The 55779-nt window shown below is 62.2% G+C and carries 57 protein-coding genes, 1 tRNA gene and 2 pseudogenes (2 of these 60 only partly in view); 31 read left to right on the top strand and 29 right to left on the bottom strand.

Annotated elements, in window-relative coordinates; all coding sequences use genetic code 11:
- Together ptsP and K6M89_RS24030 are read right to left on the bottom strand one after the other, a co-directional pair.
- Positions 1–1230, bottom strand: the 5' portion of a protein-coding gene (gene ptsP, locus K6M89_RS24035) for a phosphoenolpyruvate--protein phosphotransferase (RefSeq protein WP_097584679.1). It extends 1038 nt beyond the left edge of the window; only the first 1230 of its 2268 coding nucleotides appear in the window; its start codon is at positions 1228–1230; the stop codon falls past the left edge of the window.
- An 89-nt stretch (positions 1231–1319) separates the two neighbouring features.
- Positions 1320–2594, bottom strand: coding sequence for an aspartate kinase (locus K6M89_RS24030; protein ID WP_097584677.1), 1275 nt, complete (start codon positions 2592–2594; stop codon positions 1320–1322).
- A 295-nt stretch (positions 2595–2889) separates the two neighbouring features.
- On the opposite strand from K6M89_RS24030, the gene ubiG reads away from it, so the two are divergent.
- Entirely contained in the window at positions 2890–3636 is a 747-nt protein-coding gene (gene ubiG, locus K6M89_RS24025) for a bifunctional 2-polyprenyl-6-hydroxyphenol methylase/3-demethylubiquinol 3-O-methyltransferase UbiG (protein ID WP_222141232.1), read from the top strand.
- Positions 3637–3693: 57 nt separating this feature from the next.
- Here the strand turns inward: ubiG and K6M89_RS24020 are convergent, their stop codons facing one another.
- Genes K6M89_RS24020 through K6M89_RS24005 form a run of 4 tightly spaced genes read right to left on the bottom strand, consistent with a single transcriptional unit; the run spans position 3694 to position 6052 of the window.
- A complete protein-coding gene (locus K6M89_RS24020) occupies positions 3694–4122 on the bottom strand; it encodes a DUF1178 family protein (RefSeq protein WP_222141231.1) in 429 nt (142 codons plus the stop codon).
- Positions 4119–4976 (bottom strand): carbon-nitrogen hydrolase family protein, encoded by an 858-nt coding sequence (locus K6M89_RS24015; RefSeq protein ID WP_222141230.1) that lies wholly within the window; start codon positions 4974–4976, stop codon positions 4119–4121. Before K6M89_RS24015 ends, K6M89_RS24020 begins: the two co-directional genes overlap by 4 nt.
- 10 nt (positions 4977–4986) lie before the next feature.
- Complete coding sequence (grxC, locus tag K6M89_RS24010) at positions 4987–5244, bottom strand: glutaredoxin 3 (RefSeq protein WP_010002303.1); 258 nt, start codon at positions 5242–5244, stop codon at positions 4987–4989.
- 31 nt (positions 5245–5275) lie between these two features.
- Positions 5276–6052, bottom strand: a complete 777-nt coding sequence (locus tag K6M89_RS24005; protein WP_222141229.1) for a ComF family protein — start codon at positions 6050–6052, stop codon at positions 5276–5278.
- 77 nt (positions 6053–6129) lie between these two features.
- Between K6M89_RS24005 and K6M89_RS24000 the strand changes: the two genes are divergently transcribed.
- Positions 6130–7014 carry a methyltransferase domain-containing protein gene (locus tag K6M89_RS24000; RefSeq protein ID WP_222141244.1) on the top strand — a complete coding sequence of 295 codons (885 nt, stop codon included), beginning with the start codon at positions 6130–6132 and terminating at the stop codon, positions 7012–7014.
- A 76-nt stretch (positions 7015–7090) separates the two neighbouring features.
- Here K6M89_RS24000 and K6M89_RS23995 read toward each other — a convergent pair whose 3' ends face one another.
- The 6 genes from K6M89_RS23995 to K6M89_RS23970 all read right to left on the bottom strand — a co-directional run bounded on the left by K6M89_RS23995 (position 7091) and on the right by K6M89_RS23970 (position 11311).
- Positions 7091–7258 carry a Flp family type IVb pilin gene (locus K6M89_RS23995; RefSeq protein ID WP_097608954.1) on the bottom strand — a complete coding sequence of 56 codons (168 nt, stop codon included), beginning with the start codon at positions 7256–7258 and terminating at the stop codon, positions 7091–7093.
- A gap of 69 nt (positions 7259–7327) precedes the next feature.
- Positions 7328–7645: a hypothetical protein gene (locus K6M89_RS23990; RefSeq protein WP_004671792.1), complete on the bottom strand. Its 318-nt coding sequence runs from the start codon at positions 7643–7645 to the stop codon at positions 7328–7330.
- A gap of 230 nt (positions 7646–7875) precedes the next feature.
- The gene (gene mutT / locus K6M89_RS23985; RefSeq protein ID WP_222141228.1) at positions 7876–8289 is read right to left on the bottom strand and encodes an 8-oxo-dGTP diphosphatase MutT; all 414 of its coding nucleotides are present in this window, start codon (positions 8287–8289) and stop codon (positions 7876–7878) included.
- The gene (locus tag K6M89_RS23980) at positions 8286–9092 is read right to left on the bottom strand and encodes a GNAT family N-acetyltransferase (RefSeq protein WP_222141227.1); all 807 of its coding nucleotides are present in this window, start codon (positions 9090–9092) and stop codon (positions 8286–8288) included. The genes mutT and K6M89_RS23980 overlap by 4 nt, the downstream gene beginning before the upstream one ends.
- Positions 9073–10314, bottom strand: a complete 1242-nt coding sequence (gene argJ / locus K6M89_RS23975) for a bifunctional glutamate N-acetyltransferase/amino-acid acetyltransferase ArgJ (protein ID WP_222141243.1) — start codon at positions 10312–10314, stop codon at positions 9073–9075. Before argJ ends, K6M89_RS23980 begins: the two co-directional genes overlap by 20 nt.
- Before the next feature lie 115 nt (positions 10315–10429).
- Positions 10430–11311: a peptidylprolyl isomerase gene (locus tag K6M89_RS23970; protein WP_222141226.1), complete on the bottom strand. Its 882-nt coding sequence runs from the start codon at positions 11309–11311 to the stop codon at positions 10430–10432.
- Positions 11312–11557: 246 nt separating this feature from the next.
- Here K6M89_RS23970 and secA point away from each other — a divergent pair, with 246 nt between their 5' ends.
- The 3 genes from secA to K6M89_RS23955 all read left to right on the top strand — a co-directional run bounded on the left by secA (position 11558) and on the right by K6M89_RS23955 (position 17144).
- Positions 11558–14272, top strand: a complete 2715-nt coding sequence (gene secA, locus K6M89_RS23965; protein WP_222141225.1) for a preprotein translocase subunit SecA — start codon at positions 11558–11560, stop codon at positions 14270–14272.
- Positions 14273–14450: 178 nt separating this feature from the next.
- Positions 14451–15866, top strand: a complete 1416-nt coding sequence (locus tag K6M89_RS23960; protein ID WP_222141224.1) for a lipopolysaccharide biosynthesis protein — start codon at positions 14451–14453, stop codon at positions 15864–15866.
- Positions 15867–17144, top strand: a complete 1278-nt coding sequence (locus K6M89_RS23955; protein WP_222141223.1) for a GNAT family N-acetyltransferase — start codon at positions 15867–15869, stop codon at positions 17142–17144.
- Here the strand turns inward: K6M89_RS23955 and K6M89_RS23950 are convergent.
- On the bottom strand, positions 17141–18769 hold the full coding sequence (locus tag K6M89_RS23950) for an AMP-binding protein (RefSeq protein WP_222141222.1): 1629 nt from the start codon (positions 18767–18769) through the stop codon (positions 17141–17143). The two genes, K6M89_RS23955 and K6M89_RS23950, sit on opposite strands and share 4 nt — an antisense overlap.
- A gap of 200 nt (positions 18770–18969) precedes the next feature.
- On the opposite strand from K6M89_RS23950, the gene K6M89_RS23945 reads away from it, so the two are divergent.
- Together K6M89_RS23945 and K6M89_RS23940 are read left to right on the top strand one after the other, a co-directional pair.
- Positions 18970–19950 carry an aldo/keto reductase gene (locus K6M89_RS23945; RefSeq protein ID WP_222141221.1) on the top strand — a complete coding sequence of 327 codons (981 nt, stop codon included), beginning with the start codon at positions 18970–18972 and terminating at the stop codon, positions 19948–19950.
- Between the two features lie 116 nt (positions 19951–20066).
- Positions 20067–20864 carry a class I SAM-dependent methyltransferase gene (locus K6M89_RS23940; RefSeq protein ID WP_222141220.1) on the top strand — a complete coding sequence of 266 codons (798 nt, stop codon included), beginning with the start codon at positions 20067–20069 and terminating at the stop codon, positions 20862–20864.
- Between the two features lie 2 nt (positions 20865–20866).
- Here the strand turns inward: K6M89_RS23940 and K6M89_RS23935 are convergent, their stop codons facing one another.
- The gene (locus tag K6M89_RS23935) at positions 20867–21445 is read right to left on the bottom strand and encodes a TetR/AcrR family transcriptional regulator (protein WP_222141219.1); all 579 of its coding nucleotides are present in this window, start codon (positions 21443–21445) and stop codon (positions 20867–20869) included.
- A gap of 128 nt (positions 21446–21573) precedes the next feature.
- Here K6M89_RS23935 and K6M89_RS23930 point away from each other — a divergent pair, with 128 nt between their 5' ends.
- A complete protein-coding gene (locus K6M89_RS23930; RefSeq protein ID WP_222141218.1) occupies positions 21574–22869 on the top strand; it encodes an MFS transporter in 1296 nt (431 codons plus the stop codon).
- Positions 22870–22995: 126 nt separating this feature from the next.
- A tRNA-Leu gene (locus K6M89_RS23925) sits at positions 22996–23080 on the top strand.
- Positions 23081–23195: 115 nt separating this feature from the next.
- On the opposite strand, the gene K6M89_RS23920 is transcribed toward K6M89_RS23925, so the two are convergent.
- Positions 23196–23483 (bottom strand): hypothetical protein, encoded by a 288-nt coding sequence (locus tag K6M89_RS23920; RefSeq protein WP_097584691.1) that lies wholly within the window; start codon positions 23481–23483, stop codon positions 23196–23198.
- Positions 23484–23914: 431 nt separating this feature from the next.
- Here K6M89_RS23920 and K6M89_RS23915 point away from each other — a divergent pair, with 431 nt between their 5' ends.
- Positions 23915–25663, top strand: coding sequence for a cation:proton antiporter domain-containing protein (locus K6M89_RS23915; protein WP_222141217.1), 1749 nt, complete (start codon positions 23915–23917; stop codon positions 25661–25663).
- Positions 25664–25726: 63 nt separating this feature from the next.
- Here the strand turns inward: K6M89_RS23915 and K6M89_RS23910 are convergent, their stop codons facing one another.
- Positions 25727–26017 (bottom strand): hypothetical protein, encoded by a 291-nt coding sequence (locus K6M89_RS23910; RefSeq protein ID WP_222141216.1) that lies wholly within the window; start codon positions 26015–26017, stop codon positions 25727–25729.
- A gap of 196 nt (positions 26018–26213) precedes the next feature.
- On the opposite strand from K6M89_RS23910, the gene K6M89_RS23905 reads away from it, so the two are divergent.
- On the top strand, positions 26214–26804 hold the full coding sequence (locus K6M89_RS23905) for a YqaA family protein (RefSeq protein WP_064686427.1): 591 nt from the start codon (positions 26214–26216) through the stop codon (positions 26802–26804).
- A 24-nt stretch (positions 26805–26828) separates the two neighbouring features.
- Positions 26829–27344: a disulfide bond formation protein B gene (locus tag K6M89_RS23900; RefSeq protein ID WP_222141215.1), complete on the top strand. Its 516-nt coding sequence runs from the start codon at positions 26829–26831 to the stop codon at positions 27342–27344.
- 111 nt (positions 27345–27455) lie between these two features.
- Here the strand turns inward: K6M89_RS23900 and K6M89_RS23895 are convergent, their stop codons facing one another.
- Both K6M89_RS23895 and K6M89_RS23890 read right to left on the bottom strand, forming a co-directional pair.
- Positions 27456–28013 (bottom strand): HNH endonuclease, encoded by a 558-nt coding sequence (locus K6M89_RS23895; protein ID WP_010031546.1) that lies wholly within the window; start codon positions 28011–28013, stop codon positions 27456–27458.
- A gap of 111 nt (positions 28014–28124) precedes the next feature.
- Positions 28125–28769, bottom strand: a complete 645-nt coding sequence (locus K6M89_RS23890) for a DNA-3-methyladenine glycosylase family protein (protein WP_097584648.1) — start codon at positions 28767–28769, stop codon at positions 28125–28127.
- A 47-nt stretch (positions 28770–28816) separates the two neighbouring features.
- Here K6M89_RS23890 and gluQRS point away from each other — a divergent pair, with 47 nt between their 5' ends.
- Positions 28817–29698, top strand: a complete 882-nt coding sequence (gluQRS, locus tag K6M89_RS23885; RefSeq protein ID WP_222141214.1) for a tRNA glutamyl-Q(34) synthetase GluQRS — start codon at positions 28817–28819, stop codon at positions 29696–29698.
- Here the strand turns inward: gluQRS and K6M89_RS23880 are convergent.
- Positions 29663–30586, bottom strand: a complete 924-nt coding sequence (locus K6M89_RS23880; protein ID WP_097584644.1) for a YihY/virulence factor BrkB family protein — start codon at positions 30584–30586, stop codon at positions 29663–29665. The two genes, gluQRS and K6M89_RS23880, sit on opposite strands and share 36 nt — an antisense overlap.
- A gap of 76 nt (positions 30587–30662) precedes the next feature.
- Here K6M89_RS23880 and K6M89_RS23875 point away from each other — a divergent pair, with 76 nt between their 5' ends.
- The 7 genes from K6M89_RS23875 (at position 30663) to K6M89_RS23845 (ending at position 36442) form a co-directional block, all read left to right on the top strand.
- Entirely contained in the window at positions 30663–31496 is an 834-nt protein-coding gene (locus K6M89_RS23875) for an SDR family oxidoreductase (protein WP_222141213.1), read from the top strand.
- A gap of 18 nt (positions 31497–31514) precedes the next feature.
- Positions 31515–31718, top strand: a complete 204-nt coding sequence (locus K6M89_RS23870) for a twin transmembrane helix small protein (protein ID WP_064686421.1) — start codon at positions 31515–31517, stop codon at positions 31716–31718.
- Positions 31719–32132: 414 nt separating this feature from the next.
- Positions 32133–32711 carry a cob(I)yrinic acid a,c-diamide adenosyltransferase gene (locus K6M89_RS23865; RefSeq protein WP_097584638.1) on the top strand — a complete coding sequence of 193 codons (579 nt, stop codon included), beginning with the start codon at positions 32133–32135 and terminating at the stop codon, positions 32709–32711.
- Positions 32712–32744: 33 nt separating this feature from the next.
- Positions 32745–33533: a rhomboid family intramembrane serine protease gene (locus K6M89_RS23860; RefSeq protein WP_222141212.1), complete on the top strand. Its 789-nt coding sequence runs from the start codon at positions 32745–32747 to the stop codon at positions 33531–33533.
- Between the two features lie 186 nt (positions 33534–33719).
- Positions 33720–34469 carry an electron transfer flavoprotein subunit beta/FixA family protein gene (locus K6M89_RS23855; protein ID WP_222141211.1) on the top strand — a complete coding sequence of 250 codons (750 nt, stop codon included), beginning with the start codon at positions 33720–33722 and terminating at the stop codon, positions 34467–34469.
- Between the two features lie 23 nt (positions 34470–34492).
- Positions 34493–35422, top strand: a complete 930-nt coding sequence (locus tag K6M89_RS23850) for an electron transfer flavoprotein subunit alpha/FixB family protein (RefSeq protein ID WP_222141210.1) — start codon at positions 34493–34495, stop codon at positions 35420–35422.
- A gap of 138 nt (positions 35423–35560) precedes the next feature.
- Positions 35561–36442 carry a 3-hydroxybutyryl-CoA dehydrogenase gene (locus tag K6M89_RS23845; protein ID WP_038691587.1) on the top strand — a complete coding sequence of 294 codons (882 nt, stop codon included), beginning with the start codon at positions 35561–35563 and terminating at the stop codon, positions 36440–36442.
- A gap of 179 nt (positions 36443–36621) precedes the next feature.
- Here the strand turns inward: K6M89_RS23845 and tlpA are convergent, their stop codons facing one another.
- Positions 36622–37284: a thiol:disulfide interchange protein TlpA gene (gene tlpA, locus K6M89_RS23840; RefSeq protein WP_222141209.1), complete on the bottom strand. Its 663-nt coding sequence runs from the start codon at positions 37282–37284 to the stop codon at positions 36622–36624.
- 23 nt (positions 37285–37307) lie between these two features.
- Here tlpA and argH point away from each other — a divergent pair, with 23 nt between their 5' ends.
- The 4 genes from argH to K6M89_RS23820 all read left to right on the top strand — a co-directional run bounded on the left by argH (position 37308) and on the right by K6M89_RS23820 (position 43355).
- Positions 37308–38711, top strand: coding sequence for an argininosuccinate lyase (argH, locus tag K6M89_RS23835; protein ID WP_222141208.1), 1404 nt, complete (start codon positions 37308–37310; stop codon positions 38709–38711).
- Between the two features lie 151 nt (positions 38712–38862).
- The gene (gene lptM, locus K6M89_RS23830; RefSeq protein ID WP_004671378.1) at positions 38863–39057 is read left to right on the top strand and encodes an LPS translocon maturation chaperone LptM; all 195 of its coding nucleotides are present in this window, start codon (positions 38863–38865) and stop codon (positions 39055–39057) included.
- An 11-nt stretch (positions 39058–39068) separates the two neighbouring features.
- Positions 39069–40337, top strand: coding sequence for a diaminopimelate decarboxylase (lysA, locus tag K6M89_RS23825; protein ID WP_097580686.1), 1269 nt, complete (start codon positions 39069–39071; stop codon positions 40335–40337).
- 366 nt (positions 40338–40703) lie between these two features.
- A complete protein-coding gene (locus K6M89_RS23820; RefSeq protein WP_222141207.1) occupies positions 40704–43355 on the top strand; it encodes a TIGR02302 family protein in 2652 nt (883 codons plus the stop codon).
- Positions 43356–43424: 69 nt separating this feature from the next.
- On the opposite strand, the gene K6M89_RS23815 is transcribed toward K6M89_RS23820, so the two are convergent.
- From K6M89_RS23815 to K6M89_RS23805, 3 genes are all read right to left on the bottom strand, one after another.
- Entirely contained in the window at positions 43425–43784 is a 360-nt protein-coding gene (locus K6M89_RS23815; protein ID WP_097580684.1) for a response regulator, read from the bottom strand.
- A 524-nt stretch (positions 43785–44308) separates the two neighbouring features.
- On the bottom strand, positions 44309–44851 hold the full coding sequence (hpt, locus tag K6M89_RS23810; RefSeq protein ID WP_004671390.1) for a hypoxanthine phosphoribosyltransferase: 543 nt from the start codon (positions 44849–44851) through the stop codon (positions 44309–44311).
- Positions 44852–44982: 131 nt separating this feature from the next.
- A complete protein-coding gene (locus tag K6M89_RS23805; protein ID WP_222141206.1) occupies positions 44983–45627 on the bottom strand; it encodes a hypothetical protein in 645 nt (214 codons plus the stop codon).
- A gap of 206 nt (positions 45628–45833) precedes the next feature.
- Here K6M89_RS23805 and ftsE point away from each other — a divergent pair, with 206 nt between their 5' ends.
- From ftsE to K6M89_RS23785, 4 genes are all read left to right on the top strand, one after another.
- Entirely contained in the window at positions 45834–46493 is a 660-nt protein-coding gene (gene ftsE / locus K6M89_RS23800; protein ID WP_004671394.1) for a cell division ATP-binding protein FtsE, read from the top strand.
- Positions 46486–47499, top strand: coding sequence for a cell division protein FtsX (locus K6M89_RS23795; RefSeq protein ID WP_064686330.1), 1014 nt, complete (start codon positions 46486–46488; stop codon positions 47497–47499). The genes ftsE and K6M89_RS23795 overlap by 8 nt, the downstream gene beginning before the upstream one ends.
- Before the next feature lie 67 nt (positions 47500–47566).
- Positions 47567–48283: a YdcF family protein gene (locus K6M89_RS23790; protein WP_222141205.1), complete on the top strand. Its 717-nt coding sequence runs from the start codon at positions 47567–47569 to the stop codon at positions 48281–48283.
- 468 nt (positions 48284–48751) lie between these two features.
- Positions 48752–49549 carry a lysophospholipid acyltransferase family protein gene (locus K6M89_RS23785; RefSeq protein WP_009995394.1) on the top strand — a complete coding sequence of 266 codons (798 nt, stop codon included), beginning with the start codon at positions 48752–48754 and terminating at the stop codon, positions 49547–49549.
- Between the two features lie 74 nt (positions 49550–49623).
- Here the strand turns inward: K6M89_RS23785 and K6M89_RS23780 are convergent, their stop codons facing one another.
- A complete protein-coding gene (locus K6M89_RS23780) occupies positions 49624–50166 on the bottom strand; it encodes a gamma-glutamylcyclotransferase (RefSeq protein ID WP_097580680.1) in 543 nt (180 codons plus the stop codon).
- 49 nt (positions 50167–50215) lie between these two features.
- Between K6M89_RS23780 and K6M89_RS23775 the strand changes: the two genes are divergently transcribed.
- Entirely contained in the window at positions 50216–51232 is a 1017-nt protein-coding gene (locus K6M89_RS23775; RefSeq protein WP_222141204.1) for a DUF2125 domain-containing protein, read from the top strand.
- A 10-nt stretch (positions 51233–51242) separates the two neighbouring features.
- Here K6M89_RS23775 and K6M89_RS23770 read toward each other — a convergent pair.
- The 5 genes and pseudogenes from K6M89_RS23770 to K6M89_RS23750 form a co-directional block, all read right to left on the bottom strand.
- Positions 51243–51383 (bottom strand): annotated as a pseudogene (locus tag K6M89_RS23770) (GNAT family N-acetyltransferase); the annotation flags it as partial.
- A 111-nt stretch (positions 51384–51494) separates the two neighbouring features.
- Positions 51495–51773 (bottom strand): annotated as a pseudogene (locus K6M89_RS23765) (GNAT family N-acetyltransferase); the annotation flags it as partial.
- A gap of 7 nt (positions 51774–51780) precedes the next feature.
- A complete protein-coding gene (locus tag K6M89_RS23760) occupies positions 51781–52707 on the bottom strand; it encodes a prephenate/arogenate dehydrogenase family protein (protein WP_222141202.1) in 927 nt (308 codons plus the stop codon).
- On the bottom strand, positions 52704–53813 hold the full coding sequence (gene hisC, locus K6M89_RS23755) for a histidinol-phosphate transaminase (protein WP_222141201.1): 1110 nt from the start codon (positions 53811–53813) through the stop codon (positions 52704–52706). The genes K6M89_RS23760 and hisC overlap by 4 nt, the downstream gene beginning before the upstream one ends.
- An 80-nt stretch (positions 53814–53893) precedes the next feature.
- Positions 53894–54670 carry a class I SAM-dependent methyltransferase gene (locus K6M89_RS23750; RefSeq protein WP_097608878.1) on the bottom strand — a complete coding sequence of 259 codons (777 nt, stop codon included), beginning with the start codon at positions 54668–54670 and terminating at the stop codon, positions 53894–53896.
- Positions 54671–54723: 53 nt separating this feature from the next.
- Between K6M89_RS23750 and gloB the strand changes: the two genes are divergently transcribed.
- Together gloB and K6M89_RS23740 are read left to right on the top strand one after the other, a co-directional pair.
- On the top strand, positions 54724–55494 hold the full coding sequence (gloB, locus tag K6M89_RS23745) for a hydroxyacylglutathione hydrolase (RefSeq protein WP_222141200.1): 771 nt from the start codon (positions 54724–54726) through the stop codon (positions 55492–55494).
- On the top strand, positions 55494–55779 hold the 5' portion of the coding sequence (locus K6M89_RS23740; RefSeq protein ID WP_222141199.1) for a cupin domain-containing protein. 137 nt of this gene lie beyond the right edge of the window; 286 of the gene's 423 nt are visible here — the first part of the coding sequence; its start codon is at positions 55494–55496; its stop codon lies off the right edge, out of view. The genes gloB and K6M89_RS23740 overlap by 1 nt, the downstream gene beginning before the upstream one ends.

The following is a 55779-nucleotide window of genomic DNA, read 5'->3' as shown; positions in this document are numbered from 1 at the left end:
CATCGGCCGCAGATGCACATGCCCCTCGTCGGCGTCGATGATCACGGCATCGCCGTTCTCGGCGAGCGCCACGACACCCGCCGCTTGGCCGATAACAGGAATGCCCATGGCACGCGCGACGATCACCACATGGCTCGTCACCGCCCCTTCCTCCAGCACCAGCCCGCGCACATTGGCGCGCGGATAATCGAGCAGTTCCGCCGCCCCCATGGCACGCGCCAGGATGACCGCGTCGTTGGGGAAACCTTCCGCGGTCGTCCGCCCGGTATAACCGGTCAACTGCCGAAGCAGACGGTTCGCCAGATCCTCGAAATCATGCATGCGTTCGCGCAGATAGGGGTCGGTCAACCGCATCATCCGCGCCTTGGTGTCGCTCTGCACCTTCTCGACCGCCGCTTCCGCCGTCAGGCCGTTGCGGATCGCCTCCTCGAGCTTGCGCACCCAGCCCTGGTCATGCGCGAACATACGGTAGGTTTCGAGCACCTCACGATGCTCGCCCTCCATCGACACGTCGCGACGCGACAGCATGTCGTCGATCGAGATCCTCAGCGAACCCATGGCTTCAGCCAGCCGCCGGATTTCTTTCTCGGCATCCTCGTTGAGCAGGTTGGTAACGACGATGCGCGGCTCGTGCAGCACGACGTAACCGAGGCCGATGCCATCATTATAGGTGTCGCCGTCGACGGTCACCGAGCGCGTCAGGTCGAGTTCGAGGCCGGGCTTGGTGATCTTCTTCAGCTCGCCGGTGGCGATCATCTCGGCAAGCACCATTGCCGTCGTCTCGAGCGCTTCCACCTCTTCCTCGCGATAGGTGCGGCTCGCCTTGTTCTGCACGACGAGAACGCCGAGCGAGCGCCCGGTCCTCAAGATCGGCACGCCGAGGAAGGAATGGTAGATTTCTTCGCCCGTCTCCGGCAGGTAGCGAAACGCCGGATGCGACTGCGCGTCGGAAAGGTTCAGCGGCTGCGCCGAAGCCGCGATCGTGCCGACGAGGCCCTGCCCCATCTTCAGTTGCGCCAAGTGCACGGCCTCGCGGTTGAGGCCTTCGGTAGCGTAGAGCTCAAGCACGCCGTCGGCGCGCAGCACGTAGACGGAGCAGACTTCCGCCACCATGTTGCCGGCGATCTGCCGGACGATCCGGTCAAGACGATCCTGCGGCTCCAGCGGTTCTGCCATCAACTCGCGCAGCCGCCTGAGCAGCACGCGCGGACCGCCGGAAAGGTCTCTCATGACGTCTCAAGCTCCCGAAACAACGCACTCTGTCCCGGCCGGCCTGCCTTCGTCTCCTCAACCTGAAGGAGCAGGCCGCCCGCTGGGAATCAATTCTTATCCAGACCGTAGCAGGAATGCAAAGTCCTGACAGCGAGTTCTGCATAAGGACCGTCGATCAGGATGGAAATCTTGATCTCGGAGGTGGTGATCGCCTTGATGTTGATGCCTTTTTCGGCAAGTGCACGAAATGCGGTAGCAGCAACGCCGGCATGGCTGCGCATGCCGATGCCGATGACCGAGACTTTCACCAGGCCCGATTCGTTTTGCACGACGTCGTAGCCGATCTTCTCCTTATGGTCGCCGAGCACCTTGATCGCCTTCTCGACGTCGCCAGACGGCACGGTGAAGGTCATATCGGTCTTCGATCCGTCCTCGGAAATATTCTGGACGATCATGTCGACATTGATATGGGATTCGGCAAGCGGCCCGAAGATCGCGGCGGAGACGCCCGGCCGGTCGGCAAGACGGCGAAGCGAGATCTGAGCCTCATCCTTGGCATAGGCGATGCCGGTGACTACTTCCTGTTCCACGATTTCATCCTCGTCACAAATCAGCGTTCCGGGCGGGTTCAACAGATCGCCCATGCCCGGAGCATCGGGATCTTCGAAAGACGAGCGCACGAAGGTACGCACCTTGTGCACCATGGCAAGCTCGACCGAGCGCACCTGCAGCACCTTAGCGCCGAGCGAGGCCATCTCGAGCATTTCTTCGAAAGCGATCTTCTTCAGCCTGCGCGCCTGCGGCACGATGCGCGGATCGGTCGTGTAGACGCCGTCGACATCGGTATAGATATCGCAGCGATCCGCTTTGACAGCGGCCGCGATGGCGACGGCCGACGTATCCGATCCGCCGCGTCCGAGTGTGGCGAGGCGGTTGTCCGGTCCCAACCCCTGAAAACCTGATATGACGGCAACCTGCCCCTCGCCCATGCGCTTGATGATGTCGGAGCCGTCGATCTCCAGGATGCGCGCCGCGCCGTGCGCATTGTCGGTGCGGATGGGGATCTGCCATCCCTGCCAGGAGCGCGCATTGATATCCATCGCCTGTAGCGCAATCGCCAGCAGCCCCGAGGTCACCTGCTCGCCGGAGGCGACGACCGCATCATATTCGCGCGCATCGTAAAACGGAGAGTTGGCGCCGATCACCTTCGGCATGCCCTGCACCCAGCCGACCAGCTCGTTGGTCTTGCCGGACATGGCCGAAACGACCACCGCCACCTCGTGGCCGGCATCGACTTCACGTTTCACATGGCGGGCAACGTTCTTGATGCGGTCCAGGTCAGCGACGGACGTGCCGCCGAATTTCATTACGATGCGTGCCATATGCCTCTACCACGACTGGCGCCGGAAAACGGAAACCCGGACCCGGCATCACGAAAGCTCTGGGGCGGACCGCTTGGCGAAAGAGCCGAGTTACAATTTCTGGAACCGCTCTAAAAGCCCAGGCCTGTAAGGCCCCAACTTGCGGCGTCTCTTAGCGAGTTTGGCGGGGGTAGGCAAGCGCGCGCGATAAAAGCAGTTGCCGGGTGGCTCGACGCCTGCCGGTCTCCTGCTTCGCGCCCCTTGACTTATGCCTGTGATCATCCGACTTCACATCTGACGAACGAAGGAGTGGACGATGACGGAAGGCGCCAGAAGCACGATCGACCAGGGCGAAGTGGACCGCTTCTCGGCGATGGCGGCGGAATGGTGGAGCCCGACTGGTAAGTTCAAACCGCTGCACAAATTCAATCCCGTCCGGCTCGCCTATATAAGAGACAAGGCCTGCGGGAATTTCGGCCGCGATCCGAAAAGCCCTCGCCCGCTCGAGGGTCTGCGCGTCCTCGATATCGGCTGCGGCGGCGGCCTGTTGTCGGAACCGGTCGCCCGCATGGGCGCCTCCGTCACCGGCGCCGATCCCTCCGAGAAAAATATCGGCATCGCCTCGACCCATGCGAAAGCCTCCGGCGTTCCGGTCGACTACCGCGCCGTCACCGCCGAGGAGCTCGCCGAGGCCGGCGAGACCTTCGATCTCGTGCTGAACATGGAAGTGGTCGAACACGTCGCCGACGTCGAGTTCTTCATGACGACCTGCGCAAAAATGGTCCGCCCCGGCGGCCTGATCTTCGTTGCCACCATCAACCGCACAATGAAGGCGGCAGCCCTTGCCATCTTCGCCGCCGAAAACATCTTACGCTGGCTGCCGCGCGGCACCCACCAGTATGAAAAGCTGGTGCGCCCGGAAGAGCTGGAAAAGCCGCTTGCCGCAAGCGGCCTCGAGATCACCGACCGCACCGGCGTCTTCTTCAATCCGCTGTCGAACCAGTGGAATCTGTCGAGAGATATGGACGTGAACTATATGATGCTGGCGAAACGGCCGGCTTGATCCGGCATTCATAAGCCGGCTACGTTTCGGCATTGGGGCCAATGCACCGGCTGAATTTCAGTGCACATCCTCCGGCAGAACCGGAATAGCAGCGATCTCGATGCCTTCTTCCACCAGCGCCTGCGCCTCGTCCAACGTCGCCTGGCCAATGATGCCGCGGGCATCCGCCTCGCCATAATGGATCTTGCGGGCCTCCTCGGGAAACTTCGTGCCGACATCCTCGGAATTGGCTTTGACGGCCGCGACGGCCTCTTTCAGTTTTTGCAGGGCCTCCTGCCGCATCGCGTCCATCGCCAGGGTCTGCCTCTCGTCCTTCTTGCGCGCCGTCGAAACGGAAGGCGCCATCAGAAGCTTGGAGACGGCGGCGGAATGGCAGACCGGGCAGGTGAGGAAACCGGTCGCGACCTGACGCTCGAAGTCGGCGCTTTCCGAAAACCATCCTTCGAATTCATGGGCATTGTCGCAGGTGAGAGAATAGCGGATCAAGCGGCAACGCCTCCTTCGACTGCCCCCGCAATCTTTTCGACCGAGAATTCCCGGCCGTTCCTCAGGTTCGGGATCTTGTCATGCGCAGCCTTGACCGCGCCGGGATCGATCTCGGCGAGGATGACCGCCTCGCCGGTGGCCCCGGCCGATGCCAGCACCGTGCCCCAGGGATCGATGATCATCGAATGGCCGAACGTCTCGCGCCCATCCTCGTGCCGGCCGGCCTGCGCCGCGGCGATGACGAAGACACCATTCTCGATCGCGCGGGCGCGCAGCAGGATCTCCCAATGCGCTTCGCCGGTCTGCCGGGTGAAGGCCGCGGGAACCGTCATCACTTCGGCGCCGGCAATCGCCTGGGCACGGAAAAGGGCGGGAAAGCGCACATCGTAGCAGATCGCAAAGCCCATTTCGGCAAAGGGCAGCGACAGGACGCGCGCCTCCGAACCGGCCGTATAGGCCGCACTTTCACGCCAGCTCTCGCCATTGTCGAGGTCGACATCGAACATATGGATCTTGTCGTAGCGATTGAGGATCCTGCCGTCCGGACCGAACAGGAAACCGCGATTGGCGAGCTTGCCGTCGGAAAGCGCGATCGCCGTCGAGCCGACATGCATGTAGATGCCAAATTCCCGAGCAAGCTCCGAACCGGTCTTGACGATGATATCGTGCGTCTCGTCGGCGAGCACGGCAAGCGCCGCGGCGCGGTCGCGCTGCAGCATGCCGGTCATCTCGGGCGTCTGCACATAGGTCGCGCCCTGGGCGGCAGCCTCACGCACCAGCCGCGCCATGGCGGCGGCATTGTTGACCGGATCGACCCCGGAGCACATCTGGATGGCGGCAGCCTTGAAACTCATCGGTTCCTCCTCAGGCCGCCAGCATCGGATCGAGCTTGCCGGCACGGTCGAGCGCAAAGAGATCGTCGCAGCCGCCGACATGTTCGGCGCCGATAAAAATCTGCGGGAAGGTGGTCCGCCCGTTCGACTTGCCGATCATCTCCTGGCGAAGGTCCGGGGAATAGGTCGCGTCGTGCTCGACGTAGTCGACGCCCTTTTCTTCAAGAAGGGACTTGGCGCGGCTGCAATAGCCGCAGAACTGTCGTGTATAGATCGTGACGGGTACCATAATATCTCCAGACGGATGCCGGGTATTTCTGTCATATAGGCTCGGAGAGAGCCCTTGCAAAGGTCAAAACCGTGATCTCGGCCGCACCCGCCTTGCGCAGTGTCCGGCTTGCGGCGGCAACCGTCGCCCCTGTCGTATAGACGTCGTCGACAAGGACGATGCGTTTGCCGAAAATGTCGTTTTCGCGACCCTTGGCAATCGCGAAAGCGCCTCTGACATTGTCCTCGCGCGCCTTGGCGCCGAGGCCAACCTGCTGGCTGGTGCGCTTGACGCGGATAAGGGTGGCGGCAAGCAGCGGTTTTCCCGAAAGCCTTGCCATATGGCGGGCAAGCTCGGCAGCCTGATTGAACTTGCGGGTCAGCATGCGGGTGCGGTGCAGCGGCACCGGAATCAGCGCATCGCAGCTTTCGGCCGTCCCGTCAGAGGCGCGCAGCATCCAGCCGGCCATCATCGGCGCCAGATCGGTGCGATCACGGTATTTCAACCCATGCACGAGGTCGCGGACCGCATGGTCGTGGGTCGCCGCCGACCGCAGCCGGTCGAAAGGCGGCGGATTGGCGATTGCCTCGGCGCTGAGAATGCCGGCGCCGAGATCGTGCGAGAACGGAATGCCGAGCACCTCGCAATAGGGCCGTTCGATGAAGCGGATGCCGGACCAGCATTTGGCGCAGAGTCCGCGATGGCCGCCGGTCGAAATGCCGCAGACGGAACAGGCCGGCGGATAGAGAAAATCGGCGAGCGCCGAAAACGGCCGCCAGAGCTGCGTCCGCAAGAACTCCGCCGGTCTTTCGAAATCGATCGGTCCCATGCCGACGAGACTAGCCTGTTCTCATTCAAAGGAAAATCGCCTTGCTGCTTCAGCGGGGCGGGACTATGGACATCGCCATGGAAACGATCTTCGACAGAGCCCTGATCGCCGCACATCGCCATCGCGCGCTTGTCAACAACGATCCGAAAGCCGCCTTCCTGCTGGACATCGCGGCAGAGGAAATGGCCGAGAGGCTGGCGGTCGTCGAGCGGCGTTTCGAAACCGCCGTCGAATTGCATGGTACGACCGGTGCGGCGGCCCGCGCGGCAATGGCGACGGGCAAGATCAGCACAATGATCCGCGTCGAGAGCGAGAAGGCCTATGCGGCCCCAGGCGAAACCCTGATCGAAGCGCCTTTCGAAGACGTGCCGCTCGAGCCGCAATCGACCAATCTCGTCCTTGCGCCGCTCAGCCTGCATCTGACCAACGACACGCCTGGGGTTTTCATCCAGATCCGCCGTGCCCTGAAGCCGGACGGCCTGTTCTTGGCGGCCATTCCCGGCGCGGGCACGCTGCAGGAACTGCGCGACGCCCTCTTGACCGCCGAGGTCGAAATGACCGGCGGCGCCAGCCCGCGCGTCATCCCCTTCGCCGATGTGCGCGATGTCGGCAGTCTCATGCAGCGCGCCGGTTTCACCCTCCCGGTGATCGACGCTGAGAACTACACGGTACGATATGATTCTCTCTTTCCGCTGATGCGCGATCTCCGAGCCATGGGCATGAGCAATCCGCTCGCAGCCCGTGGCCGCATGCCCCTGACCCGCGCCTTCTTCCTGCGCGCCGCAGAGATCTATGCCGAGCGCTATTCCGATCCCGACGGACGCATTCGCGCGACCTTTTCGATCATCTATGTTTCCGGATGGGCGGCTCACGAGAGCCAGCAGAAGCCGCTCCAGCCGGGTTCGGCCAAGGCACGCCTTGCCGATGCGCTGAAAGTGGACGAGCACAAGCTCCGGCAATAGCGAATGATATCGAAAAGTGTCAGCGGTTAGTGCAACTCATCATGCTGCAGCCCGTCAAAAGTAGTCGGCCGCCTCTTCAATTGACGGTGATATTGTTGCTGACAACGCTGAAGACGTTCTGCAGGCTGCCGCTAAAAATACCGAGACCCGAGACCAGCGCCGTGCAGATGACGGCGGCGATCAGGCCATATTCGACCGCCGTCGCACCTGTGCCGTCCGCAAGAAATGCTTTCAAAAGACGCATTACCCAAACCCTTTGCGTGAATCGACTGCAATTGACCAATTGCAGGCCATCAGGCGATGGCCTTCATTTTCAGCAACCGGCGCCGACGCCGTATCCCTCGACGACGCAGACCGAGCCGGGCGTCTCCTGCAGGACGCTGCGGCGGATCGTATAGCGCTTGCCGCCTTCGTTCTTCGGGATCGATCCTGTAGTGATCGTGTCGAAATCCACCGGCGCGCTGGCAAAGACGCTTTTCTTCGAAGAATCGGCAAGCATCGGCGTCAGGATCAGCGTCAGGGCGACCACCGCCGTGCCAAAGAGAAGGGCGATATTGAGCGCACCCGTCCTGCGCGAGGCAGACGAAGCCCGTTCCTTTTCCCGGACCGCTTTCCAGAAATCATCGTCCATGAGGTCAAGCCTTTTAAATACGCACGCCAGATGCTTGATTGAGGCCGATCTTTGGCAGAAGGTGTTAAACGATCCATTAATATCCACAGCCGAAAACAGCACGGCGCAATAATAATCAGCAAACGCTAATGCATAGCGCCTGGAAATGTCCGGCGACTGCAGAATAATGACACATCGACAAAACAAAAATCGCGGGTGGGTGGCACGGACCAAGCTCAACGAGAGGCGCTTTAAAGCAAATCCTGCAGCATCGGGATGAGCGGCTCGTCGGCCGGCGGCATCGGGTAATCCCGCAGAGCCCCCGCACGCACCCATTTCAACGCCTGCCCCTCGCGGCCCTGTGCAATGCCTTCATAGCGCCGACAAATATAAAGCGGCATCAGAAGATGGAACGTCTCGTAGGAATGGCTGGCGAAAGTCAGCGGCGCGAGGCAGGCGATCTTCGTCTTGATGCCGAGCTCTTCCTCGAGCTCGCGCACCAGCGTCTCCTCCGGCGTCTCGCCGGGCTCGACCTTGCCGCCGGGAAACTCCCAGAGCCCGGCAAGCGATTTTCCCTCGGGACGCTGTGCCAATAGAATACGCATATCGGCATCGATCAGCGCGCAGGCGGCGACCAGCAATATCTTCCGGCCTGCCTCGCTCATCGCGTCTCCCGCTGCCAGTAGCAATAATGATAGGCGTCGCGAAACCCGAGGCGCTCATAAAGTGCGATCGCCGGGCGGTTGGAAAGCTTTACCTGCAGCCAGGCCGATCGGGCGCTGCGCATGCGGGCCCAACGCAGCGCCGAAGTCAGGATTTCGGTGCCCAGTCCTTCGCGCCGCCGCGTTTCGCAGACCGAAAGCGACATGATGCCGGCAAGATCGTTGTCCTGGACGCAGAGCACGGTCGCAAGCGGTCCCTCTGCCGCATTTTCGATCATGAAGAGGCCCGACGGCGGCTTGATCGCGGAAATGATTTCGGCAAGCGCCGGCTTCAAGCTCAGCGGCGCCTTCTCGACCGTCAGATTGGCATCGACGAAACGGCCGACGTCATGGGTCGGCAGATGATCGAGCGTATCCGGCAGTGCAGCCTCGGCGAGATCGCAAGTCATCACCACGGTCTCGTCGAACCGCGTCCAGTTCTGCGCGCTGAGAAGCTCGATCAGCACCGGCGACGCCAGCGGCGTCTGGCGGACGACGGCGGCGCGGCCATAGGCCTCGAACTTGCGGCTCGCTTTTTCCAGGCGGATCTCGACGTCGCGATGGTCCGAGGGATCGAGCGGCACGATGGAATTCAGCCGATTGGACGGGTGGCCGGCCGTCAACCGGATCTGCCAGCTGCCGTCATATTGCACGGATGCCGCCGGCCAGGCGCGAAAACCGACAGCCTCCAGCCTGCGGACCAGCGGCAAATTCTGCGAGGAAATAGATGCCTGCTCCAACGAACGATCAGCTCCGATAGTCGCCATTGATCGCAACATATTCCTTGGTGAGGTCGCAGGTCCAGACGGTTGCCGAACCAGAGCCGAGGCCGATATCGACTTTAACGGGGATATCCTGCGCCTTCATCACCTTCGAGGCGGCTTCCTCGGAATAAGCGGGATCACGCTCGCCATTGACCGCGACCCTGACGTCGCCGAACCAGATGGCCAGCCGGTCGCGGTCGGCCATCTCGCCGGATTTGCCGACGGCCATGACGATCCGGCCCCAATTGGCGTCTTCGCCGGCCGCCGCCGTCTTGACCAGCGGCGAATTGGCGATCGACAGCGCGATACGCTTGGCGGCGGCGTCACTCTCGGCACCCGTCACCGTGATCGCGAGCATCTTGGTGGCGCCCTCGCCGTCACGCACCACCTGCAGAGACAGATCTTTCAGCACTTCGTTGAGAGCGGCGCGGAAGGCAGCAAGGTGGGGATCGTCGGCGCGTTCAATGCGGGCCTGGCCATCTTCGGCCGCCGCACCCGTCGCAAACAGCATCAGCGTGTCGGACGTGGAGGTGTCGCTGTCGACGGTCATGGAATTGAAGGTCGGGCCGACGCCGTCGGACAGCAGCACCTGCAGCGCGGCAGGCGCGATATCGGCATCAGTCACGACGAAGGAGAGCATCGTCGCCATATCGGGTGCAATCATGCCGGCACCCTTGGCGATACCGTTGATCGTCACGGCAACGCCGCCGATTTCGGCGCTGCGGGTCGAAACCTTCGGATAGGTGTCGGTCGTCATGATCGCCTTGGCGGCTTCGAACCAGAAATCGCTGGTGGCATCGGCCTGCATCTTATCCAGGACGCCTGAGAATTTGGTGGCATCGAGCGGTTCGCCGATGACGCCGGTCGAGGCCAGGTAGACCTCGTTCTCGCCGCAGCCGACGGCGGCGGCTGCCGATTTCGCCGTCAGGGCGGTCGCCTGGCGGCCCTTCATGCCGGTAAAGGCATTGGCATTGCCGGAATTGACGACGACGGCCCGGGCGCTGCCATGGGGCAGGTTGGCGCGGCAAAAATCGACCGGCGCCGACGGGCACTTGGAGCGGGTAAACACCCCCGCGACGGCGGCCGGCTTGTCGAAGACCATCATCAGCACGTCGGTACGGTTCTTGTACTTGATACCGGCGGACGCAGTCGCCATGCGCACGCCGCGCAACGACGGCATAGCGACAAAGGATTTCGGAGCAAGCGGAGAGACGGAACCGGACATGATGAAACCTGCCAATGAGCATTTCCCGGCGAAATGGAAACCGGCTCGCCGTCCGGAAATGCAACAACAACAACGATAAGGAAGGGCCCGGAAGAACCGGGCCCTGACGCGGATATTACTGCTTCGGCGCCGGCTGGGCAGGCTCGCTGCCCGGTTCCGGCTGCTTGTTGGCCTGATCATAACCCTTGCGCAGCGTCTCGTCCGTGATCTCGATCTTGGCGGACGTCTTGGCCTGGTTGAGGAGGGCAAGATACTTGTCGCGCATGACGAGCTGACGAACCTGATCCTGCACCTGATCGAAAGGCGGCGGCGGAGCGTCGCGCTTATCCTCGACCTTGATGACATGATAACCGAAGTCGGTCTTCACCGGGGTCTTGGAATAGGCGCCCTTCTCGAGCGCGAAGGCTGCGTCCTCGAATTCCTTGACCATGCGGCCGCGCGAGAAATAGCCGAGATCGCCGCCTTCCGACTTGTTCGGATCGGTGGATTTTTCCTTGGCGAGTTCGGCGAAATCCTTGCCGGCGTCGAGCTGCTTGATGATCTCCTTGGCTTCGTCCTCGGTCTTGACGAGGATATGGCGGGCGTGGACTTCCTCCTGCTTCGGCAGGGCCGCGACTTCCTTGTCGTAGCGCGCCTTGATTTCTTCGGGCGTCACGGTGTCGACGACATGCTTCTTGAAATAGGCGTTATGCAGCTCGCGATCGGAGAGATATTGCATGCGCTTCTTGAATTCTTCGGTCTGGTCGAGCTTTTCGGTGATGGCGTCGGCAGCGAGCAGCTTCACGTCAATGGCGGCGGAGAGAGCTGCGACCTTCTTTTGGTCGTCGGGAAGCTGCGCCAGCTGCGGATCGAGATTGGCGACGGCAAGATCGAGTTCCGACTGGTGGATCTCCAGATTGCCGACCTTGGCGACGACGGCGTCCTCTGCATGGGCCGGAGCCTGGAATGCAACGAAAGTTGCAAACGCCAGCAGGACGAATTTATTGGTGCTCAACATCAAATAACCCTTCACAGTTTCATCGCCGGCGTCAGCATCGCCTATTCCAGCTCAAAATAGCCATCAACACCGGATTGTGGCCTTTCTGTATCCGCCAAATCCGTTGACATCATTCGACCCCCCTCTTATCTGTCACGCAACCTCGCGTCCAGAACAGTTTCCGGGCGTTTCAAGGCGTGCGCCTGATTTTCGGCTGGGCCGCGGACAAGAAACGTCGCGGATGAATATTGAGAAAGGACCAGTCACATGGTCAGCTTTGGCGGTATAGCCCGCAAGTTATTTGGGTCGTCCAATGATCGCCGCGTGCGGTCCTTCCAGCCGAACGTCACCGCGATCAATTCCATCGAAGAGAAGACGAAAGCCCTGACGGACGAGCAGCTCGCGGCAAAGACCGCGGAATTCCGCGCTCTTCTGGCCGAAGGCAAGACGCTCGACGACATTCTGATCCCCGCCTTTGCCGTCGTGCGCGAGGCCTCGCGCCGCGTTCTCGGCCTGCGACCTTTTGACGTACAGCTGATCGGCGGCATGATCCTGCACTCGAATGCGATCGCCGAGATGAAGACCGGCGAAGGCAAGACCCTCGTCGCCACCCTGCCGGTCTATCTGAACGCGCTTTCCGGCAAGGGCGTGCACGTCGTCACCGTCAACGATTATCTCGCGCAGCGCGACGCCGCGACCATGGGCCGGATCTATGGCTTCCTCGGCATGACCACGGGTGTCATCATCCACGGTCTCTCCGACGAGGAGCGCCGCGCCGCCTACGCCTGCGACATCACCTATGCCACCAACAACGAGCTCGGCTTCGATTATCTGCGCGATAATATGAAGTACGAGAAGAACCAGATGGTTCAGCGCGGCCACAATTTTGCGATCGTCGACGAAGTGGACTCGATCCTCGTCGACGAGGCGCGCACGCCGCTGATCATCTCCGGTCCGCTCGACGACCGCTCCGAACTCTATAATACGATCGACGCCTTCATTCCGATGCTCGTCCCCAGCGATTACGAGATCGACGAGAAGCAGCGCTCGGCCAACTTCTCCGAAGAAGGCACCGAGAAGCTGGAGAACCTGCTCCGCCAGGCCGGCCTCTTGAAGGGCAACGCGCTCTACGACATCGAGAATGTTGCGATCGTCCATCACATCAACAATGCACTGAAGGCCCACAAGCTCTTCCAGCGCGACAAGGACTATATCGTCCGCAACGACGAAGTCGTCATCATCGACGAGTTCACCGGCCGTATGATGCCGGGCCGGCGTTATTCGGAAGGCCAGCACCAGGCGCTCGAAGCCAAGGAAAAGGTGCAGATCCAGCCGGAAAACCAGACGCTGGCCTCCATCACCTTCCAGAATTATTTCCGCATGTACGAAAAGCTCGCCGGCATGACCGGCACGGCGCAGACGGAAGCGGAAGAATTCGGCAATATCTACAATCTCGATGTCATCGAGGTCCCGACCAACCTGCCGATCAAGCGTCTCGACGAGGACGACGAGGTCTACCGGACCTTCGACGAAAAGTTCAAGGCGATCATCGAGGAGATCCTCGACGCCCACAAGCGCGGCCAGCCGGTGCTCGTCGGCACAACCTCGATCGAGAAATCGGAACTGCTTGCCGAGCGCATGCGCAAGCAGGGCTTCAATGACTTCCAGGTGCTGAACGCCCGCTACCACGAGCAGGAAGCCTATATCGTTGCCCAGGCCGGCGTGCCGGGCGCCGTCACTATCGCCACCAACATGGCCGGCCGCGGCACCGACATCCAGCTCGGCGGCAACCTCGAGATGCGGATCGAGCGCGAACTCGGCGAGATCGAAGCCGGTCCGGAGCGTGACGCCCGGATCCAGGCGATCGTCGAAGAGATCAAGGAACTCAAGGAAAAGGCGCTCGCCGCCGGCGGTCTCTATGTCATCGCCACCGAACGCCATGAAAGCCGCCGCATCGACAACCAGCTGCGCGGCCGCTCCGGCCGTCAGGGCGACCCCGGCCGCTCGAAATTCTACCTTTCGCTTCAGGACGACCTGATGCGCATCTTCGGCTCCGACCGCATGGACAGCATGCTGACCAAGCTCGGCCTCAAGGAGGGCGAGGCGATCGTCCATCCCTGGATCAACAAGGCGCTCGAGCGCGCGCAGAAGAAGGTCGAAGCCCGCAACTTCGACATCCGCAAGAACCTGCTGAAGTATGACGACGTTCTCAACGATCAGCGCAAGGTCATCTTCGAGCAGCGTCTCGAACTGATGGAATCGACCAATATCTCCGAGACCGTCTCCGACATGCGTCGCGAAGTGATCGAAGATCTGGTCGAAAAGCATATCCCCGAACGCGCCTATGCCGAACAATGGGATGCCGTCGGCCTGAAGACCGGTGTCACCAACATCCTGAACCTCGATCTGCCGATCGAGGACTGGTTCAGGGAGGAAGGCATCGGCGAGGACGATATTCGCGAGCGTCTGACGGAAGCCGCCAATGCCGCCTTTACGGAGAAGGCCGAGCGTTTCGGCGACGACATCATGCATTATGTCGAGCGCTCGATCGTCATGCAGACGCTCGATCATCTCTGGCGCGAGCATATCGTCAACCTCGATCACCTGCGCTCGGTCATCGGCTTCCGCGGTTATGCCCAGCGCGACCCGCTGCAGGAATACAAGTCTGAAGCCTTCGAGCTCTTCACCGCCCTCCTCAACAATCTGCGCGAGGCCGTCACCGCCCAGCTGATGCGCGTCGAGCTGGTGCAGCAGGCGCCGGCCGAACCCGAACCGCCGCTGATGCAGGCCCATCATCTCGATCCGATGACCGGCGAGGACGATTTCGCTCCGATCTACCAAGCCTCCGAAGTGATGGTCGCGCCCGAGAACCGCAATCCCGAGGACCCCGCCACCTGGGGCAAGGTCGGCCGCAACGAGTCCTGCCCCTGCGGCTCCGGCAAGAAATACAAGCATTGCCACGGCGCCTTCGAACAGGTCTGAGGCAAATACGACGACTCTGAAAATGCCGCCTTCGGGCGGCATTTGCTTTTCAGCGGTAACGCCCGCCGGCTGGAGTTCAGGTCTGCGGGGCAAGGGCCGTTCCGGAACCGTTTCTTAACCCTGCTCTGTCAAGACTTCGGGGACGATTTGCCTGACCTCAGAGTTTTGCGTGTTCATCATGGCGGTCATAGAAACAGCGGAGAAAATGCTGCCGGCGGGACTGCGCCCGATCGGCGGCCGTACGCTGCGCATGCTCGCGGCCGTGCTGACCGAAGGCGGCGAGAAGGCCGCCGCCCAGCGCATAGCGCTGACGGCCTTTTCGATCCGCATCCTCAGCGCCGCACTTGCTTTCGTCTCCCAGATCGTGCTCGCCCGGCTGATGGGCGAACATGAATACGGCATCTTCGTTTTCGTCTGGGTGCTGGTTGTCGTCTTCGGCGACCTCTCCTGCCTTGGCTTCCACACCGCGATCATCCGCTTTCTGCCGCAGTACAAGGCGGCGGGCGCCTTCGAGGAAATCCGCGGCCTGACGGGTACCGCGCGCATCTTCGCGCTGCTGTCCGGCACGGCGATGCTTGGCGCCGGCATGCTCGGGCTGCATTTCTTCGGTGATCTGATCGAGCCCTATTATCTCGTCCCGATCTTCCTCGGCCTGTTTGCCATGCCGATGATCGCACTTGGCGATATTCTGGAAGGCACCTCGCGGGCGAACCACTGGCCTGTGATGGCGCTGGTCCCGGTCTATATTATCCGGCCGATCCTCATCATCGCCTGCATGCTGATTGCGATTGCGACGGGCGCGGAGCATACGGCCGTCACCGCCATGCAGGCGGCGCTCGTGGCCACCTTCGTCACCGCACTCGGCCAATATGGCGCGACGCTTTACAGCCTACGCCGGCATTATGACGACGGTCCGCGCAAGGTCGATTTCCTTGCCTGGCTCAGTGTCGCCTTCCCGATCTTCCTGATCGAGGGCGTCAGCTTCCTGCTGACCAATTCCGACGTCGTCGTTGTCGGCATTTTCCTCGAGCCGCACGACGTCGCCATCTATTTCGCCGCCGCCAAGACCATGGCGCTCGTGCATTTCATCAATTTCTCGGTCAAGGCCGCTTCCGGCCCGCGTTTTTCCTCGATCATCGCCGAGGGCGACCATGCCCAGCTGGCGATCGCCGCCACCGATGCCGCCCGTTGGACCTTCTGGCCGGCGCTCGGCGTCGGTCTTGCCGTTCTCGCGGCCGGCCACCTGCTGCTGTCGCTGTTCGGCGGCGTCTTCACCGCGGGTTATCTTGTCATGGCGATCCTGCTTGCCGGCATCCTCGCCAAATCGCTGGTCGGCCCGGCCGAAACGCTGCTGATGATGGCCGGCAAGCAGAATCTCTGCGTCGCGCTCTATGCCGGCGCATTGGCCGCCAATGTCGGTCTCAACCTCGCTTTGATCCCGCATTACGGCATCGAAGGCACCGCGATTGCCACAGCCTCTGCCATGGCGGTCGAGGCCGTTCTTCTGCATGTCGCCGTGCGCCGCACGCTCGGCATCGTCCTCTTCGCCTTCGCCAGCCCCTCCGCCGCAACGCCAGAAATGAGAGTTCGATAGATGGTGCGTCCGCCCCCCGTCACCGCAAGCACCGACAGCATCACCAACCGCATGATCCATGATCTCGCGTCGCTGCATTTCGAGGCACCGCAGGCCGAGGCCCGTGCCGAGATCGGCCGACCCGGGCGTGAACTTTGCCTCTACCCCGGCAAGCTCGGCTACGAACTTCAGGACGAGCTCGACTTCCTCTCCAACCGGGCGATGGAGCCGAACGTCTTTTTCTCCGGACGCTTCCTTGCGCCCGCCATGCCGCGGCTCGAAGACAGGCAGGTGAATTTCGCCCTGATCCGCGACCACAATGCCGGCCGCAGCCGCATGCGTTTCCTGCTGCCGTTTTCGGTCGACAAGCCGGGCTTTGCCGTCGGTCCCTCGATCATCCGCGGCTGGTCGAACAGCTTCGGCCCGCTCGGCACGCCGCTCGTCGACAGCGAGGATGCGGCCGAAACCCTCGACAATTTCTTCGAGGGGCTGACCGTTTCTGATCTCAACCTGCCGAGCACCCTGGTCCTGCCCGATCTGAGATTGAACGGAATTTTCGTGCGCATGCTCAAGGCCGTGGCGCTCGGCCGCAATCTGCCGCTCACCGTGACCAATCCCTATCTGCGCCCGATGCTGCAGAGCGAGGAAGAGGCGCCTGCCTATCTCGGCAAAACTATCTCCTCCTCGCATATGCGCGAGATGCGCCGCCAGTGGCGTCAGCTGGAGGAACTCGGAACGGCGGTCTATGCCGTCGCCCGCCAGCCGCGCGAAATCCACGTCCGCTTCGAAGAATTCCTGGCGATGGAGGCTGGCGGCTGGAAGGGCAAGCGGCGGAGCGCTCTCGTCACCGACCGCTATCATACTGCCTTCGCCCGCGAGGCCGTGTCGAACCTTGCCGCCGTCGACGCCGTGCGCATTCATACGATCGACCTCAACGGCAAGGCGATCGCCGCCATCGTGGTGTTGATGATGGGCGGCGAGGCCTATACCTGGAAGACGGCCTATGACGAAAACTATGCCCGCTATTCTCCGGGCAAGCTTTTGATGAGCGAACTCACCGAATGGCATCTCGACGACGCCAACATCGTCCGCTCCGATTCCTGCGCCGTCTCCGACCATCCGATCATGAGCCGCTTCTGGCAGGAGCGCGAGGAGATGGGAACCCTGGTGATCGGCCTGACGCAGAACGGCGACCGCGACATGCGCCAGGTGGCCGCCCAGCTCCACATGTACCGCAGCACCCGCAACATGGCGAAGATGCTGCGCGAGAAGATCATGTCGCTCGCCGGCCGTGGCTAACCTTCCGTCGCAGCTTTCTCTCGCAGCAGCCGGCGGATCACCTTGCCGGTCGTCGTCAGCGGCAGTGACTCGACGAATTCCACTTCGCGCGGATATTCGTGCATCGAAAGCCGCATCTTCACCCAGTCCCGGATATCGACGGCCAGCGCCTCGCTCGGGGCATGGCCCGGCGCCAGCACGATATAGGCTTTGACGATCTCGGTGCGCATGGCATCGGGCTTGCCGACGGCGGCGGCAAGCTGCACCGCGGGATGGCCGATCAGGCAATCCTCGATTTCCGCCGGGCCAATGCGATATCCGGATGAGGTGATGACGTCGTCGTCGCGGCCTTCGAAGGTGACGTAGCCGTCCGCGTCCTGCCGGCCGATATCGCCGGTGAGCAGCCAGCCTTTGGCGAATTTTCGCGTCGTCGCCGCCGTATCGTTCCAATAGCCGAGGAACATGACGGGATCGGGACTGGCGATGGCGATCTCGCCTGGCTCGCCCGCCGGCAATTCGTCTCCGGCCTCATTGACGATCGCGACGCGGTGTCCGGGCACCGCCCGGCCGATGGCGCCGGCCTTGCTGACGCCGTGGGCAGCGGCAGACGAGAGCACGAAATTGCATTCCGTCTGGCCGTAGAATTCGTTGACGGTGATGCCGAGCGTGCGCCGCGCCCATTCATAGGTCTCGCGGCCGAGCGCCTCCCCGGCCGAGCCGATCGTGCGCAGCACCAAATCATATTTCGAGCGGGGATCGGAAACGGATCGCATCAGCCTCAGCGCCGTCGGCGGGATGAAGGCATTGCGCACATCCATCTCCGCCATGATCCGATAGGCCATGTCGGCATCGAATTTCTGCGCCGGCGACGAGACGACGGGAACCCCGAGCAGCAGGCTCGGCAGCAGCGCATTGAGCAGACCGCCCGCCCAGGCCCAGTCGGACGGCGTCCAGACCTTGTCGCCCACCTTTGGAAAACCCTCATGGGCGAACTGCATGCCGGGAATATGGCCGGGCAGAACACGGTGACCATGCAGGGCGCCTTTCGGCGGCCCTGTTGTGCCCGAGGTGAAGATCATCAGCGCCGGATCGTCGGGCGTTGTCTTTTCTCCTTCGAAGACGGGCGTATACGATACGATGAGATCGGCAAAGGAGAGAGCGTCGGGAGCGCCATCGACGCTGATCACATGGCGCAGTTCCGGCAGACGATCGCGGATTTGCCGGATACGATCGAGGCCGAAATCATTGGTGACGATTGCCGCCGCACCCGAGATCCTCAGCCGATACTCCAGCGCCTCGACGCCGAACAGCAACGCCAGCGGCAAGGCGATTGCACCCATCTTATAGATCGCGACATGCGCAACCACGGTCTCGAAGGACTGCGGCATCAGCAGAGCGACGCGATCGCCGCGCTTGACACCGAGCGATGCCAGCGCATTGGCGAACATGGAAGAGCTGCCGGAAAGCTCGCCATAGGTCAGCGAAAGATGGTCGCCGTCCGGACTGAAATGTTCGAGACAGACACGCTCCGGATCTCTCGCCGCCCAATCGTCGCTAACGGCGCGGCCGATATTGAAGTCTTCCGGAATCCGCCAGGAGAAATCACGATAGAGATCGTCGTAACGATCATGGGAGGGCAGTCGCATAGTCTGGCTTCCGATGAAATGCTGCAGCAGCTAACACCTTGCGGCGCGGATGTGCAAGCCGGCGACGGAACCGGCGGCCGCATCACGCATCATTGTACGCATCGCCGCGCCGATTCCGCCTGCGCCTCCCTGCGACTTTGACGGTTTCGCACTAGATCATGAAACTCCGCACGGGGTGTCTCAATTCACGGAGTCGTTTCATGGAATATGTCAAATTTGGAAAGACCGGTCTCGAAGTGTCGAAAATCTGCTTGGGCTGCATGACCTTCGGCGATCCGGGCCGCGGCAATCACGCCTGGAGCCTGCGCGAAGAGGAAAGCCGGGCGATGATCAAGCAGGCGATCGACCTCGGCATCAATTTTCTCGACACCGCCAACATCTATTCGAACGGTTCCTCGGAGGAGATCGTCGGGCGCGCCATCAAGGACTTCGCCAAGCGCGAGGATATCGTTCTGGCGACCAAGGTGTTCAACCGCATGCGGCCGGGTCCGAACGGCGCCGGCCTGTCACGCAAGGCGATCCTCGACGAGATCGACAATAGTCTGCGCCGTCTCGGCACCGACTATGTCGACCTCTACCAGATCCACCGTTTCGACTACACGACGCCGGTCGAGGAAACGATGGAAGCGCTGCATGACGTCGTCAAAGCGGGCAAGGCGCGTTATATCGGCGCCTCGTCGATGTATGCCTGGCAATTCGCCAAGGCACTTTACGTCTCCCGGCTGAACGGCTGGACGGAATTCATCAGCATGCAGAACCATCTGAACCTGCTCTACCGCGAGGAGGAGCGCGAAATGCTGCCGCTCTGCGAAGACCAGAAGATCGCCGTCATCCCCTGGAGCCCGCTCGCCCGCGGCCGCCTGACCCGTGACTGGGACGAGCCGACGGCCCGCAGCGAGACCGACGAATTCGGCAAGACGCTCTACACGCAGTCGATCGATGCCGACCGCAGGATCGTCGAGGCGGTGGCCGAGATCGCCCGGACCCGCGGCATTTCCCGCGCCCAGGTCGCCACCGCCTGGATCCTGCAGAAGAGCGTGGTGACCGCGCCGATCATCGGCGCGTCCAAACCGAACCACCTGACGGACGCCGTCGCTTCGCTCACGGTCAAGCTCACTGCCGAGGAAATCGCCGTGTTGGAAGCACCCTATATCCCGCATGCCGTCGCCGGCTTCAAATAGCCGCCTCTTCTCAGCGCCCAGATCCTCTCCCGACCGCGGGAGAGGATCGGGATACGGCACAGGCCGGTCACAGTTCCGTCCTAGCGCTTGCCTGAAATATCGAGGAATCGTCCGTCATGACCACCGTTCCTTTCGAGCCCCGCCGCTTCCACACCACCGCCGCCTATTACAGCCGTTTCCGTATTCCCTATCCCGACGCGCTGATCGAACGCGTGACCGTCAGAACTGGCCTTCGGCCAGGCGACCGCCTGCTCGATCTCGGCTGCGGACCGGGCCAGATCGGCATCGCTTTCGCCCGGCTTGCCGGTGCCGACGTCACCGGTCTCGATCCGGAGCCGGAAATGCTGGACGCGGCCCGCGAGGGCGCGGCGGCAGCCGGTATTCACGCCGAATTCGTCCTCGGCTCCTCCTACGATCTCGGCCCCGCCTTCGGACCGTTGAAGATCACGACCATGGGCCGCTCGTTCCACTGGATGGACCGCGCCGCAACGCTTGCGACGCTGGACAGGCTGACCGAGCCGGAGGGCGCCGTCATCCTTTTCGGCGACCGCCACATCTCCGCCTCACCCGCCTGGCGCGACGTTTTGGAAAAGGTCTCCGAACGCTTTTCGCCGGAACCGATCAGAACAGAACGACAGCTTCGCCGCGGGCCGGACTGGATAAAGCACGAGGAATTTCTGCTGCGCTCCGCCTTCCTCAATCTCGAACGCATCGGCATCGTCACCGAGCGGCTGCTCGACGCCGACGAGATCGTCGGCCGTGCCTTCTCCATGTCGGTCACCTCGCCGCAGGCGCTCGGTGACAGCACAGCCGAATTCGAACAGGCTTTACGAAGCGAGCTCGCCGCTCTCTCGCCGGACGGAAAATTCACCGAGATCATCGAGGCCAACGCCCTCATCGCCTCCCGCGACTGAGACTATGTCCGGTTGGCAGGATCGAGCTGCCGGCGCATCGTCACCAGAAACTGCTCGGCAAGCCCGCGGTCCTCGACCGCGCGGGCAAGAATGACGGCGCCCATCATCGATGACAGCGTCGTTGCGGCATTGGCGCGGCGTTCCTCTTCGGTCTCGCCGGGAACAATATCGGCAAGCGTGTCGACCAGCACGGACAGGCCGTCGCTGAAAACGGCCCGAACCGCGCCGCGGCTGCGGCTCACCTCCTGGATCAGTGTTGCGAAGACGCAGCTGCCACCGGGATCATCGACCGTGCGCCAGTGAATATAATGGTCGAGAAGCGTTTCGAGCGGCCGCTCCGGCGAACTGGCGATATGTTCCTTCCAGCGCTCTCCCACCCGATCGATCAGCTTGCGGCTGACTTCCAGTGCCAGCTCATCCTTGGAACTGAAGTGACCGTAAAAGCCGCCATGCGTCAGTCCCGCCGCCTTCATGATGTCGGCAACGCCGACGCCGTCAAAACCGTTTTCCCGGAAGAGCACACCGGCAACACTCAGAATCTTTTCGCGGTTTTCGGCAAATTTCTCGCGGGTGACCCGCATCGTCGTCTCCAGAAATAGCGGCTTGACAAATTATATGATGTCCATCATCAATACGCAAGAAATATGATGACCATCATGTAAATCGGTCCAGTGCCTTCCCCTATCTGAATCCGAACGGAATCGTGCTCATGGTTTCCACAGCCCTTGCCTCCACCCTTGCCCGGCGCAACATTCATTACGGTTGGGTCGTCGTTGCCGCCACCTTCCTCACCATGCTGGTGACGGCAGGCGCCATGGGTGCGCCCGGCGTGCTGATCAAGCCGCTGCAGGACGAATTCGGCTGGGAAACCTCGCAGATTTCCTTCGCACTTGCGATCCGCCTGATCCTGTTCGGCTTCATGGGGCCGTTCGCCGCCGCCTTCATGAATTATTTCGGTGTGCGCAAGGTCATCGTCTTTGCATTGACGCTGATCGGCATAGGCTTCGTCGGCTCGCTGTTCATGACGACGTTGTGGCAGCTCCTGCTGCTCTGGGGCATCGTCGTCGGCTTCGGCACCGGATTGACGGCCATGGTGCTCGCCGCAACGGTGTCGACGCGCTGGTTCACCAAGCATCGCGGCCTCGTCGTCGGCATGCTTTCGGCGAGTTCTGCCACCGGCCAGCTCGTTTTCCTGCCGCTGATGGCGGAGCTGACGGAGCGTTACGGCTGGCGCTCGACAGTGTTTTTCGTCTGCGCCATGATCATGGTCGCGGCCCTTGCCGTTCTCGCCTTCATGCGCGACCGGCCGGCTGACGTCAATTTGCCCTCTTTGGGCGAGGCGCATGTGACGCCGGCACCCGCCAGGCCGACGCTCGGCGCTGCCCTGATGACTCCGCTCACCACGCTGCGCGAGATTTCGACGACCTCGACCTTCTGGATCCTGTTTACCACCTTCTTCATCTGCGGCCTCAGCACCAACGGCCTGATCCAGACCCATTTCGTCACCCTCTGCGGCGATTTCGGCATCGTGCCGGTGGCCGCCGCCAGCGTGCTTGCCGTCATGGGCATCTTCGATTTCTTCGGCACCGTCGGCTCCGGCTGGCTGTCCGACCGGTTCGACAATCGCTGGCTGCTGTTCTGGTACTACGGCCTGCGCGGCCTGTCGCTGCTCTATCTGCCCTTCAGCGATTTCAGCTTCTACGGCCTTTCGATCTTTGCCATCTTCTATGGCCTCGACTGGATCGCCACCGTGCCGCCGACCGTCAAGATCGCCGCCGACCGCTTCGGCCGTGAAAAGGCCGGCCTCGTCTTCGGCTGGGTTTTTGCCGGCCATCAGCTGGGCGCCGCCACCGCCGCCTACGGCGCCGGTCTCTCGCGCACGGAACTGTCGAGCTATCTGCCCGCTTTCTTCGTCGCCGGCGCTTTCTGCCTGCTGGCCTCGATTCTGGCGATCACGCTGAAGAAGTCAGGCCTACCGAGTGCCGCCCCTGCCGCGGCCCACTGATCTCGGAGAGGACCCGGCCTCGAAGCAAGGCTGGGTCTCTCCACCGGATTGCCGCGATAACTTCGTTCGTCCGTCTTGCATGCGCAGGCGCACACATGTTAGACACCCGCCTCGTCGGTATCCGTTGCCCCATTGGCGGAATTGGTAGACGCGCTCGACTCAAAATCGAGTTTCGAAAGAAGTGCTGGTTCGACCCCGGCATGGGGCACCAGCCTCCGCTCGGTGAGCTTCGGCTCGGCGAGCCGTAGTTCCGTCAGAAACGAAGGCGGACTGGTTTCAACGCGCAGCACCTCGATCCCGACGGAACAATCCGCATCCAACTGAAACTATTTGTTCTTCAACAGCCACATCTTGCCGGCCATGGTGATGCCGTAGACGTCCTTTGATGCGTCGTCGTCCAGATGCCGCCGGACGAGGAAACCCGGCTCTTTCAACTCACTCAGCGTCTTTGCCGTGACCGATTTCACCTTCTGAGGCCGCTCTTTCCACCGATCGGATTTTGCGTAGGTTACGGTCGCGTTCTGATGCGTCCATTTATTGGCCGGCTGAGGATAAAGGTCTCCATCCCTGGCGAGTTTGAGTCCTGCGATCTGGGACGGGGTAAGCTCAATCATACTGAAAATCCTGTGCGGGTCCTTGCGCTGGGAATGCGCTTCGACCGAAGGCGTGCTCATAACATCGACGGAGGTTTTTCACCACCACATTGCGCGCCATCAGGGCCACGAAAGGTGAAAACCGGCTGACGCAGGAACTGGGCCTCGCCCTTGTCTGAGATTTTCATCTGTAACAGCGCCCGGCAAGCCCCGCCACAGTAGAGTTCAGGATCATCGTCCGCCTCTCGTTCCCCTTCCCGTGATGAAGGCCAAAGACGCAAGCTAGAACCGGTTCCAACATCAGCGGCGCGCCGACCGTGGCGGGTCTTTACCGACGACATCTGTTTCCGACTGGCCGGGGTCGCGAACGAGGCTCCTAAAACGCAAATCAACTATTTAACTTTGCTTGCGCTTCGTCCAAGGTGGCGCCGTTACCATCGGCGAGGGCGGACGTGCATCAGGAAGTAGGACTCATCGCGACGGTCGCCGTCAGTTTTGTTTTCGCGGCGGTCCTCGGTTATGGCGCCGACCGGCTCCGGCTGCCGCCGCTCGTCGGCTATCTGATGGCCGGCATCCTGATGGGGCCGTTCACGCCCGGCTTCGTCGCCGACACCGCGCTTGCCGGCCAGCTTGCCGAGATGGGCGTCATCCTGCTGATGTTCGGCGTCGGCCTACATTTTTCCGCCTCCGACCTGCTGGCCGTGCGCGGGCTCGCCGTGCCTGGCGCGATCGGGCGCATCATCCTGGCCACCCTTCTGGGTATTGGTCTCTGCAAACTCTGGGGCTGGAGCCTTGGCGCCGGCCTGGTCTTCGGCCTCAGCCTGTCGGTTGCGAGTACCGTGGTTCTTCTGAAGGCGCTGGAGGAGCGCAATCTCGTCAACGCGCCGAGCGGGCGCGTCGCCGTCGGCTGGCTGATCGTCGAGGATCTGGTGATGGTGCTGGCGCTGGTGATGCTGCCGGCGCTGGCCGAGCTTCTCGGCGGCCACGCGGTCGATACGACCAATCACGGCCTCGGCGAACTGCCGCTGGCGCTGACGATCGGGCTGACCTTGTTGAAGGTGGCGGCTTTCACCGCCATGGCAATCTTCCTCGGCCCGCGGATCGTGCCCTGGCTGCTGACGATGATCGCCCGCACCGGCTCACGCGAACTCTTCACGCTGACCGTGCTGGCGATCGCGCTCGGCATCGCCTTCGGCTCAGCCGCGATCTTCGGCGTCTCCTTTGCGCTCGGCGCCTTCTTCGCCGGTGTCGTCATGAGCGAATCCCAGCTCAGCCACAGAGCGGCCGCCGATTCGCTGCCGTTGCAGAATGCATTCTCCGTGCTGTTCTTCGTCTCCGTCGGCATGCTCTTCGACCCCTCGATCCTGGTCCGCGAGCCGCTGGCCGTAATCGGCGCCTTGGCGCTCGTCATTTTCGGCAAGGCCATCATCACCTTCGCAATCGTCATGCTGCTGCGCTATCCGATCAGCATGGGCCTGACCTTGGCCGGGGGACTTGCTCAGATCGGCGAATTTTCCTTCATCCTCGCCGGCCTCGGCGTCTCGCTCGGGCTTCTGCCGCATGAGGGCCAGGATCTGATCCTTGCCGCCGCGATCCTGTCGATCACACTTAATCCGATCGTGATCTTTGCCAGCGAGGGGCTGAAAAAATATATCCATTCGAAATGGCCCCCACTCTTCGAAAGCTATGGCAGGAAGAGGCAGAAGACACTCGGCAAGGAACTGGAAAAAATCAGGGCGCTCGGCGAGGAGCGCGAACGTCAGCACCAGCTGAAGATGCAGCAGCTGATCGAGACCTTCCCGCTGTTTTCCCAGGTCGGCGAGGACGCGCAGGAGGAGTTGCTGCTGCTCTTCAAGGCGAAGTCGGCCCCGCCCGGCGAACGCGTCATCCGCCGCGGCGACCGCGGCGACAGCATGTATTTCATCTCCTCGGGTGCCGTGGAGGTGCGGCTCGCCAGCGGCGCGATCCGCCTCGAACCGGGCGCCTTCTTCGGCGAGATGGCGCTGTTGAGCGGCGGACGGCGCACGGCCGACGTCATCGCCGTCGATTTCTGCCAGTTCGAAGTCCTCGAGCGGCGCGACTTCAACATGTTCATGTCGCACCATCCCAACCTGCGGGCGATCGTCAGCGAAATGGCCCAGAAGCGCACGGAAATGAACGTGCTGCGTCAGCAATGGGAAAAGTCGATGGATCTGTCCTGACGCGCAGACACCCGGAGTTCGGGCGCCAAACAGACCTATCTGCAAGCCCGTTGTGCGATACTGTCAGCCTGCCGGCCAATAGCCGTCGGAACGGAAATCCTCCGGGATCGGATCGAGCCGCGACAGCGTCTCGGCTGCGAAATCGATCTGCAGCGACAGGTATTTCAGAGACGCCAGCATCGGCACGCCGGTTGCGAATTCCCGAACGCGGGAGAGATGACAACCGCTTTCGTTCAGCCTCCGGGCCGCTTCCCCAAGCACATCGTCCCTGTTCGGTCCCCGTCCTGCTCCCAGCCCGTCATCCATCTGCACGGCCTGAGCGCGGCCGCCTTCGATCACTTTGAACATTCTCATGCCACCCTGCACGTCGCCCTCAAACCAGCCTGCCTCACAATGGCCGATTCGCCATCCCATGAAATCTTGGGAGAGGCATCGATGCCCGAATCACGAAATTTTTAGGCGGCGGGTGGCACGAAGGACACGGCCAAGCATTTACAGGGCCGCGCACGGCCCCTAAAGCTCTTTTGCGCCGCAACAGGAAGGGAACGGAATGCTCCGCAGACTTTACGACTGGACCATGTCTCTGGCCGCGCGCAAATCGGCCGAAGTTTGGCTCGCCGTCATCGCCTTCGTCGAAAGCTCCGTCTTTCTCGTCCCCGCCGATGTGCTTTTCCTGCCGATGGCGCTCGCCAAACCGGAACGCTCCTATCGCTACGCGCTGGTTGCGACCGTCGCCTCCGTGCTCGGCGGCATCGCCGGCTGGGCGCTCGGCTTTTACGCCTATGAGACGGTGGCGCGGCCAGTTCTCGAATTCTACGGCAAACTCGACGCCTTCGAGCAGATGAAGGCCTATGTCACCTACGAGTGGATCCTGCTGCTGCTCGTCACGTCGGGTCTTGCGCATCTGCCGCCGATCAAGATCGTCACGATCCTGTCCGGCGTCATTCACGTCAATCTGGGCCTTTTCATTGTTTCGGCGATTATTGCCCGCGGCGCCCGTTTCCTCTTCCTCGCCTGGCTGCTGCGCCGCTACGGCGAGCCGATCCGTGACTTCATCGAGAAGCGCCTCGGCCAGCTCGTTGGCATCGGTGCCGCTGCGGCAATCGTGCTATATTTCGGCTACCGCTCTTTCGCTCACTAGACCAAACTTTCGCGGAGCTCCGCCATGACTGCCACCGCCTCGCCGCTCGCCCGTCCCGGCTTCATCTATTCCATATTGCTCGCTATCGGCATGGCGGCGGCGGTCGGCGCCGCCCTCGGCTTCCAGTATGTCGGCGGCTATATTCCCTGCGCACTGTGCCTGCTGCAGCGCCAGCCCTATTACTACGCAATTCCGATCGCCATTCTCGCTGCGATCTGCGAGCTCGCGGGTCTGCCGAACTGGATTTCCCGGGCAATGATTCTCGCAGCCGGCATGCTGATGCTGGTCACCGCAGGCATGGGCGTCTATCACGCCGGCGTCGAATGGCACTTCTGGCCAGGCCCGGCCACCTGCTCGACCACGGCAAGCAGCATGACGACCAATGCCGGCGATCTGCTCAGCGAACTCAATACGATCAAGGGTCCATCCTGCACCGATGCGGCGCTCAGGGTTTTCGGCCTCTCTTTTGCGGGTTGGAACGTGATTGCCGGGATCCTGCTTGCGGCCCTCGCCTTCACCGGCGTTCGCAAAGCCGCTTGACGCATGTCGCCGCGACCATGCGCGACGCGCCGCTGATAACGACATGGAAGCAAAGTGCCAAACCGCGGCTTGTGGAACGCAATCGATGCGACGCGCTGTAGACGGGCGCGGTCAGGGCTGCAGCTCCGTATCCCAGTAGAGATAGTCGAGCCAGCTGTCATGCAGGTAATTCGGCGGAAACAGCCGGCCGTTATTGTGCAGGTCCTGCACCGTCGGCTGATAGGGCTTCTGCGCCGGGAACATGCCTGCCTGCTTCGGAAGCTTGCTGCCCTTGCGCAGATTGCAGGGCGAGCAGGCCGCCACGACATTCTCCCAGGTCGTCTCGCCGCCATGGGCGCGCGGGATGACGTGGTCGAAGGTCAGGTCGTCATGAGAGCCGCAATACTGGCACTCGAACCGGTCGCGCAGGAAGACGTTGAATCGGGTGAAAGCAGGATTGCGGGATGGCTGAACGTAAGTCTTCAGGCACACGACACTCGGAAGCCGCATCGAAAAGCTCGGCGAGGAAACCGAGTGTTCGTATTCTGCGATGATGTTCACACGGTCGAGAAATACCGCCTTGATCGCGTCCTGCCAGGACCAAAGCGACAAGGGGTAATAACTCAGCGGCCGGTAGTCAGCGTTCAGGACGAGCGCCGGCAGGGCCTGCGGGGAGACTGCAATCGTCAAGGGACTCTCCTGATCGATTCGGCATCTGCACCTGTATATTAGGCCGGTTGTTACAGGATTGTGAAGTCCAATAAATTCAGAGGATAAAGGCAATTTAAAGAGTGTGGCCGATCAGCCGACCGGCACCATGTCACGACGCATTTTCGTGGCGTAATAGGCCCAGAAAAGCCGGGCTGCCACCGAGCGCCACGGCGACCAGACCTGCGAAAGCTTGGCAAGCGCCTTCGCTTGCGGCCGCGCCGCAAGTCCGAGCGCGGCGCCGACGGCATTCTGCAGCGCGACATCACCGGCCGGAAAGACATCGGCATGGCCGCCGCAGAACATCAGATAGACCTCCGCCGTCCACGGGCCGACGCCCTTCAGCCCCGTCAATTCGCCAAGCGCTTCGCCCGGCGGCTTCAGGCAGAGCCCGGAAAGATCGAGGCGGCCGGAGGCAACCGCTTCAGCGATCCGCGTCAGCGTATCGGCCTTGGCGCGCGACAGGCCGAATTCCCGCCATGCCTCGGGGTGAAGCAGCAGGTAAGCTTCCGCCGTCAGCGGGCCATCCGCCGGCAGCATGCGCCGCCAGATTGCCTCGGCGCTGGCGCGCGAGACCATTTGCGAGACGATGATATGGGCAAGGCCGGCAAAACCGGCTTCGCGCAGCCGCAGCGGAAGGGGCCCCACATCCGCGGCGATCGGTGCAAGGCGCGGATCGAGGCGAAGCAGCGCCTCGAGCCCCAGCCTGACGTCATCGTCGTTGCGGATGATCTGCACCGCGTCCTCCCAGTGGTTCAAAACCAAAATCCGTGGCAGAAGAAAGCATGACCACGAGCGAGCGTCAAAAACCTGTCTTTCGTTTTGCGCCGAGTCCCAACGGTTCGCTGCATCTCGGCCATGCACTTTCGGCCTTTTTGAACCGCGACATGGCCGAAGCCTTGCATGGCCGCCTGCTGCTGCGCATCGAGGATATCGACCAGGCCCGCTGCACCCCCGAATTCGAGGCCGGCATCCTGCGGGACCTCGACTGGCTTGAGATCGACTGGGAAAGTCCGGTGCGGCGCCAGTCGGAGCATTTTCCCGAGTATCAGGCGGCGCTGCATGCGCTGATCGAACGCGGCCTGGTCTATCCGGCTTTCCTGACGCGCGGCGAAGTGAAGGCGCGTGTCGCCGCCTATGAGGCAACGGGCCAATCCTGGCCGCGCGATCCCGATGGCACGCCGCATTATCCGCCGATTGATCGCGAGCGGCCGGAAACCGAATGGCGGGAGATCCTTTCCTCCGGGAAAAAACATGCCTGGCGGCTCGACATGCGCAAGGCGCTCGACCTGATCGGCGAACTGCTGTTCTGGACGGAAACCGGCGACGGCAGGACAGGCGAGATCGCCGCCGAACCTGGCGTCTGGGGAGATGTCATCCTGTCCCGCTCGGATGCTCCTTCGAGCTACCATCTGTCGGTGGTCGTCGATGATGCCCTGCAGGGCGTCACCCATGTCGTGCGCGGGCTCGACCTTTTCCACGCCACCTCGGTGCACCGGCTGCTGCAGGTTCTGCTCGGCCTGCCGCAACCCCTCTACCACCATCATCGTCTCATTCTCGACGCCGATGGCCGCAAGCTTTCGAAAAGCGAAGGTGACAGCGGGCTTGCCGAATTACGTGCCCGGGGCATGTCAGGGGCCGACATTCGCCGCCTTGTCGGGCTCTGAGCGCCGTTCAACACGCTCTCGCCCGACGACGGAAAGCGTATGCGAGAACATCCGGAAGACGCGGAACTTGATCAGCGCCGCATTGATCTCCGCGCCGATAATGAAGATGGCACCGACCATATAGAGAAAGATCAGCACGATCATCACCGAGGCGAGACCGGCATAAGTTGCCGTATAATTGGCGAAGGTCGCCAGATAATAGGCAAAGATCAGCGCGCCGGCGAGCCAGAGAAGCAGCGTCAGCAAGACCCCCGGAATAACGTCGAAAACCCGCCGCTTGCCGGCCGGCAGCCAGAGATGCATGACCAGCAGGCCGACGGTCAGCACGACAAGCGTGCCGTAAATGCGCCAGCTGAAGACGATGCCGAGCGTATCAGCAAACAGCGGAAACCAATTCCTGGCATAATCGAGCGCCAACGGCACCGCCACCAGCAGAATGCTGATCGCGGCGAAGATGATCACCGCGATCAGTACGTAGCCGAGGCTGGCCAGGCGGGTGAAATACCACGCCCGGGTTTCCTGCACCCGGTAGGCACGATTGAGCGAGATGCGCAGCGCTTCCACGCCGTTCGATGCGAAATAGGCGGCCGCCAGCACCGAGATCGTCAGCAGCCCGCCGCGTTGAATGGTCAGGACCTGCAGCACCTGGTCGGCCAGCGGCTTGGCGATCGCTTCTGGCCAGGTGTCGAAGATCAGATGGATGGCGGTGGAGGAAAACTGATCGGCGCCGAGGAAGCTTGCAAGCGCGGTACCGAAGATCAGGAACGGGAAAACCGCAAGCAGGCTCGACAGCGCGACGTGGCTTGCCATCGCAAATCCGTCATCCTCGACCATGTGACAGATCGCGTCATAGACCACGTCGTAGATCGTGCGCAGCACCTTCCGCATTCCGTCTCCGGCTTTCCACATTGTATCCTCTGGCCGAATATGGGAAACGAGTCCCATTTTGTACAGGAATCATTCCATGGCGGGAGAGCGCACAATCGTCGTCACCGGCTGCTCCTCCGGCATAGGCGCGCATTGCGCCCGGGCGCTGAAAGCCGATGGCTGGCGCGTCTTTGCGACGGTGCGCAAAACGGATGATCTGCCGGGTCTGGAAGCCGACGGCATCGAAGCCTTGTTGATGGACTATGCCAGGATCGAGACGATTTCCGAGCTGGTCGACACCGTCTTGAAACGCAGCGACGGCCGTATCGACGCGCTCTTCAACAACGGCGCCTATGGCCAACCGGGCGCCGTCGAGGATCTTTCGACGGCAGCGCTGCGCGCCCAGTTCGAAGCGAATTTCTTCGGCTGGCATGAATTGACGCGGCAGGTCATTCCGTCGATGCGCAAACATGGGCAGGGCCGGATCGTCCAATGTTCGTCCATTCTCGGCGTCGTCCCCTATCGCTATCGCGGCGCCTACACCGCCTCCAAATTCGCGCTCGAGGGCCTCAGCATCACCCTGCGCATGGAGCTGCACGGCAGCGGCATCCATGTGAGCCTGATCGAGCCCGGACCGATCGCCACCCGTTTCACCGCCAATGCGCTCGCAAAGATCAAGGAAAACATCGACATCGAGAACTCGCCGCACGCGGCCGATTATATCAGGCAGTTGGCGAGGCTCGACGGTTCGGGGCCGGTCAATCGCCATAAACTTGGCCCCGAGGCGGTCTATTCGGTATTGAAACACGCATTGAACTCGAAAAATCCAAGGCCACATTATCCCGTAACGACTCCGGCTAAACAGGGCATGTTCCTGAAGCGGCTGCTTCCGGCGGACCTCTTCTACCGCCTGATGCGCTGGACGGACTGACTGAGAAAGCTGAATGCCATGTCCACAATCACCTATATCCTTGCGGTCATTGTCATGGGCGTCGTCGCCCTCGTGCTGATCCGCGGCCTCTTCAACATGATGAAGGGCGGCGACGCCAACCTTTCCAACAAGCTGATGCAGCTTCGCGTCCTGTTGCAGGCAGTCGCCGTCATCCTGATCATGCTGACGCTCTGGATCACCGGCGGCGGCCGCCCGACCTGAGGACTGACCTAACGATAGAGGGGTAAATATGGCTACTATCGCCTCCTCGAACTCCCTCATTCCTGTGCTCGTCACAGGAATCCAGCCACCGCGCGTCCGCGCGGTGAATAACAAAATCCGACGTTCTCCCGCGCCAAAGGACTTGGGGGCAGAAGCCCAACCCCACCCTCCGTCATGCTCGGGCTTGACCCGAGGATCCATCCCCGTAGCTGCTGATGGATGCGGTGTGGATGCTCGGGTCAAGCCCGAGCATGACGGAGCGTGGGGTGGGTCGAAGAAACCACTCACGGCGTATACACCCGTGTCAGGGACGCTGTCCGCCAGCGCAACCGACGATGTCGGCACCGGGCTGAACCGACTTGATAAGGCAAAACGGGTGAGCGCGACCGCCCTCCCCTCGATCGGCGGTGCAGCATGGTGAAGCTCAACAAGATCTACACGAAGACCGGCGACGACGGCACGACAGGCTTAGCTTCCGGCCCGCGCCGCCGGAAGGACGATCTGCGCGTCGAAGCCTATGGCACGATCGACGAGGCCAATTCCGCGATCGGCCTAGCGCGGCTTTACACGACAGACTTGGCCGACCTCGACACCATGCTGATGTCGATCCAGAACGATCTCTTCGACCTGGGCGCCGATCTCGCGACGCCCGACGCCGGCGAACCGCCGGCCTACGAGCCGCTGCGGATCGTCGAGACGCAGGTCGAGCGCATCGAGCGCGATATCGATCGACTGAACGCCGACCTCCGTCCGCTGACATCATTCATTCTGCCGGGCGGCAGCCCGGCCGCCGCGCATCTGCATCTGGCCCGCACGATTGCGCGGCGGGCCGAGCGGCTGATGGTGACGCTGGCGCGCATGGAGGGCGAAATCGTCGGCGGGCCTGCGATGAAATATATCAACCGGCTTTCGGATTTCCTCTTCGTCGCGGCCCGCCATGCAAATCACCAGGGTCGTGCGGATGTGCTTTGGGTTCCGGGAAAAAACAGATAGGTTTGCCGCGATCACGATTGCCGGGGGGCCTTGATGTTCATACCACTTCACGACGCCAATACGCTGAAACATATCAAGGTCCAGTGGGTGACGCTGGCCTTGATCGCGCTGAATGTCGCAGTCTGGCTCTTTACCAGCCTGGAGAGCGAACAGGCTGCCCAGGCAACGACGGTCGGCCTCGGCTACATCCCGGCGGTCGCCTTCGGGCAGGCGCAGTTGGCTGAGGGATTGGACATCGTGCCGGAGCCGCTGACCTATCTCACCTATGCCTTCGTCCATTCGGGCTTCTGGCATCTGGCCTCCAACATGGTCTTCCTCTGGGTCTTCGGCGACAATGTCGAGGATGCGATGGGGCATATGCGCTTCCTGGTCTTCTACCTCCTCTGCGCGGCCGCCGGCGCGCTTTGCCACGGCTTGCTGACGACGACGCCGGAAGCGCCGCTGGTCGGCGCCTCGGGGGCGATCTCCGGGGTCGTTGCCGCTTATGTCATGCTGCATCCGCGCGTCAGGGTCTGGGTGCTGGTGTTCTTCCGTGTACCCTTGCCCCTGCCGGCCTTCGTGCCGCTGCTTTTGTGGATCGGCCAACAGTTCTTCATGCTGGCGTTTGCGCCCGATGCCGACGTCTCCTGGGGCGCCCATGTCGGCGGCATTCTTGCCGGCGCTGTTTTAATCCTGGCACTGCGTCGTCGCGGCGTACCGCTCTTCGATCGGAAAATCGTGACGCCGCGCGCCGTGAGGAACGAAGCCGGCGTCGGCACGGCCGTTGCGGCCGGCACGGACGGACGGATCGAGCGTCTTCCCTGGGGTCGTGACCGACGTTGACAGATATATTGACGTGCACGTAAACGTCCATATATTGCCGAAGCAATCCCCTACCTGCGCCATGCAAGCGTTGTATTTGGGGGAAAAACGCGTATCCATGTCGCCATTCGACAATCGAAGCGGCGTGTGAGCGCGCATTTTCCTTAAAGCCTCGCTGAAGCCAGTTTTCTTGAAGGAAGGACCCCCATGAAGATTCTCGTGCCCGTCAAACGGGTTGTCGACTACAACGTGAAGATCCGTGTGAAGCCGGATGCTTCGGGTGTCGAGCTTGCCAATGTGAAGATGTCGATGAACCCGTTCGACGAGATCTCGGTGGAAGAGGCGCTGCGGCTGAAGGAAGCCGGCAAGGCGGAAGAAGTGGTGGTCGTCTCGATCGGCCCGGCCAAGGCCGAGGAGACGCTACGCACCGCCCTGGCCATGGGTGCCGACCGGGCGATCCTGGTCGAGACCGACGATCAAGTCGAGCCGCTCGCCGTCGCCAAGATCCTCAAAGCGGTGGCCGATGCCGAGCAGCCGGGGCTGATTATCACCGGCAAGCAGGCGATCGACGACGATTCCAACCAGACCGGCCAGATGCTGGCGGCATTGCTCGGTTCGGCCCAGGCGACTTTCGCCTCGAAGATCGAGATCGGTGACGGCAAGGCTGAGGTCACCCGCGAGGTCGATGGCGGCCTGCAGACGATCGAGATCAAGCTGCCGGCGGTTGTGACCACCGACTTGCGTCTGAACGAGCCGCGTTATGCCTCGCTGCCGAACATCATGAAGGCGAAGAAGAAGCCGCTCGACAAGAAGAGCCCGGCCGATTTCGGCGTCGATACGACGCCGCGGCTGAAGGTCTTGAAGACCGAGGAGCCGTCCGGCCGCAAGGCCGGCGTCAAGGTCAAGTCGGTCGCCGAACTCATCGACAAGCTCAAAAACGAAGCCGGCGTGCTGTAAGCCAGGAAAGAGAGAACACCATCATGACCATTCTTCTTCTGGCCGACCATGACGGCAATCACCTCTCCGACCAGACCGCCAAGGCGCTGACGGCAGCAAACCAGATCGGCTCCGACGTGCACATCCTCGTCGCCGGCAAGGCCGCCAAGGCTGCGGCCGATCAGGCCGCCAAGCTTTCCGGTGTGACCAAAGTGCTGCTCGCCGAAAGCGACGCGCTTGCCAACAATCTGGCCGAACCGCTGGCCGATCTGATCGTCTCGCTCGCCGGCAGCTACGATACGATCCTTTCTGCCGCCACCTCGGTCGGCAAGACGGTGCTGCCGCGCGTCGCTGCCCTGCTCGATGTCGCCCAGGTCTCGGAGATCATCGAGGTCGTCAGCCCCGACACCTTCAAGCGGCCGATCTATGCCGGCAATGCCATTCAGACGGTGCAGGCAAGCGATGCCAAGAAGGTCATCACCGTGCGCACCGCCTCGTTTGCTTCCGCCGCGGAAGGTGGTTCGGCAACGGTGGAGGCGATCGCAGCGATCTCCGATCCGGGTCTGTCGCGCTTCGTCAAGGACGCGTTGTCGGCCTCCGACCGTCCGGAGCTGACCTCGGCGAAGATCATCATCTCCGGCGGCCGCGCGCTCGGCTCGGCCGAGAAGTTCAAGGAGGTCATCCTGCCGGTTGCCGACAAGCTGGGGGCTGCCGTCGGCGCCAGCCGTGCGGCTGTCGATGCCGGTTATGCCCCGAACGACTGGCAGGTCGGCCAGACCGGCAAGGTGGTGGCGCCCGATCTCTATATCGCCGCCGGCATCTCCGGGGCCATCCAGCATCTGGCCGGCATGAAGGACAGTAAGGTGATCGTCGCCATCAACAAGGACGAGGAGGCGCCGATCTTCCAGGTCGCCGACTACGGCCTCGTCGCCGATCTGTTCGACGCCCTGCCGGAATTGGAAAAGGCGCTCTGAGCGAGCTCCATGCTTTTCTTTCGCACTTGCGAATGACTGGAAAATTGTCTTTTATCTGCTGCCGGGCGATCTTTCGTCCGGCAGTAATGCTAAAATAGTGCGGCAACGCGGGGGCGACTGCCGAGCGGGGGTTTGGAGATGAGTGCGGTGTTGAAGAATATTGGGATCATCGGTGCCGGCCAGATGGGTTGCGGCATCGCGCATGTTTCGGCCGCCGCAGGGTACAGGGTTCACATTTACGATCTCTCGCAGGACCGCATCGAATCCGGCCTTGCCACCATCAACGGCAATCTTGCCCGCCTGGTGACGAACGGCAAGATGACTGATGAGGAACGTAAATCGACCTTGTCGCGCATCACCGGCTCCGCCGATGTCAATGACCTCGCTCCGTCCGATCTTGTCATCGAGGCGGCCACCGAGGACGAAAGCGTCAAGCGCAAGATTTATAGTCAGGTTTGTCCGGTGATGAAGCCGGAAGCGCTGCTGGCCACCAACACCTCCTCGCTTTCGATTACCCGGCTTGCCGCCGCCACCGACCGCCCCGAACGCTTCATGGGCATTCATTTCATGAACCCGGTGCCTGTCATGAAGCTGGTCGAACTGGTGCGCGGCATCGCCACCGATGAGAAGACCTTCTCCGCCGCCAAGGAATTCGTCGGCACGCTGGAAAAGACCATTACCGTCGCCGAGGACTTCCCGGCCTTCATCGTCAACCGCATCCTGCTGCCGATGATCAACGAAGCGATCTACACGCTCTATGAAGGTGTCGGCACGGTCGACGCCATCGACACGGCGATGAAGCTCGGCGCCAACCATCCGATGGGGCCGCTGCAGCTTGCCGATTTCATCGGCCTCGACACCTGCCTGTCGATCATGCAGGTGCTGCATGACGGCCTGGCGGACTCGAAATATCGCCCCTGCCCGTTGCTGGTGAAATATGTCGAAGCCGGCTGGCTCGGACGCAAATCCGGCCGCGGCTTCTACGACTATCGCGGCGAAGTGCCCGTCCCGACGCGCTAAGCGGGACATCACCAAAAAGGGCGAATGGACCGGACGCCCGCGAAATGCTTTCCTTGCCGTGAACGGGGGGAAACGCCATGTCGACCGAAACACCGATGTTCCTGCTGCAGTGCTGCGTCCTTATCGGAATTGCCGGCGTTTTCCTGATCAGAGGAAATGGCGACTCCTGACCGATATCCTCACGATCCGATCGCACCCTTGATCAAAGTCTTGGCGTCGTCGCTGTCCCAGGCGGCGGGTCCGTTCATGGCGGAGATCAGGCAGCCCTTGTCGTCGAGCAGCAGCGTCACCGGCAGGCCGAAGGCGAGACCTTCCTTCTTCAGGCTATTGAAGACGCCGATCGTATTGTCGCGATAAAGCTGCAGCGCATCGACACCCGTCTCGGCGAGGAAAGTCTTCGGCTTTTCGTCATCACCGGTATCGATATTGACCGGCACGACCTGGAACTTGTCGCCGCCCATCTGCTTTTCCAGCGCGTTCAGCGCCGGCATCTCTTCGCGGCAGGGCACGCACCACGTGGCCCAGAGATTGAGCAGCACGGTCTTGCCGGCGAAATGGTCGAGCGTCAGCGGCTTGCCGTCAGGGCCGTTGAAGGACACCCCGGTCAGCTTGCGCGGCTCATTGGCGGCGACCATCGCGGCAACCTGCCCCTTCATCAGCGGCGCCAGAGTGGCGGCGCGTTCCCGCGCCAGCGGGCATTCGGCCGAAGCCGTATCGCCGACGCCATTGCCAATCCCCGTCTCCTTCACGTATACCGCTGCCGCACCGGCAACAACGCCTGCAACGGCGGCGATTGCGATCAGTTTTACCGACGGCAGACCGAAGGGTTTTTTTGTCGTCATTTCATTCTCCAGGACGGGCATCCATGGCCGAGAGCAACACGGACACCAAATCCTCCAACCAGATGTGGGGTGGGCGCTTCGCCTCCGGCCCGGACGCGATCATGGAGGAGATAAATGCCTCGATCGGTTTCGACAAGAAGCTATTCGCGCAGGATATCCGCGGTTCCATCGCCCATGCGACGATGCTCGCCCATCAGGGGATCATTTCGACCGAGGATAAGGACAAGATCGTTCACGGGCTAAACACGATCCTGTCAGAAATCGAAAGCGGCAATTTCGAATTTTCGCGCCAGCTCGAAGACATCCACATGAATATCGAGGCGCGCCTGGCGACGCTGATCGGACCGGCTGCCGGCCGACTGCACACCGCCCGCTCGCGCAACGACCAGGTCGCGCTCGACTTCCGCCTCTGGGTGAAGGAAGAGCTCGAGAAGACCGAGAAGATGCTGACCGGCCTGATTGCCGCCTTCCTCGATCGCGCCGAGGAACATGCCGAAAGCGTCATGCCGGGCTTCACCCATTTGCAGACCGCCCAGCCCGTCACCTTCGGTCATCACTGCATGGCCTATGTCGAAATGTTCGGCCGCGACCGCTCGCGGGTGCGCCATGCCATCGAGCACCTGGACGAAAGCCCGATCGGTGCGGCCGCCCTTGCCGGCACCGGTTATCCGATCGACCGCCACATGACCGCCAAGGCGCTCGGTTTCCGCGAGCCGACCCGCAACTCCATCGACACGGTTTCTGACCGCGATTTCGCCATCGAATTCCTGGCGATCGCCGCGATCACGGGCATGCATCTGTCGCGCCTGGCCGAAGAGATCGTCATCTGGTCGACGCCGCAGTTCGGTTTCGTGCGCCTTTCCGACGCTTTCTCGACCGGCTCCTCGATCATGCCGCAGAAGAAGAACCCGGATGCGGCCGAACTGGTGCGCGCCAAGACCGGCCGCATCAACGGCTCGCTGATCGCACTGCTGACGATCATGAAGGGCCTGCCGCTCGCCTATTCCAAGGACATGCAGGAAGACAAGGAACAGGTCTTCGACGCAGCCGAGAGCCTGGAGCTGGCGATCGCCGCCATGACCGGCATGGTCCGCGACATGACCGTCAACACCGCGCGCATGAAGGCGGCGGCCGGCTCCGGCTTCTCGACGGCGACCGACCTTGCCGACTGGCTGGTGCGCGAAGCCGGCCTGCCCTTCCGCGAGGCCCATCACGTGACTGGCCGCGCCGTCGCGCTGGCCGAAAGCAAGGGCTGCGACCTGGCCGAGCTGCCGCTCGCCGACCTGCAGGCGATCCATTCCGCAATCACCGACAAGGTCTATGACGTGCTGACGGTCGAAGCCTCGGTCGCCAGCCGCAAGAGCTTCGGTGGCACGGCCCCCTCCGAGGTGCGCAAGCAGATCGCCTTCTGGCGCGCCCGCAACTAAAAAAGGCGAAGCGAAACGCCGCTTCGCCCTTCCCCCGCACGGGGAAAGACCGTCCAACAATCAGGGTGCACAAGGCGGAGAAACTTCGCTATGAAGATGTCCATCGTTCGGAATGAACGATGTCCGCCATATCTCGTACAAGAGGATATCCATGCAGAAGAGCTTGCCGCACCTCATTCGCTTGACGGCAGTCATCGCCGTCATCGGCCTTGCTGTTGCCGGGTGCGGGCGTAAGGGCGATCTCGACCCGCCGAGTGCTGCGGCAACGAAAGAAGGCGACGTTTCCAAGCCGACGAAACAGCCGGGAACCGTTGACAAGCCCTTCCTTCTCGATCCTCTTCTTTAAGGCATAAGCCCGTGAACCACTTCGAGCACCGCGACGGCATCCTTCACGCCGAGAACGTTCCCGTTCCCGAGATCGCCAAGGCGGTCGGCACGCCGTTCTACGTCTATTCCACCGCCACCCTGGAACGCCATTACCGGGTCTTCTCCGAAGCCTTCGCCGATATGGACTCGATGGTCTGCTACGCGATGAAGGCGAATTCGAACCAGGCGGTGCTGAAGACGCTGGGGCGCCTCGGCGCCGGCATCGACGTCGTCTCGGAAGGAGAACTGCGCCGCGCGCTCGCAGCCGACATTCCGGCAAGCCGCATCATGTTTTCAGGCGTCGGCAAGACCCCATCCGAGATGGATTTCGCGCTCGAGGCCGGCATCTACTGCTTCAACGTCGAATCCGAACCCGAGCTCGAAATCCTCAACCAGCGCGCCGTCAGCGCCGGAAAGAAGGCTCCCGTCTCCTTCCGTATCAACCCGGATGTCGACGCAAAGACACATTCGAAGATCTCGACCGGCAAGAAGGAAAACAAGTTCGGCATCTCCTGGGAGCGCGCCCGCGCGATCTACGCCCATGCCGCCAAGCTGCCCGGCATCGAGGTCACCGGCATCGATATGCATATCGGCAGCCAGATCACCGAGCTGCAGCCCTTCGATGACGCTTTCAAGCTGTTGCGCGACCTTGTCGCGACGCTCCGCGCCGACGGCCACACGATCGATCATGTCGATATCGGCGGCGGCCTCGGCGTCCCCTATAAGGACGACAACAATCCGCCGCCACTGCCGGATGCCTATGCAGCGATCGTCAAGAACCAGCTGCGCGATCTGGACTGCAAGGTCATCACCGAGCCCGGCCGCCTGATCGTCGGCAATGCCGGTATTCTGGTGACCGAGGTGCTTTATGTGAAGGACGGCGGCGAGAAGACCTTCGTCATCGTCGACGGCGCGATGAATGATCTCATTCGCCCGACGCTCTATGAGGCCTACCACGAAATCCGCCCGGTGACGATTTCGGCGGCGAATGCGCCGCGCATCCGCGCCGACGTCGTCGGCCCCGTCTGCGAGACCGGCGACTATCTGGCGCTCGACCGCGAAATGGCGATGCCGAAGCCCGGTGATCTGCTGGCCGTCAGCACTGCCGGCGCGTATGGCGCCGTCCAGGCCGGCACCTACAACAGCCGCCTGCTGGTCCCCGAAGTTCTGGTCAAGGGCAGCGATTTCCATGCGATACGACCACGTAGAACCTATGCCGAGCTGATCAGCCTCGACTCCGTTCCCGCCTGGCTCGACTAGCGCATCGGCCCGAAAATCGGAATCGATTTTCGGAAAGCACGATGCGTAGGTTAAAATGTTAGAGCGTCCTTTGTGCGTCCGAAAGGACGCACGGCGCTCTAAAGCATGTCGCGCAACGTGTGCGGCGGTTTTACGATAACGACGTGCGCAAAACAAAGACCTAAAGCGCAGGAAGCGACCTGAAAAATCGCGACGCGCTTCAGGTAGACCATCACTTTTTGGCGAATAAACGTGAAAAACCGGCATTGCCGGCCGCTCGCCCTCGCCTTCGCCACAAAGAGTGTTATCCTTGTCAGCCATGAGCGTATTGCCCCGCAATCGCCGGAAGCGCCCTCTGTTCCACGTCAGATCGCGGAGACCGGACCGATGACAAGCCCCTTCAGGCAGAAGAAAGGTGCATTTGCGCTCCGCCCTGCCCTTGCCCGGCTGGTGACGACGAAACGTCTGCTGGCGCGCATCGTGCTTTTTTGCGAGCAGATGCTGCCGCCTCTGTTGCCGGTCCTGTCGGTCGCCGCCCTTTATCTTTCCGCCTCCTGGTTCGGCGTCTTCCGCAGCGTGCCGGACTGGTTGCGCATCCTTCTGCTGATCGCTTTCGCTCTCGCTTTCCTTGTCGCGCTCCTTCCCTTCCGCAATCTGCGCTGGCCGAGGATCGCCGAAGCCGACCGCATGCTGGAAGAACGCAACGGCTTGCCGCACCAGCCGGTCACCGTCCAGGAAGACGAACCGGCCTTCGATGCGCCCTTCGCCCGGGCGCTTTGGCGCGAGCACCAGCTGCGCATGGCCGAAAAGATCGCAGCGCTCGACGCCGGCATGCCGAGGCCTGACATTGCCCGGCATGACCGTTTCGCCCTTCGCGCCATTCCGGCGCTGCTTCTCGTCACGGCCTTTGCTTATTCGCTGTCGATCAATGGCGGTTCGGTCAGTGACGCATTGCAGGCAGCCCCCGAACAGGTGACGGTCGATCCGGCGGTGCGCATCGACGCCTGGGTGACGCCGCCTTCCTATACCGGCCGCGCGCCGGTCTACCTGACCGCCGACGGCAGTGAACAGGCGCCGATCGGCATTCCGCAGTTTTCCGCTCTCACCGTGCGCGTCAGCGGCGGAAAGACGGCCGAAAAGGTCGTGTTCCGCAAAGCGAACGGTCAGACGCAGGAGATCGCCGTGCAGGCGGACGCAAGCCCGCGCCAGACAGCTGCGACCGCCGGGAACCAGCCGGATGCCGCACCGGCCAGCCAGGCCGCCATCGCGCAGACGCATGCGATGAAGCTCGAGGAGAATGGCACGCTCGAAGTCAACGGCCGCCGCTGGAGCTTCGACATCCTTCCCGACAAGGCGCCGGAAATTGCCTTTGACGGTTTGCCGAAGCCCAGCGTCAACGGCGCGCTTGAAATTGGCTTCACCGTCAAGGACGACTACGGCGTCCAGGAGGCTCATGCGGAGATCGTACCGCTCGAAACCGATCCGAAAGCAACGCCTCTTTACCCATTGCCGGAGTACAGGCTGGATATCCCCCGCCGCAACGCCCGTGACGCCAAGGGTGTGACCAGCCGGAACCTGACCGAACATCCGCTCGCCGGCAAACGCGTGCGCGTGACGCTTGTTGCCAAGGACGGAGCCGGCCAGACCGGCCGCAGCCCGCCGCATGAGATGACGCTGCCGTCGCGGCCCTTCAACGAGCCGCTTGCCGCGGCCGTCGCCGAGGAACGGCAGGTTTTCGCCCTCGACACCCGCAAAATGCCGCAGGCGATCGCACTGAACGAAGCGCTGACCATCCGTCCCGAGGAGACCATCCCCAAGCTCACCAACTACCTGCTGCTGGAGTCCGCCTTGGCGCGCATGAAGCTCGCAAAGAGCGAGGAAGCGCTGAAGGATACCGCCCAATATCTCTGGGAAATCGCTCTCGGCATGGAGGACGGCGATCTTTCCCTTGCCGAGCGCAAGCTGCGCCAGGCCCAGCAGAATCTTGCCGATGCGTTGAACCGCAACGCGCCGGACGAAGAGATCAAGAAGCTGATGGACGAACTGCGCAAGGCGATGCAGGACTATCTGAGCGAGCTTGCCGAGCGCATGCAGAATGCGCCGATGCAGCCGAACCAGAACGCCCAGAACTTCCTGCGCCAGCAGGATCTGGAACGGATGATGGACCAGATCGAGAATCTCGCCCGCTCCGGCAACCGCGACGCGGCCCAGCAGATGCTGTCGGAGTTGCAGCGCATGATGAACAACCTGCAGGCCGGCCGGCCGCAGCGCGGCCAGCAGAGCCAGGAGAACAGTGAGGCCCGCAAGCAGATCGACAAGCTCGGCCAAATCCTGCGCGACCAGCAGAAGCTGATGGAACAGACCTTCAGCCTCGATCAGCAGCTCAAGGACCGCATGCAGCGCGGCGAACCCGAAATGGGCGAAAACGATCCGCTGCTCGACGACATGGCCCCCGGCGAAAACGGCGAGCCGCAGGAGCAGCAACAGGGCCAGCAAGGCCAGGAAGGCCAGCAGCCCTCCGACCAGATGACGGCCGAACAGCTGCGCGAGGCGCTGAAACAGCTGCGCGCCCAGCAGGATGGGCTCGGCAAGCAGCTGGGTGAATTGCAGAAAAAGCTGGGCGAGATGGGCATGAAGCCCGGCCCCGGCTTCGGCCAGGCGCAACGCGAGATGGAAGGCGCCGGCCGCGAACTCGGCCAGGGCCGCGGCCAACCGGCCATCGAAAACCAGGGCCGCGCGCTGGAAGCGCTTCGCCAGGGCGCCCGCGACATGATGAACCAGATGATGCAGGCGCAGCAGGGCCAGCAGGGACAAGGCCCGAACGGCCAGGTCGGCCAGGGCGAGCAGAACGGCCGCGATCCGCTCGGCCGGCCGCGCATGAGCGAGAGATATATCGAGGACGACGGCGTGAAGGTGCCTGACGAAATCGACGTTCAGCGGGCGCGGGAAATCCTCGATGCGATCCGCGAAAAGCTCGGCAACAATCCGCCGCAGGAAATGGAACGGCGATATCTCGAACGGCTGCTGGATATCCAATAGGCGCTCAAGCGCGTAACCCCGAAAATCGCAATCGATTTTCGGGGTTACGCGTGAAATTCCGAACAGGCGTTAGGCGACCAGCGCCCGGGCAACCGCCTTGCGGATATCGGGAAGCGCGAATGGTTTGGCGACGACGTCGATGATCTTTTCGGCAAGATCGTCGGCTCGTTCGCGCTGCTCGGCATAGCCGGTCATCAGCAGGATTTTCAAAGCAGGAAAGGCATCCTTGGCCTGGTGGACGAGCTCGATGCCGTCCATCACGGGCATGCGGATATCGGAAAGCAGCAGGTCGTAGGCCCCATCCTTCAGCTTCTCCAGCCCCTCGGCGCCATCGGCCGCTTCATCCGTCTCGTGACCGTCGAGCCTGAGCGCCCGGGCTACGAAAGACCGCAGGGAGTCCTCGTCTTCCGTAATCAGAATTCTTGCCATATGTGCATTGCTCCGTCTTCAGCCCCGCGACGGAAATCACCAGACTTTCCTTTTCGATCGGTAAAGATGACGAAGCGATGGACGGGATGGTTAACAACCCGTCTCGAGCGGCAGCACAGCGCGGCGCCTCTTTCAGACGTGTGCTAGAGCCTTTCCTGGTTAGATTGAATCATTCTGTTGGCTCAAACGGAGTCGGATGGTCGACCGGCCGGCGCGCGTCGTAGCCAAGCCCTACGGCCAAGCCGGCCGGTCGATCAGCCGGCCCGTTTCAGCCAACCCTCCCGCAGATTTGCCGGGCAAATCTGCAAGACTTGGGAATCGCCGGACGCACTGATCGCTTCGCCGCGGCGAAGCGGTGCGGCCGGTGGGCCGGGCATCTCTAGCCAGGATCAGAGGCGATCGGCTCGGACGTACCTGGGGGTATGCCCAGCGCCAATCGCCTCTGCCCTGACGAAAACCTGCTCCGGCAGAATGCTTCAATCTAACCAGGAAAGGCTCTAAGGCGCTGCAGCACTCCCGATCATTCAGGCGTCGCCGGTCACCACGCCGACGAAAGGCAGTTCACGAAAAGCATAGGCGACATCCATGCCGTAGCCGACGACAAAATAATCAGGGCATTCGAAGCCGACATAATCGGCCTCCAGTTTTTCCTTGCGCTTGACGCGCTTGTCGAGCAGCACGGCGATCGTGACGTTGCGTGCGCCACGCTCGAACAGCAGCTCCTTGGCAAAAAGCAGCGTCCGGCCGGATTCGAGAATATCGTCGATCAACAGCACGTCGCGGCCATGCACATCGCTGTCGATATCCTTGACGATGCGCACGCCCTGCGAGACCGTACCGCTGCCATAGCTCGACAGCGTGATGAACTCGACCTCCGGGGCAAGCCCGGTGTCATGCAGGGCGCGGATCAGGTCGGCGGCGAAAATGAAAGAGCCCTTGAGCACGGCGATGACGAGCAGGTCCTTGGTCGGACCGTTGGCGATCTCCCGCGCCATCGCATGATTGCGTTCGGCAATCTGTTCGGCGGTGAAGAGCGGCTCGATATTTTTTCCGCGCACGACAGGCATAGGGGCTTCTCCATGAAAAGAAGGGTAAGCCGTTAGCACATATGCGCGCTTGAAACAGCCTCGCCGGCTAGAAATTAACCGGATTGGCGCGACCTGCGGCAGGAATTGGCCGTGGCGTGCCGGTGGTGCTTCTATGGCAGGAAGGAAAGCCGAACCTCCGGCATCTTTCCGCCGGAATGCTGGACGCGCGCCGAAAAGCCCCGGCTCTGGCCGCCATAGATGACGTCAACAGGCGGGTTGATGACGATGCTCGCGGTCAGCCGCTCGTCGGTCACGAGATCGGCGCGGATCGGCTGCAGCGTCTGCGTCGTGCCGCTGTCGTTTTCGATGATGCCGTTGATGACAAGCACGCGCATGCCGTTCGCATCACGCGGCGTCGCTGTCACATGGGTGAAATGCAGCGGCGCTCCGGAATAGGCTCGGCCGCCCGACAGGCCGGAGAAGCCACCCGCAAGGCCGAAGACGAGCACGGCAAGCGCCAGCACCAATACGGCGAAACGGCGCATCGACGCGCGCTGCAGCCAGGTCTCCGCCTCCCGCAGAAGAGAAGCAGCCATCGCCGGCCGAAGCGGCGGCTGTGCGGCGCCTGCCCGCTTGCGGTTGTCGTTATGGGTCCTCGCGGTGAATTCCCGCGGCCGCGCCTTGCCGAGCGTGACGAATTCGGCGTCGGCAATATCGGCAGGGCGTGGATTGCGGTACTGGCGGCTTGCGGGTTCGGGCGGCAGGAAATCATAGGCCTGGCCCGGTGCCCGGCGGCTGAAGAAGGATGCTTCCATGGTGACTGCCTCGCAGATGTCCACATGGTTTCGCTGCCAGTGCTAATCTTGGCATTGAAACGAATCCTGCTCAGTCGTAAATTTTAATGGTTAATGCTTCGCAAAGATTGCCATCAAACGGGCGTCTTTCCGGCAAAATTTACCGGCTGTTAACGGTGTTGGTTAACAAGTCGCACGGTGAAACCCACAACAGACTGAGCTGCCCGTTGATTCACTTCGAGAATGTCGGTTTGCGCTATGGCATGGGCCCGGAAATCCTCCGGGACCTGACCTTCGACATTCCGAAGAAATCCTTTCAGTTCCTGACCGGCCCGTCCGGCGCGGGCAAGACATCGCTGCTGCGGCTGCTCTTCATGTCGCTGCAGCCGACGCGCGGCCTGATCCGCATGTTCGGGCGCGATATTTCCGAAATTCCCCGCCCCGAGCTGCCGCTGCTGCGCCGACGCGTCGGCATCGTCTTCCAGGATTTTCGCCTGCTCGATCATCTCACCACCTATGAGAATGTCGCTTTGCCATTACGGGTGCGCGGCAAGGAGGAGAGCTCCTACAAGACCGACGTCCTGGAACTGTTGAAATGGGTCGGCCTCGGCGAACGCATCAACGTGCTGCCGCCGGTGCTCTCCGGCGGCGAGAAACAGCGCGCCGCCATCGCCCGGGCGCTGATGGACCGGCCGGAAGTCCTGCTGGCCGACGAACCCACGGGCAATGTCGACCCGCCGATGGCCAGGCGCCTGCTCAATCTTTTCCTCGAGCTCAACCGGCTCGGCACGGCGGTCGTAATCGCCACCCATGACCTGGCGCTGATGGAACAGGTGGAAGCCCGCCGCATGATCCTCTCGGAGGGGCATCTCGATATCTATGACTGAGCCCCCGTCCAAAAACCGAGACAAGGCGCCTGCCCAGGCCCAGCAGAAGCGGCCGGAAATGCGCGTGCGCCCGACCGCGCCGATCCTGCCGCCCTCCAACATCCAGGGCAATGCCCTGATGGTGGTGATATCGATCATGGCCTTTCTCGCCTGCCTGACGCTCGGAGGCGTCAGCATGGTGCGCTCGACGGCGGCGAGCTGGGAGAGTCAGATCTCCCGCGAGATCACCATCCAGATCAAGCCGGACGATAATCTCGACATGGAAAAGGCGCTGACGCAGGCGCGCGACCTGGCGCTGACCTTCGTCGGCACCAAAAGCGGCCAGATCGTCGACGAGGCGGCCACCGCCCGTCTGCTCGAACCCTGGCTCGGCCCCGGTCTCGACCTCAAGGACCTGCCCGTTCCCCGCCTCGTCGTCATCACCATCGACGAGAGCAACCCGCCGGATTTCGAGGCGATGCGCGGGCTCCTGAAGGACAGCATCCCGCAGGCCAGCCTCGACGATCACCGCACCTGGGTCGACCGGCTGGTGTCCATGGCGCATACGACGGTGCTGATCGGCACCGGCGTCCTGCTCCTCGTCTTCTCGGCCATGGTGCTCACCGTCGTCTTTGCCACGCGCGGCGCGCTGTCGGGCAATCGCCACATCGTCGAAGTGCTGCATTTCGTCGGCGCCGAAAGCTCCTTTGTCGCCACCGAATTCCAGAAGCATTTCCTCAAGATCAGCCTCAAGGGCTCGGCGATAGGCAGCGCGCTTGCCGCTCTTTTCTTCGCCACCGCCGGCTTCTGGCAAAGCCGCACCCTGGCGACGCCGGAAACGGATCAGGCAACCGCGCTGTTCGGCACTTTTTCGGTCGGCGTACTCGGGTATGCCGGCATCTTCGCGACCATGATCGTTATCGCGCTGCTGACGACCGTCACGGCGCGGCTGACCGTCATGCGGACGATCTATGAAATCGATACATTGCGCTCGGACCCGACGCGCACCGACGGCATCGCAAGTTGATCGTGACCATGTCGTTTTGTCATTGTAGCGTCTGTTCCACGCCGTAATCAGCGTATAATCACGATTCATGACCATGGGCCATACGACACGCAACCCGATTCGGCAGGATCCGGAGCTTGATCGCCCGGCGGGCCTGCCGCCGCGACGCGGGCCGATCCGCCGCCTGTTGCGCTGGGCCGGCTTTGGTTGCGTTCTGGCGATCGCCCTGGTGTTCGGCGGCTTCCTGCGCTTTGCCGATTCCGTGACGACGCTTAAGCCCCCGGTCGAGCCGAAGGCGGATGCGATCGTCGTGCTGACAGGGGGCTACCAGCGCATCGACCAGGCCGTGGAACTGCTGCAGAAGGGTGCCGGCAAGCGGCTCCTGATCTCCGGCGTCCACCCGACGACGACGCCGGCCCAGATCCGCAAGATGACGCAGGGCTCGGCCGATCTCTTCTCCTGCTGCGTCGATATCGGCCATGACGCGATAGACACGATCGGCAATGCCGAGGAAACCTCCAACTGGATCCATGCCAAGGGATACAGAAGCGTGCTCGTCGTCACCAACAATTACCATATGCCGCGCACCCTCGCCGAACTCTCCTATGTCGATCCCGACATCGAGTTCATCCCCTATCCCGTCGTCAACTCGGATCTGAAGACCCGCAACTGGTTTACCGATCCGAACGCGATGCGCGTCATGCTGGCCGAATATCTGAAGGTGCTGCTGGCCGGCGCCCGCAACATCACCGGCTTCGGCCGCCACACCGGATTGCGCTCGGCCAGCGTGTCCGCCGCAGAATAGAGCCTTTCCTGGTTAGATTGAATCATTCTGTTGGCTCAAACGGAGTCGGATGATCGACCGGCCGGCGCGCGTCGTAGCCCAGCTCTACGGCCAAGCCGGCCGGTCGATCAGCCGACCCGTTTCAGCCAACCCGAAGGGCCGGGCATGTTTCCGCCAGGATCAGAGGCGATCGGCTCGGACGTACCTTGGGGTATGCCCATCGCCAATCGCCTCTGCCCTGACGAAAACCTGCTCCGGCAGAATGCTTCAATCTAACCAGGAAAGGCTCTAGGTTTTGCCAGAGCATGATGCCGAAAAGTGTGAGCGGTTTTCGGACGACATCATGCTCAAACTCTTTTAATTTAGAACAGGATTCAGATTTCAGGCCCGGCCTGAAATCCGAATCCTGTTCTGGGGCATCAGCAAATGCTTTTTATGACGGGCAATATCGTGTAGGCCGGTCGCGTGAGCATGCCTCGGGAAAATTTCATGATCGCCCTGCGTTCCGTCCTCTTCAACACGATCTTCTATGCCAACCTCATCATCCGGATGATCGTGCTCTCGCCCTATTATTTCGTGGTGCCGCGGCTTACCGCCTATGAAATCCCGAAGAACTGGGCGCGCTCCAATCATTGGCTGATGCGCGTGATCGTCGGCACGACCTTTGAGATCGAAGGCCTGGAGAACCTGCCTGACGGCAGCTACATCCTGGCGCCGAAACATCAGTCCTTCTGGGATACTTACGCGCTTCTGCCCAGGCTCAAGGACCCGGTCTACATCCTGAAGCGCGAGTTGATGTGGATTCCGCTCTTCGGCTGGTATGCCAAGAAGCAGCGCATGATCCCGGTCGATCGCGGTGCCCGCGGCAAGGTGATGGTGGACGTGCTGAAACGCACGAGGGAAGAGCTTTCGACCGGCCGCCAGCTCATCATCTATCCCGAGGGCACCCGCCGTCCGCCGGGCGCGGAGCCGGTCTATAAATACGGCATCGCCCGCATGTACCGCGACCTTGGCATTCCCGTCGTGCCGGTCGCGATGCATCCCGGCCTCTTCTGGCCGCGGCGGAGCATCCGCCGTTATCCCGGCCATTTCAAGGTACGGATCCTGCCGCCGATCATGCCGGGAATGGATCCCGACGCCTTCTTCGCCCACCTGATCGAGGTGACGGAACGGGCAAGCGACGAGCTCTTGCTCGACACCATCGAACGCAATCCGCATCTGCCGCTGCCGCCGACAGCGATCGCCAGGCTGACCGAGCTGCGCAAAGTGAAGGCTGCGACGGCCTGAAGTCTTTCAGACGCGTAAAGGACGCTGTAACACTTCGAGTTGCTGCATAATTTTATCCTTAAATCGATACCGATTTAACGAATCATGCAGGCAGCCCGCAGCCGTTCCACCTCGTTGACGACCTGCTCCAGCCACTGATCGCGAATGCCCATCTGCCTCAGATGCGCAAGCGTGTTGAAGACATAGGCATCGTTCGGACCGGACTGGCCGCTGGCCTCGTTCACCACCCGTGCCGCCGCGAGCGCGTCGAGCGCACCGGCATATTGCTCGTGGTCGCGATCGGCGACGTAGGTCACCGCCTCCATCCGGCGACCGCCGGCAAACTGCAGCCGGACCCGGCGTTCCAGATAGACATTGGTGACAAGTTCGCGGGCGCGGAGATATTCGATCACCTCATCCCATCTGTCCGGCGAAATACGGAAGGCCATGCCGCGGCAGGCGCCGCCCCTGTCGAGGCCGAGGACAAGGCCCGGATTGTCGCGTGTGCCGCGATGAACGAAGGAACGGACACAGAGCGAACGCCTATAACCATGCACTAGGGCTTCTGCCCGTTCCAGGAACTCGAAGCCTGGATTCCACATCAGCGAGCCGTAGCCAAACACCCAAAATTCGTCCATATCGCACGCCAGACCGGAATCACTTTGCGATTCACCATTGGAGAACATCATGGCAGCGTCAAGCCGATCCGGCTGCGGTCAATCCAGCAGCGGCAAGAAATTCTGGTTGCTGGGCGGAGGCGTTCTCCTGGTGATCGCGCTTTATACCGGCGGCTGGTTCTATGCGGCATCGGCGTTGAAGACCACGGTGCTGAAAGCGATCGCGCCGCGCGATCAGGCGGGCGTCAGCGGCGAATGCTCCGATATCGAATTCCGCGGTTATCCCTTCCGCATCGGCCTGTTCTGCTCCAAGGTCGATGTCGACGACAGCGTCAACGGCGTCTCCGCCACCTTCGGCGCCCTGCGCTCGGCAGCCCAGGTCTATGCGCCCGGCCATATCGTCTGGGAACTCGATTCGCCGGCCGAGATCCGCACCAGCAATGGCCTTTCGATCTCGGCCCAGTGGGCGAACCTGCAGTCGAGCCTGGCGACCAGACTGAAGGGCATCGACCACAGCTCGACCCTCATCGAGGGGCTGAAGGCGACGGCGGTCTCTTCCTTCACCGGCCAGACGGTGAGCTTCGATGCCGCCCGCACGGAAATTCATCTGCGCCAGAACGGCGCCGATCTCGACGGCGCGATCTCCGTGCAGGATGCGAATACGGCTATCACCGACTGGCCCCAGGTCTTCCCGAAACTCTCCGCCAGCATCGATCTGACCGTTGCCGGCAAGGCCGGCCTGATCGACGGCAGCGACCCGAATGGCCTCAATGGCGCAGCCGGCGAGCTGCGCCGCATCGTTGCCGACATCGGCGACGGCAAGGTCATGACGCTGACCGGTCCCTTCTCCTTCGACGAACAGGGTTTCCTTTCGGGAAAATTCAAGTTGGAGATCGAACGGCTCGGACCATGGGGCGACAGCCTGAAGCAGACCTTCCCGGACATCGCATCGACCGTCAACTCGGCGACCAAGCTCTTGAAATCGCTTGCCGGCGGCAAGGATAAGGTGTCGGTCGATCTCGTTGTCGATCATGGCAACGCCACCGTCAGCGGCTTCATCCCGCTCGGCCGGATACCGCCGATCTGACCAGCCCGTTTTAGGCTGTGCGCTTGATGAAAAAAACCTCAGGCACCGATTGCAGACCGGGCAGCTCGATTGCGCCGGTTTCGATAAATCCGTTGCGGCGATGCCAGTCCTGCGGCCGGCTCTCGTCGCATTCGCTCGAGGTCATCAGCAGCTAGAGCATGATGCCGAAAAGTGTGAGCGGTTTTCGGGCGACATCATGCTCTAACTCTTTAATTTAGAACAGGATTCAGATTTTAGGCCGACCCGGCCTAAAACATCCTGTTCTAGCGCCCTCGGCACACATCGCCTTTTCCCAGGCGAGAAACAGCGCCGTCCCGATGCCCGACCGGCGGTGATCAGGCAGGACGCGGATCATTTCCATATAGGGAACTTTGCCCCAGAAGCGCGAGAAGCGCAGGAAGCCGACGATCTCGCTGTCCTCCCGGGCGACGAGATATTCGCCGAGCGCCACGCACCGCGATACCCATGCCCTACCGGCGCTGGCATCTTCGCGCACCAGCCAATCGATATCCGCCTGGCTTGCGCTCGCCACCTTCACCATCGCGCGGCTATTTCTTGTCCAGGGCGTGGGGGCGGCCGAAATCGGGTGCGTCGACGTCCTGACCGGCCTGGACGATCGAGCGGCGGATGGCGCGCGTGCGGGTGAAAAGTTCGAAAATCTTATCGCCCTCACCCCAGCGGATCGCCCGCTGCAGATAGGCGAGATCCTCCGAGAAGCGCGCCAGCATTTCGAGGATCGCATCGCGATTGTGCAGGCAGACGTCGCGCCACATGGTCGGGTCGGAGGCGGCGAGACGGGTAAAATCGCGAAAGCCGGAGGCCGAATATTTGATGACTTCCGATTCCGTCACCGTCTCCAGATCGTCGGCGGTGCCGACGATGTTGTAGGCGATGATATGCGGCAGGTGCGAAACGATCGCGAGCACCTTGTCGTGGTGTTCCGCATCCATCTCGTCGACCTTCGAGCCGAGCGCCTCCCAAAAGCCGCGCAACCGCTTCAGCGCCTTCTCGTCGGTGCCCGCGACCGGTGTGAAGATGCACCAGCGGCCTTCGAAAAGGCCGGGGAAGCCGGCGTCGGGACCGGATTTTTCCGTGCCGGCCAGCGGATGGCCGGGGATGAAATGCACATTCTCAGGCATATGCGGCTGCATCTGCGCGATGACGGACGCCTTGGTCGAGCCGACATCGGTGACGATTGCGCCGGGCTGGAGGTTGCCGGCGATTTCCTTCGCCACGCTTTCCGAAGCGCCGACCGGCACCGAAACGATGATCAGGTCGGCATGCTTGACGGCCTCTGCCGAAGAGGTCGTATAGCGATCGCCGAGGCCAAGCTCCTCCGCACGCTTCAGCGTATCGGCGCTGCGTGTGGCGACGACGATCTCCTTCGTCAGCCCGAGCCGGCGAATGTCGTGGGCGAGCGAAGATCCGATCAGGCCGATGCCGATCAGCGCGATTCGGTCAAACAGCACGTTCATGCCTGACGTCCCATGAATTCGCGGAGTGCTGCAATGACGCCGCGATTGGCCTCTTCAGGACCGATGCTCATGCGCAGCGCATTGGAAAAGCCGTAGCTGCGCACGGCGCGCAGGATGTAACCGCGGCTCGTCAGCAGGTCGTCGGCATCGGCGGCGCGCTTGCCATCAATCTCGGGGAAATGGATGAGGACGAAATTGGCGACCGACGGCGTGACTTTCAGACCGATCGCTTCCAGCGCCTCCGTCAGCGTTTCCACCCACATCTGGTTGTAGGAGACGGCCTGCTGGACGAAGGCCTGGTCGCGGATGGCCGCGGCACCGGCAGCGATCGCCGCCGCATTCAGGTTGAACGGCGCACGGACGCGGTTCACCGCGTCGACGATCTCGGCGGGCGCATACATCCAGCCGACGCGCAGCGCCGCCAGACCGTAGGCCTTCGAAAAGGTGCGGGTCATCACCACGTTGGAATTGGAAGACACGACTTCGATGCCGGCTTCGTAATCGTTGCGGCGCACATATTCGGCGTAGGCCGCATCGAGCACGAGGACGACGTGTTTCGGCAGGCCGGCCTGCAGGCGGCGGATTTCGCTGACCGGAACATAGGTGCCCGTGGGATTGCCGGGATTGGCGATGAAGACGATCATCGTCCTTTCCGTCACCGCGGCAAGGATCGCGTCGACATCGACGGTAAAGTCCTTTTCCTTCACGACGACGGGCGTGGCACCCGTGCCCATGATCTGGATCTTGTAGACCAGGAAGCCGTGCTCGGTGATGATGCCCTCGTCGCCGGCGCCGAGATAGACATGGCAGAGCAGGCCGAGCAGTTCGTCCGAACCGTTGCCGCAGAGGATGTTTGCCGGATTGAGGCCGTGCACGGCGGCGATCGCCTCGCGCAGTTCGATCGCCTGCCCGTCGGGATAACGTCCCAGATTGTCGGCAGCGGCCTTGACCGCCTCGATCGCTTTCGGGCTGGCGCCGAGCGGCGTTTCATTGGAAGAGAGCTTGTAGACGCGCGCAACACCCGGCGCATGTTCCTTGCCCGGCACATAGGATGCGATATCGAGAATACCGGGACGCGGAACGGGCTTGCTGATCTCAACGCTCATGGGTCGACCTTGGATTTTCCGGAAAATGACCCAGTGGCATTAAAGCGGAATGCGGTTCTTGTCGAGAGCCGGGAACGGGGTCACCGGTTGCGCGTCGTCGGCACGCCGTGCGGTGCGAGCACCGGCACGAAGACGCGGCGGGAGGCGCGTGCCGCCACCGGCAGTCCCTGATAGAGCCGCTTCTGCGCCTCGACGATGATGACGCCCGAAAAGGCCGGCCACAGCGTCCGGCCGATCCGCTCGAAGGCGCGGCGAAGCCGCAGGATGGTCCTGAGTTTCGAGGGCGGAAAGAACAGCGCTTCGGCTGTCGCGCCGGGCGTGAAATTCGTCTCGCGCAGCAGATGTGTCAGCTGACCGCGCGAATAGGGCCGGCCCGAACCGAAGGGCGTATGCTCCATGCGAGCCCACACGCCGCGCCGGTTCGGCACGACGATGACAAGCCGTCCGCCCGGTGCCAGCACCCGCCAGAGTTCCTTCAGCGTCTCGCGCGGGCTTTCGGCAAATTCCAGCGAGTGCACCATCAACACCCGGTCGATCGAGGAATCCGGCAGCGGCAGTTCCTCATCGAAAATCAGCGTCGTCGACGACAGCGAGCCCATCGGCCAGTTCACCGCGCCCTGCCCGGCCGGCATGAAAGCAAAGGTGCGCTCGGTATCGGCCTGGAACCGATCGAGGAAGGGCACGGCATAACCGAGACCGACCAGACGCTCCTGCGGGAGGCGCACCCAGAGCGAGGCCAGCGCCATGGCGATCGACTGCTCGGCAAAACGCCCGAGGTCGGAATGATAGAACTGACGTAGGTCGACGATATCGGCGTGCATTGCGACAAATGTTATCAGCGGGCGGTTGGACTTCAAGGCCGGAACCTCTACATTCCCGCGAGACTCGCAGGACAAAGGATTATTGAACGATGAAACCTTTGGAATTAGCCGTTTTTCTCTGCCGCACCGATAATTTCGGCGTTCTCGTGCACGATCCGGAGACGGGATTTACCGCTGCAATCGACGCGCCGGAGGAGGCGCCGATCCTGGAAGCGGCGACACGGCGCGGCTGGAAGATCACGCATATCTTCACCACCCATCATCACACCGATCACGTTGCCGCCAATCTGGCGCTGAAGGAGCAGTTCGGCTGTGAAATCATCGGCCCGATCAACGAGGCCGTCGCCATTCCCGGCCTCGACCGGACGATGGCGGATGGCGACAGGTTCCTCTTCGGCAACCACACGGTCAACGTGATCGAGACGCCGGGACACACCGCCGGCCACATCTGCTATCACTTCGTCGACGACAAGCTGCTTTTTGCCGCCGACACACTGTTTGCTCTCGGCTGCGGCCGCCTGTTCGAGCGCCCCGCGGCCGACATGTGGCATTCCCTGCAGAAACTTGCCGTGCTGCCCGATGAGACGGCCATCTATTTCGGCCACGAATATACACTCTCCAACGCCCGCTTCGCACTGACGGTCGATCCCGACAATGAACGCCTGAAGAGCCGCGCCGCCGAGATCGAGGCTTTGCGCGCCGAGGGCAAGTTCACCGTCCCGACGACGCTGGGACTGGAAAAGGAAACCAATCCATTCCTGCGCGCCGGCGATCCGGCGATCCGCCGCAACCTGATCATGGAAGGCAAGACGAACGAGGAAGTCTTCGCCGAGATCCGCAAGCGCAAGGACAATTTCTGATGCCGCCCGAGGACATCGTCCGGCAACTTGGCATGCAGCCCCATCCGGAAGGCGGCTGGTACGTCGAGACATTCCGCGATACGGCGGGCGGAGAGCGCGGACATTCCACCGCGATCTATTACCTCCTGACCCGCGGGCAGCGCTCGCACTGGCATCGCGTCCACGACGCCGCCGAAATCTGGCATTACTACACCGGCGCGCCGCTGGCGCTGCACCGCTCGCAGGACGGGGCGGCAAGCGAGACCCTGACGCTCGGACCGAATCTGATCGCAGGCGAGCGACCGC

This window comes from Rhizobium croatiense (genome assembly GCF_019793465.1).
GTDB lineage: Bacteria > Pseudomonadota > Alphaproteobacteria > Rhizobiales > Rhizobiaceae > Rhizobium > Rhizobium croatiense.
The sequence above is the reverse complement of the archived record's forward strand: the minus strand, read 5'-3'. Positions and strand labels throughout refer to the sequence as shown.

Excerpts from the sequence above, each read along its gene's own strand:
- K6M89_RS23855 (WP_222141211.1), top strand. The coding sequence starts at position 33,720 with ATGAAGATTCTCGTGCCCGTCAAACGGGTTGTCGACTACAACGTGAAG.
- K6M89_RS23805 (WP_222141206.1), bottom strand. The coding sequence starts at position 45,627 with ATGGAAGCATCCTTCTTCAGCCGCCGGGCACCGGGCCAGGCCTATGAT.
- K6M89_RS23790 (WP_222141205.1), top strand. The coding sequence starts at position 47,567 with ATGACCATGGGCCATACGACACGCAACCCGATTCGGCAGGATCCGGAG.
- K6M89_RS23990 (WP_004671792.1), bottom strand. The coding sequence starts at position 7,645 with ATGGACGATGATTTCTGGAAAGCGGTCCGGGAAAAGGAACGGGCTTCG.
- K6M89_RS23905 (WP_064686427.1), top strand. The coding sequence starts at position 26,214 with ATGCTCCGCAGACTTTACGACTGGACCATGTCTCTGGCCGCGCGCAAA.
- K6M89_RS23760 (WP_222141202.1), bottom strand. The coding sequence starts at position 52,707 with ATGAACGTGCTGTTTGACCGAATCGCGCTGATCGGCATCGGCCTGATC.
- argJ (WP_222141243.1), bottom strand. The coding sequence starts at position 10,314 with ATGTCCGGTTCCGTCTCTCCGCTTGCTCCGAAATCCTTTGTCGCTATG.
- K6M89_RS23795 (WP_064686330.1), top strand. The coding sequence starts at position 46,486 with ATGACTGAGCCCCCGTCCAAAAACCGAGACAAGGCGCCTGCCCAGGCC.
- K6M89_RS24005 (WP_222141229.1), bottom strand. The coding sequence starts at position 6,052 with ATGGGACCGATCGATTTCGAAAGACCGGCGGAGTTCTTGCGGACGCAG.
- K6M89_RS23910 (WP_222141216.1), bottom strand. The coding sequence starts at position 26,017 with ATGAGAATGTTCAAAGTGATCGAAGGCGGCCGCGCTCAGGCCGTGCAG.
- K6M89_RS23870 (WP_064686421.1), top strand. The coding sequence starts at position 31,515 with ATGTCCACAATCACCTATATCCTTGCGGTCATTGTCATGGGCGTCGTC.
- K6M89_RS23995 (WP_097608954.1), bottom strand. The coding sequence starts at position 7,258 with ATGCGTCTTTTGAAAGCATTTCTTGCGGACGGCACAGGTGCGACGGCG.
- tlpA (WP_222141209.1), bottom strand. The coding sequence starts at position 37,284 with ATGACGACAAAAAAACCCTTCGGTCTGCCGTCGGTAAAACTGATCGCA.
- K6M89_RS23950 (WP_222141222.1), bottom strand. The coding sequence starts at position 18,769 with ATGCGACTGCCCTCCCATGATCGTTACGACGATCTCTATCGTGATTTC.
- argH (WP_222141208.1), top strand. The coding sequence starts at position 37,308 with ATGGCCGAGAGCAACACGGACACCAAATCCTCCAACCAGATGTGGGGT.
- K6M89_RS23880 (WP_097584644.1), bottom strand. The coding sequence starts at position 30,586 with ATGCGGAAGGTGCTGCGCACGATCTACGACGTGGTCTATGACGCGATC.
- K6M89_RS23955 (WP_222141223.1), top strand. The coding sequence starts at position 15,867 with ATGGTGCGTCCGCCCCCCGTCACCGCAAGCACCGACAGCATCACCAAC.
- lptM (WP_004671378.1), top strand. The coding sequence starts at position 38,863 with ATGCAGAAGAGCTTGCCGCACCTCATTCGCTTGACGGCAGTCATCGCC.
- grxC (WP_010002303.1), bottom strand. The coding sequence starts at position 5,244 with ATGGTACCCGTCACGATCTATACACGACAGTTCTGCGGCTATTGCAGC.
- gloB (WP_222141200.1), top strand. The coding sequence starts at position 54,724 with ATGAAACCTTTGGAATTAGCCGTTTTTCTCTGCCGCACCGATAATTTC.
- K6M89_RS24030 (WP_097584677.1), bottom strand. The coding sequence starts at position 2,594 with ATGGCACGCATCGTAATGAAATTCGGCGGCACGTCCGTCGCTGACCTG.
- K6M89_RS23845 (WP_038691587.1), top strand. The coding sequence starts at position 35,561 with ATGAGTGCGGTGTTGAAGAATATTGGGATCATCGGTGCCGGCCAGATG.
- mutT (WP_222141228.1), bottom strand. The coding sequence starts at position 8,289 with ATGAGCGAGGCAGGCCGGAAGATATTGCTGGTCGCCGCCTGCGCGCTG.
- K6M89_RS23960 (WP_222141224.1), top strand. The coding sequence starts at position 14,451 with ATGGCGGTCATAGAAACAGCGGAGAAAATGCTGCCGGCGGGACTGCGC.
- K6M89_RS23935 (WP_222141219.1), bottom strand. The coding sequence starts at position 21,445 with ATGCGGGTCACCCGCGAGAAATTTGCCGAAAACCGCGAAAAGATTCTG.
- K6M89_RS23780 (WP_097580680.1), bottom strand. The coding sequence starts at position 50,166 with ATGGACGAATTTTGGGTGTTTGGCTACGGCTCGCTGATGTGGAATCCA.
- K6M89_RS23930 (WP_222141218.1), top strand. The coding sequence starts at position 21,574 with ATGGTTTCCACAGCCCTTGCCTCCACCCTTGCCCGGCGCAACATTCAT.
- K6M89_RS23865 (WP_097584638.1), top strand. The coding sequence starts at position 32,133 with ATGGTGAAGCTCAACAAGATCTACACGAAGACCGGCGACGACGGCACG.
- K6M89_RS23875 (WP_222141213.1), top strand. The coding sequence starts at position 30,663 with ATGGCGGGAGAGCGCACAATCGTCGTCACCGGCTGCTCCTCCGGCATA.
- K6M89_RS23850 (WP_222141210.1), top strand. The coding sequence starts at position 34,493 with ATGACCATTCTTCTTCTGGCCGACCATGACGGCAATCACCTCTCCGAC.
- K6M89_RS23900 (WP_222141215.1), top strand. The coding sequence starts at position 26,829 with ATGACTGCCACCGCCTCGCCGCTCGCCCGTCCCGGCTTCATCTATTCC.
- K6M89_RS24000 (WP_222141244.1), top strand. The coding sequence starts at position 6,130 with ATGGAAACGATCTTCGACAGAGCCCTGATCGCCGCACATCGCCATCGC.
- ubiG (WP_222141232.1), top strand. The coding sequence starts at position 2,890 with ATGACGGAAGGCGCCAGAAGCACGATCGACCAGGGCGAAGTGGACCGC.
- K6M89_RS23940 (WP_222141220.1), top strand. The coding sequence starts at position 20,067 with ATGACCACCGTTCCTTTCGAGCCCCGCCGCTTCCACACCACCGCCGCC.
- K6M89_RS23815 (WP_097580684.1), bottom strand. The coding sequence starts at position 43,784 with ATGGCAAGAATTCTGATTACGGAAGACGAGGACTCCCTGCGGTCTTTC.
- gluQRS (WP_222141214.1), top strand. The coding sequence starts at position 28,817 with ATGACCACGAGCGAGCGTCAAAAACCTGTCTTTCGTTTTGCGCCGAGT.
- K6M89_RS23775 (WP_222141204.1), top strand. The coding sequence starts at position 50,216 with ATGGCAGCGTCAAGCCGATCCGGCTGCGGTCAATCCAGCAGCGGCAAG.
- K6M89_RS23970 (WP_222141226.1), bottom strand. The coding sequence starts at position 11,311 with ATGTTGAGCACCAATAAATTCGTCCTGCTGGCGTTTGCAACTTTCGTT.
- K6M89_RS23860 (WP_222141212.1), top strand. The coding sequence starts at position 32,745 with ATGTTCATACCACTTCACGACGCCAATACGCTGAAACATATCAAGGTC.
- hpt (WP_004671390.1), bottom strand. The coding sequence starts at position 44,851 with ATGCCTGTCGTGCGCGGAAAAAATATCGAGCCGCTCTTCACCGCCGAA.
- K6M89_RS23920 (WP_097584691.1), bottom strand. The coding sequence starts at position 23,483 with ATGATTGAGCTTACCCCGTCCCAGATCGCAGGACTCAAACTCGCCAGG.
- K6M89_RS23820 (WP_222141207.1), top strand. The coding sequence starts at position 40,704 with ATGACAAGCCCCTTCAGGCAGAAGAAAGGTGCATTTGCGCTCCGCCCT.
- K6M89_RS23945 (WP_222141221.1), top strand. The coding sequence starts at position 18,970 with ATGGAATATGTCAAATTTGGAAAGACCGGTCTCGAAGTGTCGAAAATC.
- K6M89_RS24015 (WP_222141230.1), bottom strand. The coding sequence starts at position 4,976 with ATGAGTTTCAAGGCTGCCGCCATCCAGATGTGCTCCGGGGTCGATCCG.
- hisC (WP_222141201.1), bottom strand. The coding sequence starts at position 53,813 with ATGAGCGTTGAGATCAGCAAGCCCGTTCCGCGTCCCGGTATTCTCGAT.
- secA (WP_222141225.1), top strand. The coding sequence starts at position 11,558 with ATGGTCAGCTTTGGCGGTATAGCCCGCAAGTTATTTGGGTCGTCCAAT.
- K6M89_RS23980 (WP_222141227.1), bottom strand. The coding sequence starts at position 9,092 with ATGGCGACTATCGGAGCTGATCGTTCGTTGGAGCAGGCATCTATTTCC.
- K6M89_RS23785 (WP_009995394.1), top strand. The coding sequence starts at position 48,752 with ATGATCGCCCTGCGTTCCGTCCTCTTCAACACGATCTTCTATGCCAAC.